The 51,661-nt window shown below is 55.1% G+C and carries 33 protein-coding genes and 5 pseudogenes; 22 read left to right on the top strand and 16 right to left on the bottom strand.

All coding sequences use genetic code 11. The features are described from left to right. Window positions 1-181: 181 nt before the first annotated feature. From ACQ4N7_RS25005 to ACQ4N7_RS24995, 3 genes and pseudogenes are all read right to left on the bottom strand, one after another. Window positions 182-811 carry a response regulator gene (locus ACQ4N7_RS25005; protein ID WP_430714158.1) on the bottom strand — a complete coding sequence of 210 codons (630 nt, stop codon included), beginning with the start codon at window positions 809-811 and terminating at the stop codon, window positions 182-184. A 12-nt stretch (window positions 812-823) separates the two neighbouring features. Continuing rightward, a complete protein-coding gene (locus ACQ4N7_RS25000) occupies window positions 824-2,605 on the bottom strand; it encodes a PAS domain S-box protein (protein ID WP_430714161.1) in 1,782 nt (593 codons plus the stop codon). Between the two features lie 15 nt (window positions 2,606-2,620). After that, window positions 2,621-4,300, bottom strand: a pseudogene (locus tag ACQ4N7_RS24995) (PAS domain S-box protein); the annotation flags it as partial. A 1,016-nt stretch (window positions 4,301-5,316) separates the two neighbouring features. Between ACQ4N7_RS24995 and ACQ4N7_RS24990 the strand changes: the two are divergent. From ACQ4N7_RS24990 to ACQ4N7_RS24975, 4 genes are all read left to right on the top strand, one after another. After that, window positions 5,317-6,003, top strand: a complete 687-nt coding sequence (locus tag ACQ4N7_RS24990) for a hydrolase (protein WP_430714157.1) — start codon at window positions 5,317-5,319, stop codon at window positions 6,001-6,003. Window positions 6,004-6,153: 150 nt separating this feature from the next. Further along, on the top strand, window positions 6,154-6,729 hold the full coding sequence (locus ACQ4N7_RS24985; RefSeq protein WP_430714160.1) for an antibiotic biosynthesis monooxygenase: 576 nt from the start codon (window positions 6,154-6,156) through the stop codon (window positions 6,727-6,729). A gap of 36 nt (window positions 6,730-6,765) precedes the next feature. Further along, window positions 6,766-7,041: a UBP-type zinc finger domain-containing protein gene (locus ACQ4N7_RS24980; protein WP_430714156.1), complete on the top strand. Its 276-nt coding sequence runs from the start codon at window positions 6,766-6,768 to the stop codon at window positions 7,039-7,041. 36 nt (window positions 7,042-7,077) lie between these two features. Continuing rightward, window positions 7,078-8,007, top strand: coding sequence for a DUF5996 family protein (locus ACQ4N7_RS24975; protein WP_430714155.1), 930 nt, complete (start codon window positions 7,078-7,080; stop codon window positions 8,005-8,007). Between the two features lie 318 nt (window positions 8,008-8,325). Here ACQ4N7_RS24975 and ACQ4N7_RS24970 read toward each other — a convergent pair whose 3' ends face one another. The 3 genes and pseudogenes from ACQ4N7_RS24970 to ACQ4N7_RS24960 form a co-directional block, all read right to left on the bottom strand. Then, window positions 8,326-8,703 carry a hypothetical protein gene (locus ACQ4N7_RS24970; protein WP_430714154.1) on the bottom strand — a complete coding sequence of 126 codons (378 nt, stop codon included), beginning with the start codon at window positions 8,701-8,703 and terminating at the stop codon, window positions 8,326-8,328. Between the two features lie 51 nt (window positions 8,704-8,754). Continuing rightward, window positions 8,755-9,204 (bottom strand): histidine kinase dimerization/phospho-acceptor domain-containing protein, encoded by a 450-nt coding sequence (locus ACQ4N7_RS24965; RefSeq protein ID WP_430714153.1) that lies wholly within the window; start codon window positions 9,202-9,204, stop codon window positions 8,755-8,757. An 86-nt stretch (window positions 9,205-9,290) separates the two neighbouring features. After that, window positions 9,291-10,127, bottom strand: a pseudogene (locus ACQ4N7_RS24960) (alpha/beta fold hydrolase). A 343-nt stretch (window positions 10,128-10,470) separates the two neighbouring features. On the opposite strand from ACQ4N7_RS24960, the gene ACQ4N7_RS24955 reads away from it, so the two are divergent. The 8 genes from ACQ4N7_RS24955 to ACQ4N7_RS24920 all read left to right on the top strand — a co-directional run bounded on the left by ACQ4N7_RS24955 (window position 10,471) and on the right by ACQ4N7_RS24920 (window position 19,882). Then, window positions 10,471-10,665: a hypothetical protein gene (locus tag ACQ4N7_RS24955; protein ID WP_430714152.1), complete on the top strand. Its 195-nt coding sequence runs from the start codon at window positions 10,471-10,473 to the stop codon at window positions 10,663-10,665. Window positions 10,666-10,788: 123 nt separating this feature from the next. Further along, the gene (locus tag ACQ4N7_RS24950; RefSeq protein ID WP_430714151.1) at window positions 10,789-11,439 is read left to right on the top strand and encodes a response regulator; all 651 of its coding nucleotides are present in this window, start codon (window positions 10,789-10,791) and stop codon (window positions 11,437-11,439) included. Between the two features lie 130 nt (window positions 11,440-11,569). After that, window positions 11,570-12,043, top strand: coding sequence for a hypothetical protein (locus tag ACQ4N7_RS24945; protein ID WP_430714150.1), 474 nt, complete (start codon window positions 11,570-11,572; stop codon window positions 12,041-12,043). 135 nt (window positions 12,044-12,178) lie between these two features. Next, entirely contained in the window at window positions 12,179-13,939 is a 1,761-nt protein-coding gene (locus tag ACQ4N7_RS24940; protein ID WP_430714149.1) for a GAF domain-containing protein, read from the top strand. A 1,052-nt stretch (window positions 13,940-14,991) separates the two neighbouring features. Then, complete coding sequence (locus ACQ4N7_RS24935; RefSeq protein WP_430714148.1) at window positions 14,992-15,516, top strand: hypothetical protein; 525 nt, start codon at window positions 14,992-14,994, stop codon at window positions 15,514-15,516. 108 nt (window positions 15,517-15,624) lie between these two features. Further along, entirely contained in the window at window positions 15,625-16,095 is a 471-nt protein-coding gene (locus ACQ4N7_RS24930) for a hypothetical protein (RefSeq protein WP_430714147.1), read from the top strand. Between the two features lie 162 nt (window positions 16,096-16,257). Continuing rightward, window positions 16,258-17,022 carry a fimbrial biogenesis chaperone gene (locus ACQ4N7_RS24925; RefSeq protein WP_430714146.1) on the top strand — a complete coding sequence of 255 codons (765 nt, stop codon included), beginning with the start codon at window positions 16,258-16,260 and terminating at the stop codon, window positions 17,020-17,022. 541 nt (window positions 17,023-17,563) lie between these two features. Continuing rightward, the gene (locus ACQ4N7_RS24920; protein WP_430714145.1) at window positions 17,564-19,882 is read left to right on the top strand and encodes a fimbria/pilus outer membrane usher protein; all 2,319 of its coding nucleotides are present in this window, start codon (window positions 17,564-17,566) and stop codon (window positions 19,880-19,882) included. A gap of 339 nt (window positions 19,883-20,221) precedes the next feature. On the opposite strand, the gene ACQ4N7_RS24915 is transcribed toward ACQ4N7_RS24920, so the two are convergent. From ACQ4N7_RS24915 to ACQ4N7_RS24905, 3 genes are all read right to left on the bottom strand, one after another. Beyond that, a complete protein-coding gene (locus ACQ4N7_RS24915; RefSeq protein ID WP_430714144.1) occupies window positions 20,222-21,307 on the bottom strand; it encodes a hybrid sensor histidine kinase/response regulator in 1,086 nt (361 codons plus the stop codon). Beyond that, on the bottom strand, window positions 21,300-24,392 hold the full coding sequence (locus ACQ4N7_RS24910; protein WP_430714143.1) for a CBS domain-containing protein: 3,093 nt from the start codon (window positions 24,390-24,392) through the stop codon (window positions 21,300-21,302). The genes ACQ4N7_RS24915 and ACQ4N7_RS24910 overlap by 8 nt, the downstream gene beginning before the upstream one ends. A gap of 339 nt (window positions 24,393-24,731) precedes the next feature. Then, entirely contained in the window at window positions 24,732-25,481 is a 750-nt protein-coding gene (locus tag ACQ4N7_RS24905; RefSeq protein WP_430714142.1) for a response regulator, read from the bottom strand. 47 nt (window positions 25,482-25,528) lie between these two features. Here ACQ4N7_RS24905 and ACQ4N7_RS24900 point away from each other — a divergent pair. Both ACQ4N7_RS24900 and ACQ4N7_RS24895 read left to right on the top strand, forming a co-directional pair. Next, window positions 25,529-26,421 (top strand): annotated as a pseudogene (locus ACQ4N7_RS24900) (IS630 family transposase); the annotation flags it as partial. A gap of 163 nt (window positions 26,422-26,584) precedes the next feature. After that, a complete protein-coding gene (locus ACQ4N7_RS24895) occupies window positions 26,585-27,676 on the top strand; it encodes an ATP-binding response regulator (RefSeq protein ID WP_430714141.1) in 1,092 nt (363 codons plus the stop codon). Between the two features lie 264 nt (window positions 27,677-27,940). On the opposite strand, the gene ACQ4N7_RS24890 is transcribed toward ACQ4N7_RS24895, so the two are convergent. From ACQ4N7_RS24890 to ACQ4N7_RS24880, 3 genes are all read right to left on the bottom strand, one after another. Further along, complete coding sequence (locus tag ACQ4N7_RS24890) at window positions 27,941-28,534, bottom strand: IS630 family transposase (protein WP_430714159.1); 594 nt, start codon at window positions 28,532-28,534, stop codon at window positions 27,941-27,943. Then, window positions 28,491-28,901 (bottom strand): winged helix-turn-helix domain-containing protein, encoded by a 411-nt coding sequence (locus tag ACQ4N7_RS24885; RefSeq protein ID WP_430714140.1) that lies wholly within the window; start codon window positions 28,899-28,901, stop codon window positions 28,491-28,493. Before ACQ4N7_RS24885 ends, ACQ4N7_RS24890 begins: the two co-directional genes overlap by 44 nt. Before the next feature lie 282 nt (window positions 28,902-29,183). After that, window positions 29,184-33,938: a PAS domain-containing protein gene (locus ACQ4N7_RS24880; protein ID WP_430714139.1), complete on the bottom strand. Its 4,755-nt coding sequence runs from the start codon at window positions 33,936-33,938 to the stop codon at window positions 29,184-29,186. A gap of 437 nt (window positions 33,939-34,375) precedes the next feature. Here ACQ4N7_RS24880 and ACQ4N7_RS24875 point away from each other — a divergent pair, with 437 nt between their 5' ends. The 3 genes from ACQ4N7_RS24875 to ACQ4N7_RS24865 all read left to right on the top strand — a co-directional run bounded on the left by ACQ4N7_RS24875 (window position 34,376) and on the right by ACQ4N7_RS24865 (window position 41,763). Continuing rightward, window positions 34,376-36,139 (top strand): putative bifunctional diguanylate cyclase/phosphodiesterase, encoded by a 1,764-nt coding sequence (locus tag ACQ4N7_RS24875; RefSeq protein WP_430714138.1) that lies wholly within the window; start codon window positions 34,376-34,378, stop codon window positions 36,137-36,139. Window positions 36,140-36,276: 137 nt separating this feature from the next. Beyond that, window positions 36,277-39,996, top strand: coding sequence for a PAS domain S-box protein (locus tag ACQ4N7_RS24870; protein ID WP_430714137.1), 3,720 nt, complete (start codon window positions 36,277-36,279; stop codon window positions 39,994-39,996). A gap of 15 nt (window positions 39,997-40,011) precedes the next feature. Next, entirely contained in the window at window positions 40,012-41,763 is a 1,752-nt protein-coding gene (locus tag ACQ4N7_RS24865) for a putative bifunctional diguanylate cyclase/phosphodiesterase (protein ID WP_430714136.1), read from the top strand. 92 nt (window positions 41,764-41,855) lie between these two features. Here the strand turns inward: ACQ4N7_RS24865 and ACQ4N7_RS24860 are convergent, their stop codons facing one another. Further along, window positions 41,856-42,062 carry a hypothetical protein gene (locus ACQ4N7_RS24860; RefSeq protein WP_430714135.1) on the bottom strand — a complete coding sequence of 69 codons (207 nt, stop codon included), beginning with the start codon at window positions 42,060-42,062 and terminating at the stop codon, window positions 41,856-41,858. Between the two features lie 249 nt (window positions 42,063-42,311). Here ACQ4N7_RS24860 and ACQ4N7_RS24855 point away from each other — a divergent pair. Then, window positions 42,312-42,563: pseudogene (locus ACQ4N7_RS24855) on the top strand (IS1 family transposase); the annotation flags it as partial. 21 nt (window positions 42,564-42,584) lie between these two features. On the opposite strand, the gene ACQ4N7_RS24850 reads toward ACQ4N7_RS24855, so the two are convergent. Continuing rightward, window positions 42,585-45,563 carry a cation-translocating P-type ATPase gene (locus tag ACQ4N7_RS24850; protein WP_430714134.1) on the bottom strand — a complete coding sequence of 993 codons (2,979 nt, stop codon included), beginning with the start codon at window positions 45,561-45,563 and terminating at the stop codon, window positions 42,585-42,587. Window positions 45,564-46,188: 625 nt separating this feature from the next. Here ACQ4N7_RS24850 and ACQ4N7_RS24845 point away from each other — a divergent pair. Then, a complete protein-coding gene (locus ACQ4N7_RS24845; RefSeq protein ID WP_430714133.1) occupies window positions 46,189-46,710 on the top strand; it encodes a hypothetical protein in 522 nt (173 codons plus the stop codon). 14 nt (window positions 46,711-46,724) lie between these two features. Here the strand turns inward: ACQ4N7_RS24845 and ACQ4N7_RS24840 are convergent. Then, a pseudogene (locus ACQ4N7_RS24840) lies at window positions 46,725-46,870 on the bottom strand (Acg family FMN-binding oxidoreductase); the annotation flags it as partial. 4 nt (window positions 46,871-46,874) lie between these two features. Beyond that, on the bottom strand, window positions 46,875-47,645 hold the full coding sequence (locus tag ACQ4N7_RS24835) for a DUF6920 family protein (protein WP_430714132.1): 771 nt from the start codon (window positions 47,643-47,645) through the stop codon (window positions 46,875-46,877). A gap of 835 nt (window positions 47,646-48,480) precedes the next feature. Here ACQ4N7_RS24835 and ACQ4N7_RS24830 point away from each other — a divergent pair. The 3 genes from ACQ4N7_RS24830 to ACQ4N7_RS24820 all read left to right on the top strand — a co-directional run bounded on the left by ACQ4N7_RS24830 (window position 48,481) and on the right by ACQ4N7_RS24820 (window position 51,498). Next, a complete protein-coding gene (locus tag ACQ4N7_RS24830) occupies window positions 48,481-49,038 on the top strand; it encodes a hypothetical protein (RefSeq protein WP_430714131.1) in 558 nt (185 codons plus the stop codon). A 65-nt stretch (window positions 49,039-49,103) separates the two neighbouring features. Further along, window positions 49,104-49,433: a hypothetical protein gene (locus ACQ4N7_RS24825; protein WP_430714130.1), complete on the top strand. Its 330-nt coding sequence runs from the start codon at window positions 49,104-49,106 to the stop codon at window positions 49,431-49,433. 574 nt (window positions 49,434-50,007) lie between these two features. Then, window positions 50,008-51,498, top strand: a complete 1,491-nt coding sequence (locus tag ACQ4N7_RS24820; RefSeq protein WP_430714129.1) for an arylsulfatase — start codon at window positions 50,008-50,010, stop codon at window positions 51,496-51,498. Window positions 51,499-51,661: the final 163 nt, after the last annotated feature.

Genomic DNA, 51,661 nt, shown 5'->3' with positions numbered 1-51,661 from the left:
TCACTCATAACCGCGATCCTGAACCCGCTATGGCGTCTCGGAAACAGCATGAGCAGCGCACCTATCGAATCGAGTTCAAAATACACACGTACTGCTATGGCGCTGATTAGTTTTGTCAGTCAACCAGGTAGAAGGCTGGCTCTAACTTAAGTTAGACTCCGAATTTGATCGAAAGTACATCTTACAAACTGACAATGCCGCGCTTAACGGCAACAATCACAGCCTGGGTGCGATCGCTGACGTCTAGCTTATTCAAAATCCGGTTGACATGAGATTTAACCGTGCCTTCACCGATGCTCAAAGCAGCCGCAATATCAGCGTTACTCATTCCCTGGGCTAGCGAACGGAGTACCGCCATTTCTCGTTCACTCAGTTCTGGATTGCTGAGACGTTGAACTAATTTTGCTCCCACATCGGGCGGAATGTACTTCTGACCCCGATGAACGGTACGAATGGCATTCAGAAGCTCATCCGGTTCAGTTTCTTTCAACAGATACCCTTTTGCGCCTGCCTGCAATCCCCGGTAAATATCTTCGTCACTATCGTACGTAGTCAGTACAATAATCCGAGCCGATTTAGCCGTCGCACAAATTGTGCCGATGGCGGCAACTCCTTCCACTTCCGGCATTCGCAAATCCATTAGCGTGATATCCGGTTGGTGTTCCTCAAACAGCGCGATCGCCTGCTCCCCATTTTCAGCTTGAGCAATTACCTGCATATCCGGGTCATGGTTGATAATCGTGGCTAATCCTTGCCGAAAAATGGCGTGATCGTCCGCAATCAGAACCCGAATGGTTGTGGCTTGGCTCATTGTGATGCTCACTCAAGGGTTGACGGTGACAATAATCTCTGTTCCCTGCCCAGGCTGACTCCGAATCGTGAGTTGTGCGCCGATGCGCTCTGCCCGTTCGCTCATGCCGAGTAAGCCAAACCCCTCAGAGGCTGAAATACTCCCGACTCCAAAACCCTGTCCATTGTCTTTCACGCGCAAGCAAAACTGATCGCGATCGTAGGCTAGCTCCACTCGAATTTCGTCAGCATTGGCGTATCTAATCGCATTAGTTAAGGCTTCCTGCCCCATCCGCAGTAGGTTACTCTCGACTTCAGTGGGGAGAGCATACGTTGCCCCCTTGACCTCATAATACAAAGTAGTGTCGTTTGCAGCCGCTCTGATTTGAGTTACGAGACGATGGAGAGCGCTCTGTAAACTGCCTTCCTCCAAAAGCTGAGGACGGAGTGCGATGACCGATCGCCGCGCTTCACACAGTCCAGTTCGCGCCAATTCTTTGATCAAGTCTAGATGTGCCTGAGTTGCTTCTACATCATCCGTTAGCACCTGGTTTGCAGCTCCGACCTGAGCCAGAATGCCTGTAAACGCCTGAGCGAGTGTATCGTGAATTTCGCGTGCCATACGGTTGCGTTCTTCCAAAATTGAAGCTGCTTCAGCCCGTTTGTAATTGTCAATATCCGTATAAACTCCCAACGCTCGGAGGGGTTCACCAGATTCATTCCAGGCAACAATTTTGCCGACAGAAAGAATCCATTTCCACTGACCATTCCGGGTACGCAGGCGATATTCTGCTTGATAGTTCGGGGCTTCTCCAGTCATAAAACCACTGTAAACTGCAACCATTGATTCTCTGTCATCAGGATGCAAACTCTCAACCCACCTAGATTTGGTCTCTCGAAATGTTGTCGGATCATAGCCCAGCATTAGAGCGTATTCTGGGTTAACCACGATTTCTTCAGTTTTGAGATTCATATCGTAGAGTCCCTGCTTTGAAGCAGTTAATGCTAAGCGTAGTCGTTCTTCACTCGCTTGTAGAGCGGCTTCTGCTTGTTTGCGATCGCTAATATCCGCAATCACCCCTTCGACATATCCATCAGCTGCATTCAGATAAGAAGAGGTAAGTCCCCAAAATACTGTCCCATCTCGTTTTCGCATCTGTGCTTCAAAGCTTCGCAGTTCCCCATCCCGCTTCATCACCTCACGGGCGTGTTCGCGATCGCTGGGGTTTACAAAATAGTCGATGCTATGTTCTAGCCCAATGATCTCCTCGGGTGAATCAAAGCCCAACAGGTTGGCAAGGCGTTGGTTGGCATTGAGAATTAATCCATCCGAGATGCGGTTTCGGAAGATGCCGACCTGCGAGTTTTCAAAGATATTGCGGAACTTGGCTTCACTGCGTTGTAATGCCTCCTCTGCTTGTTTGCGATCGCTAATATCCGCCATCACCCCTTCGATGTAGTCATCGGTTGCATTCAGATAAGAGGAACAAAGGCCCCAAAACAGCGTCCCATCTCGTTTTCGCATCTGGACTTCAAAGCTTCGCATTTCCCCATCCCGCTTCATCACCTCAATGGCGTATAGGCGATCGCTGGAATTTACAAAATAGTCGATGCTGTGTTCCAGCCCAATGATCTCCTCTGGTGAAGCAAAGCCCAACAGATTGGCAAAGCATTGATTGGCATCGAGAATTAATGCATCATAGGTGCGGGTTCGGTAGATGCCAACCTGCGAATTTTCAAAGATCGTTCGGAACTTGGCTTCACTGCGTTGTAATGCCTCCTCTGCTTGTTTGCGATCGCTAATATCCGCAAGCACGCCTTCAATGTATCCATTAGCTGCATTCAGATACGAAGAGAACTGTCCCCAGAACACTGTCCCATCTCGTTTTCGCATTTGGACTTCATAACTTCGCACTTCCTTATCTCGCTTCAGCAACTCAAGGAACTGTTCGCGCTCGCTGGGATTTACATAGTAGCTTCTGGTTCGTTCAAGCCCAATCATCGCCTCTGGTGAGTCAAAGCCATACAGATTGGCAAAGCGTTGATTGGCATCAAGAATTAATCCATCCGAAATGCGGACTTGGAAGATGCCGATCTGCGAGTTTTCAAAGATAGCTTGGAACTTGGCTTCACTGCGTTGTAACGCGGCAGTTCGTTCTGCGACCTGTTGTTCTAAAGTGCAGTTGTAGTCGGCTAGGAGTTTCTCGGCTTGTTTGCGCTCCGTAATGTCCTGAAAGGTCGCGATCGCATAGGTCACATTTCCCTGTTCATCAAAGATGGGTGTTCCCCAGACTTCAATGGGAATAGTTTGACCGTTTTGGTGGATTTCGATATCGTCAACTCGGGTGTGCTTACCGCTCAACGCCTGGATAATGGGCAGTTGGTCATTCGGATAGAGCTGATTTGTGCCCGCCCTGTACAGGTGATATACCTCGGACAGATGATCGGAAGAGATAGTCGGATCAATGGCTTCCCCCAGCATCTGAAATCTCCGCTGATTCGCATAGTAGGGGTGACCTGTCGCATCCAAAATGGAAATGCTAATGGGCAGCGATTCCAAAAAGGCTCGGAGGCGGGTTTCATTTTCAGCCAGGTTTTGGTTCAGGGTCTGCAGTTCCAAAAAGGCCGTTTGCAGCTGATGGGCCATCTGGTTAAAGGAGTTTGCCAGTTTTCCCAGTTCATCGGACCGCTTAATATTGACCGTTTGATTCCATTGACCATCGGCGATCGCCTGCGCTGATTGATTTAGACTCAGCAGCGGTCTGGTAATCCAGCGAGCCATTAACACACTCAAAATAAGCGCTGTCACTAACGCTAAAACGCATAGCAGCAGCGTATCTCGAATATTTGACTGAATTTGTCCCAGATAGTCTGCTTCTGGAAGCACAATCACAATCAGCCAGTCCAACCCGTAGCGATCCTGGAAGGGCACAACCTGCACAAACTGTCGTGCCCCGTCAATATCAAATGCCATTCGCTGCGTCACTTGAATCTGATCAAAGCCATCAAAACGCTGTTCCAAAAAGTCAGCCGTTGCCCGGATTGTTGAATTACTGCTTTGATTGGCCAACAATCGCTCGCTATCGTCGCTTGTATTTTCAACAATAGGCTCAGCCGTAGACGTGGATACCAACCTTCCTGAACGCTCCATAATGAATGCGCTGCCAGTTTTGCCGATATTTAAACTTTTCAAAAACTGGCTCATTTCCTGAGGCAGCAAAAAGTCAATGCCGCAGGCTCCGATCAACGTCCTACCACTAGAATCGTAGACGGGGATGCTAGTAGCGATCGCGGGCCAGTGGGTTGTGAATCCTAAATAAATTGGGCTCCAGGTGGGCTGACGGGCTTCCTTTGCTGCTTTATACCAGGGGCGAACGCGAGCATCAAACGGCTCGGCACCTTTGTCAAATTCGCGATTGCGATTGCCCTGATCGTCCAGGCCGTAAAAGTAAGGAATACGGTTTGTGGAGTCATTCACAACCCAGGTTTGCAGGTGAACTTTATTGGTCATCTTGCCCACGCCCACCAAATTTCCCTTTTCGTTGCCACAGTAAACGAAACTCGCCGTCGGAAAAATCTGATTTTGCTGCCAGAACACCGTCTCTCCGGCGGCGCTGTCTGGATTAATGTCTCCCTTGGCCAGTGCGATCGCATTCAAACGATTGATGTCGTGCGCCACCTGAACGTAATCGTCCAACTTGTCCGTAATCTGATGGAGAATCTCATTTTGGAGTTCGGTCGCAACTTGATTGACCGCCCGCTGGCCGTTTCTGAATGAAAGATAACCGACAACTCCAACGGCCCCCGTCAGTAGCAGCATCAGAGGCACAATGAGGACGACTTGCAGCGGTAGCTTGTTAGGCAGATCAATAAGATTATTGATCGACGAACTCATCCTCATTTTCATCCCCATCGGATCAATACTCCTATTAAGGTGAGTCGTTATGTCTATCCAATACTTGGATACTTGGATGGGCTAGGGAGCAGACACTCTCATAGAGATGAAGGACTGTCATCCGTTTACCAAAGTATATCGCTTGCCCACCAACGACCGCACCTGGGCGAACAACTCCACATCCCAATTGGGGCAAAAGCCATGGGTGACCTTATCGAGAGCCGTATTGCAGAAGCGTTGAGGCAGTCAGGGTCTGTCGTCGGTTCACAGCAATAGCTCGTAGTGTCAGCCGCTTCATCCGGAGGGCAAACAGGTTGTCGCCCGCTCATTGGTGTGGGACATCGCTACCGGATTTTGCATTCAAGCATTGATAGTCGATCGGTTGTATGAATGTACTTTCGATCAAATTCGGAGTCTAACTTAAGTTAGAGTCAGCCTTCTACTCCGCGATGGCACGGGTAATCTATCAATTTGCACTACAAAAAATTTGACTTGCTATAGGCGACAGCTTGAAGGCGACCACCTATATTGAATTTGTGCAAACAGTCATGCAAAGGGATCGAGCAAGTAAATTGCATTTTTATGTCATCCTGAAATTTCTCATTTACAAATCGCTCAAATAGGAGAGTTCAATGTCTAAAAATCCCAAAATCGGTCTAGAAGGACTGCTTCGTCCAGAAGATAGCATCCTGGTACTGATTGACCACCAGCCTTTTCAGTTCACCAACTTGAACAGCCATGAACCGACCATGATCATTAACAATGTGATTGGTCTTGCTAAATCGGCAAAGGTGTTCAACGTACCCACAATCCTTACCGCAGTCATTGAAGAGAGAGGGGGTTACATCATTAAGGGATTACAGGATGTTTTTCCCGATCAAAAACCGATCAACCGCACTTTCATCAATACCTGGGAAGATCCAAATGTGACAGACGTCGTGAAGAAAAGTGGTCGCAAGCAACTGATACTTGCTTCGCTTTGGACCGAGGTCTGTCTGGCAATGCCAGCAATCCAGGCGCTGGATGAAGGTTATGACGTATTCATCGTTACCGATGCTTCAGGCGGTGTGACTGCGGAAGCTCATGACATGGCGGTTCGCCGGATGGTTCAGGCGGGTGCAGTTCCAATCAACTGGATGGCTGTACTTGCTGAATGGCAACGTGACTGGGCACGCACAGAAACAGCTGCGGGCGTATCAGAGATTCTTCTTGAGCATGGCGGTGCGAGTGCGGTAGCCCTGGCATGGGAACTTCAGCTCCTTGCAACAACATCAAATACTGGCTCTGCCAATCGTGAACCCCTCATGACTGGTGTGTAACTGAGTGGAGGTTGTTGCTCAGTGATCCAGTTCATTTGCAGCCTTGCAGCAGCACTGGATGATTTTGTGCCTAGAATAGGGGCGATCGCCAATGATCGCCCATTAACCATCATCACGTCCTTGCAGCTAGAGTTTTTGAGGTCATGTGTAATGCAGGATTCACTAGTCGTGGGTACAGATGAAGAAACTCACCAGGTAACCGCCATCATTTCTCACTTCATTCGACCTGGACGTGAGCAGGGATATGAGGAGTGGTTGCACGGGATTGCGACGGCTGCTCACCAATTTAAGGGACATTTAGGGGTCAGCGTGATCCGACCTCATGATCATGCTCATCCTGAATATGTGGCAATCGTCAGATTTGATCATTACAACAACCTCAAAACCTGGCTAGAATCCAGCGTGCGGCAGGAATGGCTGGAGCGGTTACAGCCCTTAATTGAAAAGCCTGAAACCATTCAAACTCTAACGGGTCTGGAAACCTGGTTTACGCTTTCCAACAAACCCATGAAGGCTCCACCGCCACGCTACAAAATGGCGATCGTGACCTGGCTAGCAGTGTTTTTCACGATATCGATTCTCAATCGTTTGCTAGTACCGCTTCTAGCGGAGCTTCCGGTATTGTTCAGAACGTTGTTGGTTACAGGTCTAACGGTTGCCCTACTGACCTACGTGATTATGCCGCGTCTCACTCAACTTTTTCGCAAGTGGCTGTATCCCGCTTGAACGAGTACATACTTTGCCCATTCACAGGAGCATTTCATGTCTTGTCAACATCTAAACGAACTGACGCTAGAGACCATGATTTCGAAAGCCAATTACCCGGTATTTCGCTGTGAGGAATGCCTGCGAGTTGGTGGTCGTTGGGTTCATTTAAGAATTTGTCAAACCTGCGGCAAAATGTTGTGCTGCGACTCGTCTAAGAATCAACACGCTCGCCGCCATTACGAAGAGAGCGGACACGCAGTAATTAGTTCAGCCGAATTAGGAGAACAATGGCTGTGGTGTTTTGCCGATGAACAGCAGAAGACCTATTAATCACCGCACCCCTTTTCTACTCGCGGAGAACTCATGATGTCAAATCAGCCTACCCTAACAGATATTTGGCCAAGTTTACCCCTGGACGCATGGCAAGAGACCTATACCACCTTGCACATGTGGACGCAAATCATCGGCAAGATCCGATTAGCCCAAACGCCGTGGATTAATCATTCCTGGCATACTCCCCTCTATTTAACCGTTCGGGGCCTGACCACGTCCACAATTCCCTATGGTAGCCGCATCTTTCAAATCGACTTCGATTTCATTGATCATGAGTTGCTGATTCAAACCAGCGAAGGGGCAAGACGGGCGATCGCCCTCTACCCTCGTTCTGTCGCTAATTTTTATCAGACTGTAATGGAAACTCTTAGAGAATTAGGTTTCCACATCACCATTAACACCAAACCGAACGAAGTTCCTGACCCAATTCGATTTGAGCAGGATGAAACCCATGCTGCTTATGATGCGGATTATACCAATCGATGCTGGCGAGTGCTGCTACAGTCCGATCGCGTCTTTCGAGAATTTCGCTCTCATTTTTCTGGAAAGGTCAGCCCAGTTCATTTTTTCTGGGGGAGTTTTGATTTAGCCGTGACGCGCTTTTCGGGGCGATCGGCTCCTGAGCATCCGGGAGGGGTACCAAATCTGCCGGATGCAGTGGCACAGGAAGCCTACTCCCAAGAGGTCAGTAGTGCCGGATTTTGGCCCGGAGCCGGATTATCATACCCAGCGTTTTATTCCTATGCCTACCCAGAACCCGATGGCTTTAAGCAGGCTGAGGTTCGCCCTGATGCTGCCTTTTACAGTAAAGAGTTGGGTGAGTTTGTTTTGCCCTATGACGCTGTCCGTGAGGCAGAATCACCCGATCAGATGCTGTTAGAGTTCTTGCAAAGCACCTACGAAGCTGCTGCCAAGTTAGGCAACTGGAATCAAAAGGAACTTCAGCAGTTGACGTTTAAGTAGCAACTGCATTCCCCAACGTCCAATTACGGAAGCGGCATTGAACGAGCTTCTGGTATACCCGCATGGAAGTTTGTGCTGTCCTGGTTTATTTATGGCGATCGCGACTCAATATCCCAGCCGCCGCCCTATCAAAGCCGCTCCGTGAACGCTCAGTAAAAATGTGAAGCCATCGTATACGAAATCGCCTCATTCCCTAATTTCAGTGATTCGCCTGGCCGTTAAAGAGAACGTCTAATTTACCGTACTAGGCATAGGGAATTAGATGTTCTCTTTAATCACAAACAATCGAGCTTGCACAGTTTCAATCTGTTATCGCACTTATTCCGCACTCTGACAATTCATTGGGCTTTCTAGCACAATCGGAATGTGGTTTGAACCATTGTGATCTAATAACTGACCAGTACCATCAGTTTGGCGACGGCATCTGCAATCATCGTTATAGTCGTGGCCAGGGTAGGCTGATTGGGCGATGGCAAGGGTAGACTGCATTGGTACGGCAACAAAAGCCGTCTGGATTTGATCGAGACAGTTCACCAAGACCAGCAGTGGTGTAACAACCGACAGCGCCGTCAAAATTACTCGATGATTAACCCCTAAGGGCGTGCTATCCGCCAGGGCATCGCTCTGATAATTACCCTCGGGTAGTCGAGTTAAGCTAAGTAAGTTGAATAGAGAATGTAAGGTGGAGTTGTTCATAGCTAGCCGGGTGAAGTGGCAGGTTGATTACATAAAACAAGGCCTTGGCCGTTATTCTCGATGCTCTTGATAGGGCGGCATGGGGGGGATCTCGGCCCCATGCCGGGGCGGGGTGGGGCGGTGGTAGGCCTGCCAGTGAGACCCTGACAGATGGGCGCTGCGGGCAAAGGTAATCACATCATTGACGATGCGGTTCAGCCGCTCGGCTTCTTCTAGGGCCAGGGTTAGCCGCTGGCGGGCAATTTGGGGCAGGGGCATGCGATGACACAGCCGCAGACCGTTGATGATCACGGTGAGGGGGCTGCGCATGTCGTGCACCAGACCAGCAGTGTTTTCGCCGATTTTGGCCAGGTAGAGCAGGTATTGCTGACTGTGGGCAATGGGCGGTGGGTTAGGGGGCAGGTGCAGGTCTGGTTTGAGGGGTGAGCTTAGGGGTGGCGGCACCAGGGAGGGATCGCTGGAGGGTGGCCATGGCGTGAGGTTGGGCTGTTGGTTGAGCATGGGGGTGGATGGGTCGGGAGTGGATGGGTAGAGGTAGACCTGTGGATCTCGCCTGAATCTTGACTTTGAGGTATTCGGATGACTGATTATTCCTGCTGAAGAAAGTTCAGCAACACGGGATTGACCTGATCAGCGTAAGTCCAGTTGATGGCGTGCGGCCCGCCAGGAATGACAATAAGTTCACTGTTTTTAATTAGCTTTGGCAGTCTGGCTGCGGTAGCCTCCAGCGGTAAAATGCGATCGCTATCACCATGAATAATCAGAGTCGCCACATCAATATGGAGCAAATCATCGCGGAAATCGGTGAGCCAGGAGGGTACACAATCCAAAGTCCCTTTGGCAGAAGCCCCTGCTGCCACATTTCAAATGGCCTGAATCGCCTCATTGCTGATACGGTCACCAAGCAGCACATCCATATTAAAGAATTCTCTGAAAAATGCAGAGAAGTAAGCTAGACGGTCTTCAATGATCGCTTTCATAATGCCGTCGAAAACGCTTTGATCAACACCTTCTGGATTGTCACTTGTCTTTAACAGAAACGGTGGAACAGGAGCCATCAGCACAGCTTTTTGCACCCGTGCTGAGCCATATTTGCCAAGATAGTGTGTAACTTCACCTGTCCCCATCGAGAAGCCGACCAGCACAGCATCTTGCACGTCAAGCTTGGTCATTAGCTCATCCAAATCTGCTGCAAAGGTATCATAGTCGTAGCCAAACGAAGGTTGACTAGAAGCACTAAACCCTCGGCGATCGTAGGTAATCACTCGATAGCCCGCATCCAGCAGCACCAAAACCTGCTTCTCCCAAGAATGCCCGTTCAATGGAAATCCATGAATAAGAACAATTGGTTGACCTGCCCCAAGATCTTCGTAGTAGAGATCGATAGTTGCGGAATTTTCTCGTCCGACAGTAGCGTAAGGCATTGAAAGCTCCTATGGATAACGCATTAAATTCTCCTCTGACTCAACCTGAGTGTAGTAAGTTCTAATGCTCGGTTTCTTTCAGATTCTTAGGGTGTTTTGCCAGAATTTCGCGTAATAGCTCTCTCAGCTGCCGCAGCCGAATCAATGGCCATCAGAGCTGCAGCCGGGACAGTGAGGCATGGGCATCGTTGCGTAGCTTCTTAATCAACCTAGCAATTTCATCATTACCCCTAGAGTTTTACCCTTCTCCGGAAGCTGAATTAATGGAAACGGCGATTTTACCCACGGGCAAAATCGCCGTTTCGCTCTTCCCTCTCAAGGTCAAATTTGGGCACTCCTGTCAGTGGCCCATCTCCAAAAGCGCCACGAGTTCCCCATGCCCTCCGGTTGCGCCAACACCTCATTCCAGTCCTTCCCCTGGTTTGGCGTCAGCCGCTCAATCCCCGGCACCTGCTGCGCCTACTGCCACTTCGGCAACTACTTCAAAGCCGAGCGATGTGACCTGGCGCAGCAGTCAATTTGGCAAAGGGAACCTTAAATCTTGTACCTGTTAACGAGGTTCTGATTACCGAGTGAAATTATGCGTCTTTATACCTTGCCCGTGGAGCTTAGTTGGGAATTTTAATGTAACGATTCGCACGATGTACCCCAAAGGCCCTGTATGTCATCTATTCAGCTCGTGATTGCCGATAACCATGCTCTCGTTCGAGCGGGGTTTCGCTCGCTCGTCGAAGATATCGATGGGGTCGAGGTGGTGGGCGAGGCTGAGAACGGACGCGAAGCGCTACAGCTGGTAGAAACCCTCAATCCCCAAATTGTGCTGATGGATATCGCCATGCCTGAGATGAACGGGCTAGAGGCCACCGCCCGCATTACCCGCGAGTTCCCTCAGGTGCGGGTGCTCATTCTCTCGATGCATGCCAATGAAGAGTACGTCTATCAGGCCCTGCGATCGGGGGCCAGCGGCTACCTACTTAAAGACAGCGGTACCGAAGAGCTAGATCTGGCCCTGCGGGCGATCGCTCGGGGAGAAACCTATCTCTGCCCCGCCATCTCTAAGTACGTCATTAGCGACTATGTTAAGCGTCTGGGTCAAGACCAAAACCCGCTTGACCAGATCACTCCTCGCCAGCGCGAAATTCTTCAGCTAATTGCCGAGGGCAAAAGCACCAAAGATATTGCTGACATTCTCTACATCAGCACCAAAACCGTCGAGACCCACCGGGCTCAGCTGATGGCTCGCCTAGATATTCACGACATTGCTGGCCTAGTGCGCTACGCGATTCGAATGGGGTTGGTAGTGTTGGAATAGGTAAAACTCAGGCCTTAGAGACTGCAAACTCAGGGGTTTGCTGATGGAGCGATCGCCCTGCGATTGCTACGGTTGAATCAGCTATTAGATGCCCTAACGCATCTGGAGTGCTTTTCTCTGAGGACTGACGATGAAACTCAGCCATTCTGCCTCGACGAACGGCGACAACGTGCTGGCTCGTATGGCTCCAGAAGTGGCCGCCACCTTTAGCCCTGCACAGGTGCAGGCGTTAAGGGCCGCGCTGACACCGCGCCACCACCCGGTCAACATTCGGCTATCGCTGCCGCTGGGCATAACCAGAATTTACCTGGTAGTACTGGCCGGTTCCGAACTTCGAGCCCCTGATCGCCTTCGTCAGTCAGCAGCTCAGCATCCCCTGTGGACGCCGATGAATATGCTGGTTATGGCTGGCACTGTAGGACTTAGCATTTTGGCGCTGCTGGCGCTGGTGCAGCTGGACCATACCGATTTGTCTAAAGTCTTTAACCCTAGGGCAGCCCCGGCGAGCATTCCCTTTAAGGCCGATCGAAATAGTTGCGAAGAGAGCGGTCGCATTTGGCGAGAGGGAAGCTGCCTCGACCTTAGCCACGACCCCACCTTTTAGGAGGGCACCCGCAGGCAGAGGCACCAAACGGGTGAGATTGATAGCAAAAAGTCGCCCTTTCCAAGTACGGCGCTAGGGCGCAACAGAGCACCGTAATCCACAGATTGGCGATATCAAAGAGTTTAGGAAGCAGCTATGAGGCATACCTGCGAAGATACTGAACCGCGCCGCCTACTGCTGGCATCAGCAACAGACCAGCCGGAGCTAGGGGAGCCTAACCCCAACTCCCTAGCAGCGGTCTTCAATATGCTGCAGCGCATTCATCAATCCTTAGATCTAGATGTCATTCTGTCCACAACGGTGTCTGAGATGCGGCAACTGCTGCAGGTAGATCGGGTGTTTTTGTTTCGCTTAAAGGCTAACTGCAGCAGAATAGTGGTCGAGGATTGCGCTTTCGGCTGTTCACCACTCCAGGATCAGCAGGCCTACGACCATTGCTTTGCCGAAAATTGGGTTGGCATCTATGCCCAAAACCGAGTGCAGGTCGTGGCCGATGTAGAAGAGGCGGAATTAACGCCCTGCCACCGAGATTTACTGAAAAGTTTGGGGGTGCGAGCTAATTTGGTGGTGCCGCTGCTGTCCTATGGCCGCCTTTGGGGCCTGCTGGTGGCCCAGCACTGCTCTGCCCCCCGCCGCTGGCAGCTGACGGAAGTGCAACTAATGCAGCAGCTGGCGGTGCAGGTGGGCCTGGCCATTCAGCAGTCGGAGCGGTACCAACAGATGCAGGCTGAGCTGGCCGCTCACCGCCAGGCGGAGGTTCAGCTACTGAATCAGGCCCAGCGATCGCACCATCGCCGTTTAGAGAGTATTGACACCCTATCTAGGGGTATGGCCCAAGACCTTAGCGATATTTTCACCCCAATTATGCTGGCGGCGGAAATGCTTCAGCAGCCCACCCTCAATAGCGAGCAGCAACAGCAGTGGCTCAATCGCATTCACACCAGCACCCATCGGGGCGTCAGTCTGGTCGAGCAAATTTTGTCTTTTGCCCAGGGTATGGGGGGCCAGCCGGGAGACATTCAGCTGGCCTACCTGCTGGGGGAACTGGTGCAAACCCTGCAGGAGATTCGCCCCGAGGGCATTGCGGTGACCTCGCAGCTGCGGCTGCCCCACCTGTGGACGGTGAATGCTAATGCTCCTCAATTGCAGCGGGTGTTTATGAACCTCTGTCTTAACGGCTTTGAGTCGATGGCCCAGGGCGGTACCTTGCACATTGAGGCGCACAATATCTGGTGGCGGGGTGCGCCCGACCATCCCCAAACCAAGCCGGGGCCTTACGTGGTAGTGACGGTGTCCGACACGGGCACGGGCATGACAGCAGCGGTGTGCGATCGCAGCTGTGATCCCTTTTTTACCACCCGCGCCGCAGCCGGCCATTCAGGGCTCGGGCTTTCCACCGCTCAGGGATTGGTGAAGGTCCACGGCGGCTGGCTCAAAACCGATAGCGAGCTTGGCAACGGCACCACCGTTGAGGTCTATCTACCGGCGATCGCTGAGCCCGCAGCGTTGGTCTTAGATCTGGTGTCAGCACCCGCCGGGCTGGAAGGCGGCAACGCCCTGGTACTCCTGGTGATGGCCGATGATCCTGCCCGCGAGCTGCACCGCACCCTGCTAGAGGGCTATGGCTACCGGGTACTGGTGGCAGAGGAGGGGGTCGATGCGATCGCCCTCTTTATTCAATACAAAGCTGAGCTAGCAACGGTAGTCTTAGACCTGGCTCTGCCCACCCTTAACGGCACCGCCATGCTGCACCGCATGCACCACATTTTACCGACGCTACCCTTGGTCGGCTTCGGCAACGGCAACTCGGCGGGGATAGCTGTAACTATGCTCCCCCCAGTGCCAGGTGGATTGACCCTATTGAACACTCTGGCCCAGGTACGTCCCCATGCCTGAGCTACCTTTGGGGATAATTTGCCCCAGACTCAGGTTTTTCCTGATAGCTAAAGCTGCTGGTACTGACTAATCTAGAACTGGTTAGAGGTGTTGTCGCTGGGGTTAAGTCAAGGCTTGGTTCACCGTTAGGCTATATCCTTACCCCAGCTTTTCCGCCGCCGTTCGCCGAGGCGCAGATGTCGCTTACTAAAGAATTGTGAGGCGACTGCAAATCCTCTAACCGTGCCAGTACCCGTAAAGAACCGATCAACTAAATCATGTGCTGACCTAGCTAGTTGACACTATACGTAAATCAGCCCAGGGTAACTTCCTGCTCAACGAGCAAGTCCTAGCAACACTCCCTAAGTTGATTTATAAATAATTTTATTGTTTCAGACATTAAGACAACTAAAAAGTTCTAACGTTTGACATCAACTTGAGAAATATCTCAGTCCGGCTAGCTATAGCTATAACTAGCACTCGAATTCTCAGCCATCCAGACAGCGTTGCTCACTTTTCTAGCGATCGGCTTGAGACCTTAACATTTAAATCCGTGATTCAATCGCTGTGATTTAGCCTAAGGCTCAATTTAGCTGTAGGCGATTGATACTGCTTTAAATGATTGACTGCCACCATAACTTAATTGACGATAACTTTTAGGCGTCAATCGTCTATTTATTTTAGTTTTAGGTCAATCAATAAAATTACGTAGACGACTTATTTCTAGAAGACATTCTAGGCAAAATATAGGTGTAATTAGCATGGGTTAATCTGGCTGAAGCAACTAAAGTAATAAACATGAGGGAAAGAGAAGAATGCTTAAGCGAAGTCAGGTGGTTCACCCATCTTCTAGTCAAATTAAAAAACGATTAGTACCTTTGCTGAAAAGTTCATCAAGCTTACTCTTTACCTCAGTCAAATCTGCCTTACTACTGGAGATAAATAAGACATATTCCTTATTTACAAAAAAGGATTTATGTCTAACTCAATACAGGAAGTAGGCCATCAAGGCATTGCAAATGCCCTACAAAACAAACCCATTCAGGCAAAATTGCCACTTCAGGAGATCCATCATGTTTGCTAAAACCTTCCGTAATACCTTAGTTGCCTCTAGTCTGCTCGTCGGCGCATCTCTGATTGCTGGCCCCGCTGTTCTGGCGGCTACCGATAACGATACCGTAACCGCTACTGTCGCAGAAGTTAACACGATTAATTTTGTGGCTGCGACGACCGCATTCACTGGTGGGGCCGCGGCACCAACTTTTGCCATGGGAAATCTAGACGTTCAAAACAATGCAGCCCTGGGCTGGACTTTAGATGTAAGTTCTGGAAACGGTGGCAAATTAGTCAATACCGTCACTCCTGCTCATGCTATTACCTACACGCAGCTCACCACAGCTAATATTGGTGCTTCAGTAGCGACACCAGTAACCCCTACCGTGGCAACTCCCTCGGGGCAACTGCACACTTCTGCCTTCGATGCTACTGTAGCAGCAGGAGTTACTGGTGTTGCTGTCACAGCTAACATCGCGGCCAATCAATTCGTGCCCGTTGGTTCTTACACCGATACCTTGACCTTCACCTTGACCTCCAAATAATTCTCCCTTGGGAAAATCAAGTTGAGTTGACGGTCTAATCAGATCACTAAATTATGTGGAGGTGCCCTCGGGTATCTCCACGTAATGAACGTGCATGGAGATCACAAAATGCGAAATTGCTTCCTCTTTAATGGCTTAATTTCTACAGCTTTAGGGTTGGGTGTGTTGTGTCCAGCAGCGGCTTTAGCCTTGAGCCAGGTTACCTACACCACTAGCGCCACCTTTACCCTCGACCCAAGTGGCAACCCCAATCAAGACTTTGGCACCGTTCATATCCAGCCAGTTAGTGCTAACGGATGGGAACTGCGGGTGCGCTCTACCGAAGGTGGGGCACTTCGCCACGGAGATCACCTATCTACAGTTCCCTACATCCTGATCGTCGGCAACACTCAAGTAGGCAGCTTAGCTAGCCGTAACGACATTACAGTATTGGACGGCTCAATACTTTCTTGTCCACCCCTCCTCGGCGGCTGCACCCTACCCGTACGGGCAATCATATCAACAGATGATATCGCCCGAAAACCAGCCGGATCTTACTCAGATACTTTGACTTTTACAGTCGTTGATAAACCACTTTAACTAAGCAGAAAAAATATTTTAAAGTCTCTTCAAGATGCTGATGGATTGCCCAAGAAAAGGGAACTATTACCCTAGAGACTCACTGCAAAGCCAGGCGATTCACCGTATTTTTGCAACCTTTCAAAGCGCAATCTCTCTGTAGTTTTTTAACAAAAAATAGTCATGAAAACTTTGGTTCGCGTCGGCTGTCTAGCCTCCCTTCTTGTTGGGGCAGGGGCGTTGGTAGCCCCACCCAGTTGGGCTGATGCCACCTATCAACTCTCACCCTCAAGCCTTACGCTGGAACCCAGCGGCTCTCGCTCCACCGGCTTGTTTCAGGTACGCAGCACAGGCGATGAGCCCGTAGCGGTCGAAATTCGCGTCACCGAACGCCAGATGGATCTGCAAGGCACAGAAACTCGCCCTGACGCAGAAGATGATTTTGTTGTCTACCCGCCCCAAATTTTGCTGCAGCCGGGCCAGGTGCAAACCGTACGCGTTACTTGGCTAGGCGAGCCTAACCCCGAGCACGAGCTGCCCTATCGACTGATTGCCGAGCAGTTACCTATCGACCTCGACGAGCCTGAAGCTGCGGTCACAACCGCCGTGGTCAGAATTAACGCCCTCTATAACTATGTAGCGTCTCTCTACATTTCACCCCGAGGGAGCAGCCCCAACATTGTGCTCGAAAGCGCCAGCCACCAAACTATCAACGGGCAAAATGCCCTGGTACTGCAATTCAACAACCAGGGTACGGCCCATCAAGTGATGACTGGCTTGCACCTCACCCTCACGGCAGCAGGCGGGCAAACAATCACCCTTAGCCCTGAACAACTACAAGGGGTAAGCGGCGAAAACATGCTGGCCCAACATCAGCGGCAGTTTACCCTGCCCTGGCCCGATGGTTTTCCCGTGGGGCCGGTGAGCGCCACGTTTGATCTGCGATGACCTTTTTGTGCGCTGGTTGCAGCGTGCCCCTCCTGGATACCCTGTGTTCAAGCCCTACTTTCTCGCCACCACAACGCTCCTACTTATTAGCTCATTGCCGCCGCTACAGGCATCTGCACTTACCACTACCGCCCTGATCTCACCCCAAACTAACGCAGCCCCCAGCCCTACCGTTGCTGAAAACGAGCCCTCCGTCACGGTATTAGCACCAGTAGATGCAGGGCCAGTAGATGCAAGGCTAGAGTCTACGTCACTAGATTTAACCCTAGCTTTGGGCCTAGATGCTGCAGGGCCTAGTCTAGGTTTTGTTGCCCTTGGGCCAGAGTCTCAACCCATAGCGTTAGAGACTGACTCCACCTCCCAGCCCGAGCCCCCAGCCCCCGAACCAGGGGCACTGATAGCTCAACCTGTCGTTCCGCCTCCAGCCGCCGGCGTTCCCCCCCCAACAGCGGGTGGGTCTACCGAAGAATTGCCTGAAACTGAGGCTGAACTCTTTGAGCGAGTATTCGGGCGTCCCCCGGCCCAGAACCAATCAATTTCTGTGCCTTTTTTTATAAATGACCAATCCCAGGGGCAAGCCGTTGTAGTGATTGCTGAGGGTCGTGCTAGCCAGGTGCAAGCTGGCCCTATCCTTGACAAAACAGCCTCTATTTTGCAGCCAGACTTGCAAAATCAGCTGGTTGCGATCGCCGACAGCGACGGCTATTTACCTCTAGATCAGCTGCAACAGTTGGGCATAGCGGTTGTGTTTGACCAAACCCAGCTAGAGCTCTATTTACAGATTCCGGCGGCGCTGCGGCGCACCAATGTGGTTGGTACCTATGGTCTGCCCCCTGAAGCTGCCGATGCCCTGCCCGTAAGTAGCGTCAGTGGGTACCTGAATGTTTTGGCTGGCCAAGATGTTGTCTGGTCGGGCGCAGGGGCTGGGCGACAGCCCCTGCGACTAGCGTTGGATGGAGCCCTAAATCTATCGGGCTGGGTGCTAGAAGGCCGGGCCAACGTGACTGAAGGAGGTGCGCCGGGGTTTAGTCGGGGCGATGTGCGGCTGATACACGATGACCCGCTCAATGCCCTGCGTTACATAGCGGGAGATTTGTCGATTCCGGTGAGCGGTGCGTTTCAGACGGTGGTGCCCCTGGGCGGTATCTCGGTATCTCGCAACTACAGCTTGCAGCCCTATCGCGTTACCCGACCCACGGGAGAATTTACCTTCTTTTTAGAGCGGCCTTCACGAGTAGAAATTTATCTCAACGGAGTACGGGTACAGCAGCTACAGCTAGAAGCGGGGCCTCAAGACATTCGTAACCTGGCCTTGAGCACCGGGACTAACGACATTCAACTGGTCATTACCGATGATCTGGGACAGGTGCAGCGCCTCGATTTTGCCACCGCTCTGGCCGGTAACTTGTTGGCACCGGGGTTGCAGCAGTTTTCCTACAATCTGGGGTTCCCCACCCGGACCCTGGGCGGGCAGCGACAATACCAGTGGAACGAGCCGCAGCTGGCCCTGGCCCACCGTTGGGGAGTTAACTCCACGTTGACTCTAGGCGGCTATGCACAACTGACGCCCTCGTATCAAATGGTGGAAACCGATGGGGTGTGGGCATCGGCGGTAGGTAACTGGGGTTGGGATGTCGCGGCCAGCCACAGGGGCGACTTGGGCACAGGCCTGGCGATGCGATTGCAGTATGAGCTACCCCCTAGCCCTCAAGATACCGCCAATCGCTCGCTGCGCTTGGCCGCAGAATACCGGAGCGATCGCTTCACTACCCTGGGTGCGCTTGGCCCCAGCACCGACTGGCTGACTCTGTCGGGGTCTTACAGCCAACGCATTTTTGACGACACCAGTTTGAATGTAGGCGGCAGCTACCGCCTGGGGCGCAATGGGCCAGATAGTTATACCGCTAACCTGGGCCTATCTCGCTCCTTCGGCAACGGCCTGAGCGGCAGCGTCAATATTAATCACAGCCGCAATCAGCAGGGACAGGCCGAAACTCGTGCTTTTTTGGGCTTGTCTTGGCTAATGTCTCAGCAGCGACAGTCGGTTTCGCTCAACACCGCGGCTAGCAGCACCGAAATGATGAGCAGTCGCCTGTCGTGGAGCCGCAACCCAGCTCGCCGTCTGCAAAGTCCAGGACTATCGCTGGATTTGAGTCGAGGAAGTAGTGGCTCCAATTTGTCGGGACGGCTTAACTATACTGACTACCGCTTTGATTTAGGCCTCACCCAAGACATCTCCTGGGCTGCCGGATCGGGGGCTGCCAACAGCAACACTACCCGCTTAACGTTTGGTACAGCCCTGGTGTTTGCCGACGGCCACTTTGGCTGGTCTCGCCCTGTTACCAATAGCTTTGTGCTGGTGGTGCCGCGCGATCGCTGGCGGGGGCAAACCATTGGCGTCAATCCCAGCCAGGAGGGCTATGGGGCCGTTGTCGATGGCTTTGGCCCAGCGGTGCTACCCGATCTCCAGCCCTACTACGTCTCGCGGGTGCGGCTCGATGCCCCCGAGGCCCCCCTGGGCTATGACCTGGGCACCGATGAATATGTAGTTATGCCCAGCTACCGCAGCGGCACTCTGATTATGGCCGGTACCGAGGCTACGGCCTTTGTCCGCGGCACGCTGGTAGATGAGGCTGGGGTTGCCCTAGGGTTGCAGGCAGGCGAGGTCGTGTCATTATCCGATGCTGACTGGGCTGCCCAGCCCCTATTTACTAACCGCACGGGTCGATTTGCGCTGCTGGGGTTTACCCCAGGGCGCTACGAGATTCGGCTGCGCGATCGCGCCCCGCTACAGTTTGAGATCTCACCCGAGCAATCAGGTTTGATCGATCTAGGCCAGCTAACTCTATCACCGCTCTAGCCCGTGACTATAGTGCTCCGGCTCATTTCGCTGAAGTTCTTATATTGCAGTAGTTAATTCAGTTAGAACACTTTGACAGGCAAAATCCTCTGGTAGAGGCATTGCACTGCAATGCCCCTGCGTCAGACCCGTCCCAACCCAATGGACTTTTGCAATAGTGGAGTCGACCAAGTACAACTCATTACACCAGCAAAAAAGTCCCTGGGTTTTGAAAAACCTTTGGGACTTACTGCACCGCAGCAGAACTCAACCGTGAGGGAACAGACTTAGGGGGTGGAGTGAGAGGGTAAGGAGTAAACGTTGGGTTGTGACCTTCACCCACATCCTGCCCCCCAATCCTTAGTCCGGCAAAGCTACTCGCACGATAGTCTGCTGGCCAGGGATGCTCTCGATCAGAACTTCGCCCCGGTGTAGCTCAATCAGGCGTTTGGCAATGGTGAGACCTAAGCCAGTACCGGCAGCTTCGGCTTCGGGTTCAAACTGGAGGTAGGCTCCCACGTGGGCGATCTGATCGGGGGTCATGCCCTGGCCGTAGTCGATTACATAGAAGGTGACCTTGCCGTCGCTCTGCGATCCAAAGACTTTAATCGGGGTACCCACGGCGGAAAACTTAAAGGCGTTGTCGATCAACTCTTCGCAGACCTTGCGAAATTGGGCCTCAGACATGGGTGCCGCCAGGTGCTCTAAGGAAATCTCTAGGTCGTCGTCGCGCAGGTAGTCAGCGGCCAGCGCTTGGGCAATCTCGGTGATCACCTCGTCGGCGCGATCGGTGTGCTGGCGCTGAAGAGCCTGGGCAGAGACTTGCTCGGGGCTAAGCCTTTCGAGCTTGGCAAACAGCATTACGTTTTGGGTCAGGCGGGCGGTTCGCTGGGCATTGCGGTGAATGGCTTTGGCTAGGGTGACTACCGCTTCGGGTTCGAGGGTTTCGGCCTCGTTGATTAACGTGGTAGAAAGCTTGAGCATTTCGCGCATGGGGGCACCCAGCTCTCGGGGTAGGGCGGTGCTGATGCTGCTGCGCAGGGCACCGAGCTGCTGCTGATTTTTTTCTTCTACCGCGCCTTTGGCCCTCAGACGAGTGTGAATCATGCGCAGCAGATCGTCGTGGGTGAAGGGCTTGGTGAGGTAGTCGTCGGCACCTAAATTCATGCCGCCGCGAAAGTCGCCCCGTTCAGCCTTAGCGGTGAGAAACACAAAGGGTAGAGTGGCCAAATCAGGATCTTGGCGGATCTGCTGAAGGACACCGAAGCCGTCGAGCACGGGCATCATCACATCGCAAATCACCATATCGGGTTTGAATTCGTGAATTTGGTGCAGACCTTCTTCGCCGTTGGCGGCGCTGTTGACGATAAAATCTTCGGCATTGAGAATGTCAACAATGCTGTCGCGTACTCCAACTTCGTCTTCGATTACTAAAATCTTAGCCATGATGGTCACTCCACAGTACAAGGGGTAAAACAACGGTAAAGGTGGTGCCTAGGCCCACTTCACTGACAAACGAGATCAGCCCTTGATGGGCTTCGGCAGCCCGCTTGGCGATGACCAAGCCGAGACCGGTGCCAGAGATATTCCCCACGTTGTCGGCCCGGTGAAAGGCACCAAAGAGCTGGGCCTGGTCGGCGGGGGGAATGCCAATGCCGCGATCGCTCACCCGAAATATACTTTCGCCGTCACCACAGGTCACGGCAAAGGTGACCGGGGTGTGCTCGGGGGAATATTTCACCGCGTTGGAGAGCAGATTGAGCAAAACGTGTCGCAGCAGCTTTTCGTCGGCCAGCACCTGGAAGTGATCTCCGGTCGCCGTAAACTCGATGGGGCTGGCGGTACTGACCTGGGCAAACTGCACCTCCTCGACCAAGTCGCGGCAGAACTGGTGCAGGTCGATGGGAGCCAGAGTGCAGGACAGCTTGCCTGCTTCGGCCTTGCCTACCGTAAGTACATCGTTGAGCAGACCAATTACATGGTGCACCGAGGTCTGAATGCGCTTCAGCACGGTCTGCTGCTTCTCCGGGGTAAACTTGTGGGCGTAGCGCTCCAGGGTTTCGGCAGAGGCCAAAATGGTGGTCAACGGGGTGCGAAACTCGTGGGAGGCCATAGAGATAAAGCGAGTTTTGAGATCGCTCAGCTCTTTCTCGCGGGTCAGGGCTTTGCGAATATCGACCTCGATTTGCTTGCGCTCGGTGATGTCGCGGGTGATACCCCGATAGCCCTCAAACTCACCCTTAGCGTTAAAGATCGGTGAGCCACTAATCTCAAGGATGACGGCCCCGCCGCTGGGGCGCAGGCAAGTGGCCTCAAGCTGTGTGAAGGGCTGGCGCTGACCGACCAACAGCGCCAAAATGGTGCTAAAACGCACCGCTTCGTCCTTGACCATAAAGTCAGTAAACTTATGGTTGAGAATGGCTTCGGCAGGGCAGTCGAGAATTTCGCTGGCGCGGGGGTTGATGTAGCTAAAGCTGAATTCGTGGTCGATCTCCCAAACCCAGTCATTGGTCTGCTCGACTAAGCTGCGAAACTTAATCTCGCTGGCTTGCAGGGCGGCTTTGGCCTGCTCGCGATCGCTGATATCCAGCCCCACAAACACTGCTGCGTCGCCCTGGTCATACTTTTGAGCCACCAGCAGCCAGTGGCTAGCGATCCCATCCACCGAGAACTGCATCTCTTGCCTGATAATATTGGCACTGCCGCCTAAAAAGTCCTGCGCAAACTGGCAGAAGGGCGTTGCCTGCCCCAAAAAGCCCAGGTGCTGCCCGATAAAATTGGCGGGCAGGAGGTTAAAGGATGCGGCCAGGCGATGGTTGCAGCCGAGGTACAACCCGTCTTTGCTGACCCACGACACCATAGCGGGCACCGCGTCGAGCACCGCCTGCAGCTGCTGGTTGGTTTTGGCCAGGGTTTGTTCAGCCTGGCGACGCTGATCGACTTCTTGCCGCAGCTTTTCAGTCACCTGACGCCAGGAGGCGGTGCGTTCTTCCACCCGCTGCTCTAGCTGATCGTTGAGCTGCTGTAGGTGCAGCTCATACTGCTTGCGGGCTTCGAGATCTTCCTGGAGCTTTTGGTAAAGTTCTGACTGACGCACGGCAATGGCTACCGATCGCGCCAGCTGTTCCACCAGCCGAATTTCCCAATCGCGCCAGCGGCGAGCATCGCTGCACTGGTTGATGACCAGCAGCCCCCAGAGCTGATGGTCACAGACAATGGGCACCACCAGGTTAGCTCTGATTTGCAGCGCTTCTAGCATATTGATATGGCAGGGGCTGAGGCCCGCCCGGTGAATGTCTTCCACCGCCTGAATGCGACCATAGCGGTAAGCCTCAGACCAGTGCTTTTCGAAGCAGGTGTCTTCAATCGTGTGACCCAGCAGCGAGTTCCAGGGTGGCACTACCGCCTCTACGGCTACGGTGCCGCTAGCGGCGGTGTCAAATCGATAGATCAAGGCGCGATCGGCCCCCAGCAGCTGCCTTACCTCCCTTACCGTGGTGGCGAGAACGTCTTGCACCTCAAGAGATTCGTGGATGCGCTGGGTCAGGGTGGTGAGTAGGCGATCGCACTTGGCCTGTTCTTCGAGCTGCTCCGTACGCCCCTGCACCAGACGCTCTAGCTCGGAGCTGTGGCTTTTCCAAAGCTCAATCTTCTCGCTGTCAGACTGCTTAAAGGACTGCCACAAATGACTAAACGAGGCCTGCAGTTCGCGCCGGTCAAGGCTATAGAGCAGGTCTGACTGACTGATCACCCCCAGGGGCTGCTGCTCGGGGGTGACGACCACCAGGCAGGGCAAGCGGTGCTGGTTCATCTCCTGGTAAGCCAGCCAGAGCGAGTCGTCCGGTTTGAGACAGGGTTGCGGGTCTCGCATGATGGCCCGCACCGGCACCTGGGCCAGGTTGAGCTGCCGTGCTTGAAAGCGCAGCACATCCTGCCGCAGCACCAACCCGAGCAACACGCCAGCCGCGCTTGGGTCAACCACCGCAACGCAGCCGACCTGGTACTCTGCCAGCAGCGCTGCAACCGTCAGGGCCGAGTCGTCGGCATGGGCGATCGCTAGGTTAGTGGCCATACGCGACTGCGCCCGCTGTAGCTTGAGCACGTGGGGGGGCTGTAGTGATTGCTGGAGCGAGCCAATGGAAACCAATCGCAGGGGGCGCTGATCGATATCGACTATGGGTACATGGTGAATCTGCCGCTGGCGCATGAGGTCCAATATATCGAGGGCGCTGGCGGTGGCGTTGACCGGCAGCACGGTGAGGGCCTCGTTCATGCGCTGGTAAATTGGGGCGTCTAGGTCCACACCGTTGACCAGCAGACGAATGGCATCGCGATCGGTGACCAGACCCACCAGCTGATGCCCCTGCACCACCAGCACGCAGCTGCGCTCCTGGATAGTATCGTTGCCCAGGTAGCTAATCACCTCTCGCAAGGTGGCGGTTTGAGGGACCATCGCTGGGGTCATGCCGAGGGACCAGAGGGCCTCGGGCTTGTGGCTTTGGGCAAAATCTGCGGCTTGAAGATTGGGCATGGCTGTGGCCGCCGGTAGAGGGGAGCGGTGGCAAGACTAAACGGGTTACCGTGCTGCTCACGTCAATGACGGGAGCCGGTAAGCCCAGGGGTCTTGCCCTTTCTTCTCTCTAACCTAAGGGCAACTCACCCGATGGCGTATCAGGAGATACCTGAGATCCCATTCAAAAAATTCTGATCCGCTTGGCCCTCATTCCCTCTGCCCCTTATATCCGAAAGACTAGGATGGTGAAACGATTGCCCCATTCAAGCTGTGGCTGAACGGGGCGGTACAGGTATTTGGCAGGGCAGCAGGGATATTTACGGCAGTTTTCGTGACCGCGAAGTCTTTGAAGACCGCTTAGCCGTTATCGACACTGAGGATTTTTCTCAGGCGCTGCTTGAGAATCGACCAGTTGATGGGCTTAGTCAGGTAGTCAGTGGCCCCGGCGGCAAAGGCCTGTTCCACCGAGTTGTCATCATCTAAGGCGGTGATCATCAGAATGGGGAAGGGCTGTTTCTGCTGGGTTAGGACGGCAAAAGCAGATGAATTTGATGGACTGTGGGCCTCGATAGCCTGAAGCGTGCGGAGCTGGCGGCAGCAGGTAAAGCCGTTCACCTCCGGCATCATGGCATCTAGCAAGACCAAATCGGGGTGGTGCTGCTGGTAAAGATCCAGGGCTTCGCCGCCATTGCTGGCTTCAATGGTGCGGTAGCCAGCCTGCGAGACTGCCAGGGTCAGCAGTTTACGGAGGGAGCGATCGTCGTCTACAACCAGCACTAGAGGAGCGTCTTCGGCGTGAGTCATGGCAGAGGATGGGGGTAGAGGCTCGGGCAGGAAAGAAAACGGGTTGCTGTGGTCTAGCAGTCGGGTAACCGTGGCGACGGGGCTTGGTTTGGCAAAGCCATGGCCCTGGCCGTAGGTCACGCCCATCTCGCAGGTGCGCCGATGCTGAAAGGCCGTTTCAATTCCCATGGCCACCAGGTCAATAGATAGGTCATGGGCCATGACGATCAGGCTTTTGAGCCACTCGGCCAGGTTGGCGTCGATATCGAGGCGGTTGATGGTGCGGGCATCAATTTTGAGGCTGCTGACCGGAAAGCGGTGCAAAAAGCTGAGGGAGGCATAGTGGGTGCCAACGCCATCGATGCAGAATCGATGAACGAATGAAAGGCAACTATCACAGAGCAACAGAGCAATACATTGACTTATTGCTAGAGACGATCGAAAAAGACCCGCAAGAGTTGGAATACGAATTTGGGAGGTGGACGGCTGAGCGCATAGCGGTTTATCTAGAACAAGAAACAGGGATTCGCTTAAGTGGAAGTCAGGTCAGGAGAACACTTAAGGCAAAAAAGTACGTTTTCCTCTGGGCCAAGTATAGCTTAGAGGAAAAGCAAGATCCCGAGAAGCGGAAACTATTCAAGGCTAAGTTAGACCAATATTTAAGAATTACGAAAGAGACGCCAGACAATCTCCAGGTATGGTTTTGGGATGAGTGCGGATTTAGTTTGAGAGTGATTTGTCGGAAACTTTGGACAAAAAGAGGAAGCCGCAAAAAGGTTTCAGGAGTCCGCAAGAAGGGTCGGGTCAGTGTGATGGGAGGAGTACGCTTTTCAGATAAGAAGCGACTGATTGACTTTTGCCAAAGGGGACAGGAGAGAACTTCTACAAAGTTTTGAAGGAATTTTACGAAGAAGTCAAGTGTGAGTGGGCGGGTGACGATAAAGAGATTAATGATTTCGAGAAGGAAAGCCCTAAGATAGTCATTATTTTGGACAACGCAAGTATTCATAAAAAGGAAGAATTTATTGAAAGAATAAGAACAGAGACGCCCAGCTTGGTGTTAGAGTCCTTGCCAGAATATAGTCCGGACTATAACCTCATAGAATTAGTTTGGCATTCGGCGAAGGAATATATTTCTGGTCGTCTATTTAAGTCGATAGAAGAGCTTGAGGCTTTGATAAATAAGCTACTCAATGATGGGGAGTTAACTATAAAGTGGGACCGCAAGCTCAAAAATAAAGGAAATGCTATCAATGCATTTTAGATGCGCGACAGCTTATCTCTAGTCAATCGCAGCCTGTTAGGCCCATGGGTTAACCGTGCATACTGCATTGGGTATAGGCGATGGAAGCTGGCTCAGGGACAGGTGAAATAGACGCCGCCCACCCCAGCTAGCTTATTACTCCCCCATTAGCGTGTCCATGATTATGATGCAGCCCGCTCTGATTCTGGTCGTTGACGATGACCCCACCAACTTTGATGTCATCGAAACCCTTTTAGATGGTCAAGACTATCGGCTGCTCTACGTCAACAGTGGAGATGGGGCGATCGCGGCCCTGGAGCACCTAGAACCCGACCTGATTTTGCTCGACGTGATGATGCCTGGCCTGAATGGTCTAGAGGTCTGTCGCCGAATCAAAGCCATGCCTACGGGAGCCACAATCCCGATCATTATGGTGACGGCTCTCTGCGAAAAACGGGATCTGGCTGACGGCTTTAGCGCCGGGGCCAACGACTTTATCAGCAAGCCCATCAACCGCATCGAGTTACTGGCTAGAGTGCGCTCGATGCTGCAGCTGCGCGAACAGTACAAGCAGCTGCAGGGCTTTAATACTCGCCTAGAGGCCACGGTGCAGATGCGTACAGCCCAGCTGCAAGCCCTCTCGATCAAACTGCTAGAGGCCCAGGAAACCGAGCGCCGCTTTTTGGCCCACGAGCTCCACGACGAAATTGGTCAGGCCCTTACCGCCATCAAGATCAACCTGCGCCGACTAGAGCGGGTCACCACTCCCCAGGCCAGCGAGCCGCTGGAAGACTGCTTAGCCCTGGTGGATGGCACGCTGCAGCAGGTGCGGAACATCTCCCTCGACCTGCGCCCCTCAATGCTCGATGACCTGGGGCTGGTGCCCACCCTGCGCTGGTACATCAACCGCCACGCCAAACGCACCGGCCTGCAAACAACCCTCACCTGTGAACTGCTGGCGCAGCGACTGCCGATCGCCACCGAAACGGCCTGCTTTCGCATTGTGCAGGAGGCGCTAACCAATATTGCCCGCCACGCCCAGGCCCAAATGGTGGCCGTTACCCTAACGCAGACTGACCACACCCTGCATCTCACCATTCAGGACGACGGAGTTGGCTTTGACCAGAGCAACCTGAGCCGAGCTAAGGGCACTAGCCTGGGAATTTTGGGCATGGAAGAACGAGGTACGCTAATCGGCGGCCAACTCAATATTGCCTCGGCACCGGGGCAGGGCACCCGCATTGCGCTGCAAGTGCCCCTAGCGACATCGGTCTAGTTCACCAACTGGGCAGCTTTCTGCCTTGCGATCGCCAATCTAAGGCGTCCGCCTTCCCTCAGCCTGGCCCAGGTGGCAAGGGCTCTATTCAATAGTGAATCCGCCTTAGCTACCTCGCCCAGTCTGGGCTAAACCCCGTAAAGCCTTTGGTTTGGCTTCGCCTATGCCCCCGACGCAGCTTACCGATCTGGAATCGGGGTGAGGCGATTTTAGTTTGCTGTAATACTAAATCCGGGTAGGATACTCCCGAAATGATTAGGCTTGTCATGCGGGCCACCAGTGATAGTTGGTCAAGGCTTTAATCTCGGACTGCATCGATAGCAAGGTGCGGCAGCGAGCCTCAAGGACCGCTTCGAGATCACTGAGGGCGTCAAAGCATCGGTTGATCAAGGGTTCATCGGCAAGCCGCCAGAGTCGTTCTGCCGGTTGCAACTCGGGAGAGTACGGCGGTAACACCTCTAGATGAATACCGTCGGGTATCACCAGGTCTTTGCAGGTATGCCATCCAGCCCCATCGATGACCAACAGAATCCGCTTGTGAGGGCCAGCCCCGACTTGCTTTGCAAAGGTGGCCAGGGCTTGATTAAACCAAGCGCCGTTCACCCGAGGCAGAATGAACCATTCGGTATCGCCTGTGGTGGGATGAACAAACCCGTAGAGGTCCGTCCACTCATAGCGTGGGTCGAGCAGGGCTAACGGTCGTTGCCCGACGTTGGCCCACACTTTTCGAATAATCGGTTTTAATCCCAAGCGATGCTCGTCAAACGACCAGGCTTCGACGAGTGCTTCAGGGTATTGCTGCTCAAGGTCAGCCTTACGCTCCTGGAGTTTTTTTAAATGCCTCCTGGGCCTCCAGATCGCCTTTGCGATGCCGGGGTCGAGGCACTTGCAACGATTGCTCCAAGCGCTTGAGATAGTCCCAACCCCGTTGGGGCCAAACCTTAGGCACCCCGGTGACCTCGGCAATGACGCGCGCCACCTTGGGCCCACTCCAGACTCCGTCATCGTCCGGGGGCGATTGCAGCCGAGTTTCTAGCGCTCTCAGTTGCTCGGGATTGAGCAGACTACGCGACTGGTGAGGTCGCTGGTCTTTGCGTCGATTCCGCAGTCCATCAGCACCATAACGGTTGTAGTCTTTCACCACCGCTCGGGCGTAGTCGTAGTTTAAGCCCACCGCTTTAGCCGCATCGGTCAGCGTCGTGTCTGTGTGAACCAGCCACAGCAAATGCCAGCGTCGAGACTCGATCGGGTCACCGCTAGCCCGATAACGCGCTTTGAGCTCGTCGGCTGAAAAATGGGGTTCAGATGGAGGGGTCTAGGCATTCCACAACCCTACACTATTTCGGAGGTATACAAGTCGGATTTGGTATAAAAACCTACATGACAATACGGTTTTTGATTTCTTGTGGCTTCTCTCAACTAGTGCTTCGGAGCAAGCTCCCCGGTTGTATCGCTAGAGTCACCTGGGTTATGGCAAAGCAACCCATCAGCTATTGTTGAGCTCAGGCTAGTTTTGGGCGCAGGCTAACTTCAAGAGCTGCTGAATTAGAACCTTCAGTTCTTTCATTTTGAAGGGCTTTGAAAGGTAGTGATTTGCGCCTGCGGCCAGGCACCGCTCGCGATCGCCGGGCATGACCAAGGCGGTTAGGGCAACGATGGGAATAGTGGCACAGCGAGCATCGCTGCGAATGAGCTGCATGGCTTCTAGACCGTCCATGCCGGGCATTTGAATATCCATCAAGATCAGATCGGGGGCCTGAGTTTGGGCCACCTCGACCGCTGCCTGGCCATTTTTGGCGTAAATCAGGCGATACCCCAGGGCTGTGAGGTAGCTAGAAACCGTCGCTATATTCATATCATTGTCTTCGGCCAGCAAAATTAGCGGCATCTCGTCTGCCGAATTAGCCGAGTCGGGCGGGGGAATAACCATCACTGGAGACAGGGGTGACGAGTGGCTGGGTTGCAGTTGCGCGATCGCTCTACCGGCGATCGCTGTGGGGTAGGGGAGATCGATGGTGAAGCAGCTGCCCTGATTGACCTCACTGGTGACCGACACCATGCCCCCGTGCAGTTCAACCAGCTTGCGGACCAGAGCCAGACCCAGACCTGTGCCGTTGTACTGGCGGTTTAGGCTACTGTCGATTTGCACAAAGGGCTGAAAGAGTTTGGTGATATCCTCTGGGGCAATGCCAATGCCGGTGTCGCTGACCGACAATCGGAGGTAGCTGATGCCGTCTTTGTGTTCGACGCGAGCCCGCAGGGTGACCTGCCCGCCGCCGGGCGTAAATTTAACCGCGTTGCTGAGCAGATTGATCAGCACCTGTCGAATGCGCCGTTCATCGACCAAAATATCTGGCATAGCCTGCGCGCTCTCCAGGCTCAGATTGATATCTTTGGAAAGCGCCATCTGTCGAACAAAGGTTACGCTCGATTCGCACAGATGATGAATACTGACTAATGCCTTCTCTAGTTCAAGTTTGCCGGCCTCAATTTTAGATAGTTCGAGAATGTCATTAATTAGATCGAGCAGATGATTGCCGCTGTGCTCGATCGTCTCTATGGTCTGCCGTTGACGATCGCTTAAGCGGCCAAAAACATGTTCTTTGAGCCCCTCAGACAGGCCCAAAATGGCATTGAGCGGGGTGCGCAGTTCGTGGCTCATGTTGGCGAGAAACTCATCTTTGAGGCGGGTGGCGCGATCGAGCTCGGCATTGGTTAAGAGGAGCTGTGCATTGATCTGCTGTAGGCGATCTTCGGCCTCTTTGCGCTCGGCTTCGCTGCGCTTGCGATCGCTAATGTCTAGGTTGATCCCAATCATGCTTTTGGGGTTGCCATGGGGGTCGCGCACCACCATGCCGTAGGCCTTGATGTGGTGGATGCTGCCGTCACCGTGGAGCACCCGAAACTCAGGATCGTAGACGGCTCGCCCCAGCATGGCCTGTTGCAGCAGGGTTTCGGTCGCTGGGCGATCGTCAGGATGAACGCTGTTAGCCCAAATCTCGTAGGGCACAGAAGAGGCTACATCAGCGGCAGAAGCTCCGTAAAGCTCATACATCCGCTCATCCCAGAGGATGGTATTTTGCTGAATATCCCAATCCCAACAGCCGATCGCGCCAGAACTCAGGGCCAGGGCCAGACGATTGGATAGGTTTTGGCGCTCTAGTTCGGTAACTTTACGCTCCGTAATGTCTAGGGCCGTTCCAAAGATTTTGGCAATTTGCCCCTGGTCATCCCGTTTGGCTTCCCCGCGCGCGTCTAGATAGCCCACGGTACCGTCCACCCGCAGAATCCGCAGCTCAATTTGAAAGGGGATGCCCTCCTGTATGGCCCGCTCCACATGCTGCTCTAGGCGATCGCGATCCTCTGGGTGAATGAGATTGAAATGCTCTGCATAGTCAGGTTCGTGCTGACTGGGGTCGAGCCCAAAGCAGCGGAACACTTCATCGGACCAGCTCAGCTGGCGGGTGGCGGCATCGACTTCCCAACTGCCCAAATGCACCATGCGCTGAGCTTCTGCCAGGGCAGCTTCGCTCTGGCGCAGCTCGTTCTCAATGGCTTTGCGATCGCCAATGTCGGCAAAGTAGCCGACAATTTCGACCGGTGTGCCCTGGTCATCGCAAATCAGCCGCAGCTCGTTGCGTACCCAGATGTAGTGGCCAGCTTTGTGCAAAAACCGATATTCATGGATGTGCTCCCCCCGCTCAAACAGGGCCGGTAGCTCGGCTAACAAGCGCGGGGCATCGTCGGGATGAAGGTGGATCGTCCAAAAATTGGGGCGAGACAAAAATTCTGCGGGCGTGTATCCGCTCAGGTTAACAATGTTGTCGCTCATGAAGGTAGTGGCCCCGTCGAGCTGGCAGGTAAAAATAGCCGCTGGGCTAGAGGACAGCACAAATTCCAGCTGCTGTTTCAGGGTTTGGGCCTCCAGTTCGGCTTTTTTACGCTGGGTAATGTCCATTTCAGAGCCAATGATGCGGGTTGGGTTACCGACCTTATCCCAGACGGCCTGGCCCCGATCAAGGATCCACAGGTAGTGACCGTCCTCATGGCGAAGGCGATATTCCTGCTGGTAGAAGGCCGTTTTTTGGGCTAGATGGTCAGCCATCGCCGCCAGAACGCGATCGCGGTCATCGGGGTGAATGCGATCGGACCATGCTTCGGGATGGTCGCTCACTGCGTCCTCCGCTAACCCCCGCAGCTCGTGCCAGCGCCGGGTGCGAAAGACTTTTCCGGTTTTCACATTCCAATCCCAGAGGGAGGCATTGCTCCCCTGAAGGGCGAGCTGCCAGCGCTCCTCGCTTTCCTGAAGCGCCGCCGTGCGCTGGGCAACCCGCGCCTCTAGCTCGTGGTTCAGCTCCTGAAGGGCAATTTCTACCTGCTTGCGTTCCCGCAGGGCGGCTTGCTGCTCGCTGATGTCGCGGATCATAAACAGCACCTCGTTGTCGCCGCTGGCGATCACCCGCACTTCCTCGTACTGCACGCGATCGCCAAGCTGAATCTGCTGCTCATAGACTTGCAGGCTGCGGGTATCTAAGGCTTGCCGAATGGCGGCGAGGTGGCGTTGGGCCACCTCGGTTGGCAGCAAATCCGCCATCGACTGCCCCACCGAGTTCACCGTAGGGGGCAGCAAATCAGTGACGCGCCGACTGGCGATGTACTCCAGATAGACCCCCTCTGCCGTGGTGCGGAACATTAAGTCAGGAATGGTGGACAGGATGGCACGGCTCTGGGCCTCGCTCTGACGCAGCATTTCCTCGACCTGTTTGCGCTCGCTGATATCGCGAATCATCAGCAGCACCTCATGGTCGCCAAGCGCAACGGCCCGCACCTCTTCGTGGCGAAGTCGACCGCCCACCTGCAGCTGCTGTTCGTAAACCTGGAGCTCCTGAGTTTCTAAGGCTCGACGAATGGCGGCCAGCTGAGGCTGGGCCAGCTCCGGCGGCAGCAGGTTGGCGATCGATCCATTGGGAGTGACCAGGGCTGGATTAAAGAGATTAAAGCTGCGATCGGGGCCGATAAAATCGAGGTACCGCCCATCGGCGCTCACCCGCACCAGCAGATCGGGAATGGCGGCGAGGATGGCTCGCTGGGTAGCCTCGCTCTGGGCGAGGGCGAGTTCTGCCTGCTGGCGCTCGGCCTCACTGCGTTTGCGATCGCTGATGTCGCGAATCACAAACAACACTTCATTCGGGTTGACGGGGCTAACTCGCACCTCCTCCCAGCACAGTTCGCCGTCGATCTCAATCTGCTGCTCGTAGATTTGAACCGTGCCCGTGTCGAGGGCCTGCTGGGCCATCTGGACTTTCTGCTGGGCCAGAGTTTGAGGCAGTATGTCGTAGATGGTGTAGCTAGAAAAATCGGGGGGAGGCAGCAGCACTCTCTTCACCGAGTCGCCACTCAACATGCCCAAACATTCCCCCTGGCGATTGATGCGCACCAGCAAATCGGGAATCGCTTCGAGGATGGCGTGGTTAGTGTCTTCTAGGGTTTTGCGATCGGTAATGTCGCGCACGATGACCAGCACTTCATCTTTGCCGCAGAGGTTAATTCTGACTTCCTCAGTGCGCAGATTGTCGTTGATGACAATCTGCTGCTCGTAGATTTGCAGCTCTCCCGTCTGCAGGGCCTGCTGAATGTACGTCAGGCGTTGGGCCGCTAAGTCGGCGGGCAGGATTTCGTCGCCCCGTTTGCCCACCAGGTTGGCATCGCCGCAGTAAAGTTCAAAGTCGGCAGAGCCCACGCAGTCGAGATAGACCCCTTCCGCCGAGGTGCGGATGACCAAGTCGGGCAGCGCCTGGAGCAAAGACTGATACTGGGCCATGCTTTGGCTCAGGGATGTGGCTAGCTCCTGCTGCTGAGTGAGTTGGGCCTGCTGCGCCTGGAGCATCTCCCCTAAGTGGGGTTGCAAACTTCCTCGGGTAATCGCCCCCACCAGTGCCCCCTGCTCATCTAGCACGGCCAGGCAGTCGGTGGCGTACTGCTGTAAAAGCTGTACCAGAATTGAAATATCGCTCAGATCAGACTGCCGTACGCCGATGGCTGGCGACTGCATGACCTCAGACATGGTCAACTCGGCGAGCGATCGCCCCTGGGCCACCAGCGGCAGCAGCGCGCCCTCGGCAAAACTACCGACCAATTTTTCTCCGTCAGCGACAAAAACACAGGAAAGCTGCGGCTGGCTATTTCCCATCAAACGCACGACATCGGTGACAGATATCGTGTGGTCTACAGCGGCGGTAGTTTTAACAAACGCGTGGCTCATACAGCTGGCCAATGGGAAATCTATCCTTAGTCTAGTTTTCCCAGAACCTCAGTAATAAGACGTTTTTACAGCCACGTTCTCTAGGGCCCATACTTTACCCATACTTTAAAGATGTAAAGTCTACTCGTCTATATAGAGGGACTGCTAGCGAAAATGGCTAACCCTGTATTTTTTGATCGGCGAAAAATCCTCCGAGATTATCTATGGTTTTGATCTATCGTGCTCAAACAATTGATGGGCAATGTAGCGCCTTTAAAGGCGAGGCGTTTAGTCTCGCTCTGGGCGTGGCTCACTATAACAAACCACGCCCAGAGGGGGCCTTTGGAGGCTCTATTTTCCAACCATGGCCTATGCAGAAGTTGTATAGACCCTCAACTTATCACCACTCGGCTGGACGGCTGAGGTGCTATTGCTGAAGCAGTTTAGTTGACGCTCCTATGGCTACGTCTCAACCATTTTCTATTCTTGTTGTTGACGATGAACCCAACAACTTTGAAGTGATTGAAACCCTTCTGTCCATAGAAGAAGCTGCTTTGGGTGAAACTCAGGCCTATCAGCTGCACTATGCGGCCAGTGGGTCAGCTGCCCTTGACTGGCTGGCGTTGTTTCAGCCCGATGTGATTTTGCTCGATGTGATGATGCCGGGCATGAGCGGGCTTGAGGTCTGCCTGCGTATCAAAGCGATGCCGCAGTGGCAAGCGCTGCCGATTATTATGGTGACTTCGCTCACCGAAAAGGCAGATTTAGCTCGCTGCTTTGCCGCCGGGGCCGATGATTTTATTGCCAAGCCCGTCACCAGGCTCGAGCTAAATGCCAGGGTGCGGTCTATGCTCCGCATTCGTCGGCAGTATCAAGCCTTGGCTAGCTTTAACAGTCGCCTCGAAAAAACTGTGCAAGAGCGCACAGCCCAGCTCCAGGAGATGATCGCTCAGGACGGCCTGACCCGGCTCTCTAGCCGTGCCTTTTTGCTCGAGCAGCTGGCCGAGATGCTGCAGGCTGACTACTTCTCCTTTGCGGTGGTCTATTTAGACTGCGATCAGTTCAAGCTGGTCAACAGTGCCTTTGGCCATCGGGTTGGCAATCAACTGCTCCTGGCGATCGCCAAGCGTCTGCAACAGCTGCGGCGGCCCGGCGATACACTGGCGCGGGTGGGGGAAGATGAATTTTGCTTTTTGCTGCGCCAGATCGACAGCGAGAGGGCGCTTGAGCCCTTTATCGAAACGATACTGCAAAGTTTTGTCCGCGCTTTTGAGGTGGGTAATTGCGAGATCTTTATGACCGCCTGCATCGGTATTGCGCTGGGCGATCGCACCTATCAACAGGCCGAGGAGCCCCTGCAAGATGCAGACACGGCTATGTATAAAGCTAAACAGCGCGGCAAAAACGGCTGTCAAATCTTCGATCGCCAGATGTCTGTGGCCATGCTGGAGCGCCTGACCCTGGAGACCGATCTGCAGCGTGCCCTCAATCATCACGAGTTTGTCGCCTACTACCAGCCCATTGTCAATCTGCACACCGAAGCCCTGTGCGGGTTTGAAGCGCTGGTGCGCTGGCGGCACCCCAGTCGGGGCCTGGTGTCACCCGACGAATTTATTCCCTGTATGGAAGAAACCGGGCTGATTGTGCCCCTGGGTATTGCGGTCTTGCAGCAGGCCTGTGAGCAGCTGCTGGCCTGGCACCAGCAGGGGCACCCCGATCTCACTATGAGCGTCAACCTGTCGGTGCGCCAGTTTGCCTCGCCCACCCTGCTAGCCGATATCGACCGGGTTTTGGCCGAAACGGGTGTTAACCCCGCCTACCTCAAGCTAGAAATTACCGAAAGTGCCCTGCTCAAAAATGTCGAGACGGCCATCGACATTATGGCTCAGCTGCGATCGCGTCAAATCCACATCAGCGTCGATGACTTTGGCACCGGGTATTCGTCCCTGAGTTCGCTCCACCGCTTTCCGCTAAATGACTTGAAAATCGACCGCTCATTTGTCAGCCAAATGCACGAGAGCAGCCGCAACTTTAGAATAGTCAACACCATTATTTCGCTGGGCGACCAGCTCGAGTTAACGGTTGTGGCCGAGGGCATTGAGACTCGCCAACAGCTTGAGCAACTGCAAGACTTGGGCTGTCAACTGGGGCAGGGGTACCTGTTTAGCCAACCCCGCAGCGCCGATGATATTGAAACCTATAGTTTCCAACGTCGCCGGTAAGACCGCATTCGCAACCCACAGCCCCAATTTTGCTGGCCTGCAGGGGTTGCGGGCTGGGGGCGGGTACTCTATATCCAGGTGTGGGTAACCCGTTTACCGCTCCAGGTGGGTTTGTCTGCAAGTGTTTTAGAGACAAGATGGCTGAAGTCTTGACGGTTCTAATTATTGAAGAGAGCGAAGACGACGCTCGGCTAATCGTTGAGACTTTGCGCAGGGATAGCCTGGCGGTAACCTGGGAGCGGGTACAGACCACGGCCGCCCTAGAACCCATCCTCTCGACGCGCCGTTGGGATGCGATTCTTGCTGACCACAACCCGCCCGCATTGGAGGTTTCCACGGCGCTGGCCACCGTGCGCGAGCAGGGGCTGGATGTGCCCTTGATTGTTGTCTCTGGCGGGCTTGGCGAACAGCAGGCCGTAGCCCTGATGAAGGCCGGGGCCCAGGACTACATCAGGAAAGACAGTTTGGCTCGCCTGCCAGAGGTCCTGCGTCGGGAGCTGCGGGCCGCCCAAAATCGGCGCGATCGCAAACAGGCCGAGCTGACCGTGACCCGGCAGCGCGACCTCAACCAGCTGATGATGACTGTGACCCATCGCTTTGTAGAGGTGAGGGCCGCCCAGTTTGATGCCGAGGTAACCCGCGCCCTGGGGAAAATTGGGGCCTATATTCAGGCCGACCAAGGTTATGTGGTGGCCCTAACAGCCGCGGCCCCTTTGGAGAGCGGCTCGATGCAAATTACCCACCAGTGGCATCACCCCAATGGCGCTATTCAGCTGCCCGATGCTATTTCTACGGCGGCGTTTCCCTGGGCGACGGCGACGCTGCTGCGACAGGAGGTGGTCAACGTGCCCCAGGTGGGGGCGCTACCCGCCGACTGCGCCACCGATCGCATCAGTTGGCAAGAGCTTAATGTTGGGGCAGTACTGTCTGTGCCCCTGCTTCAAAAGACTCAGGTGATAGGTTACGTAGGGTTTCTCACCCTGGGTCGGCCCGCCCTGTGGGATGACCATATCCAGCAGATGGTGCAGGTGCTGGCCCAGACCATTGCCTCTGCCCAGGATCGGCTTCAGGCCGAGCGTTTGCTGGCTAAGCGCGAAGCCCAAAGCTGGGCCATCTTTTCGGTTATGCCCGATCTGCTGATTCGAGTCGGCGCTGATGGTCGATACCGCGAAGTGCTGAGTCAAAATCACCCCTTGGATGCGATCGCCCCCTCGCAGCGCCGGATTGGCCGCCACGTGTCAGAAATTTTTCCCGCCGAGCTGGCTGAACTCAAGCTCCAGGCTATTCAGCAGGCCCTGGCCACCCATGAAGTACAAACCTACGAGCAGCAGCTGCCGGTGGGCGATCGCCTTCAGCACGAAGAACTGCGGGCGGTGCGGTGCAGCAACGACGAGGTGCTGTTTTTAATTCGCGACATTAGCGAGCGTAAGCGCAGCGATGCCGAACGCAAACGCACCGAGCTAGCCCTCCAGCGGAGCGAGGCCCACCAGCGGGCGCTGATCGAGGCCCTGCCCGATCTGCTGGTGCGGTTGAGCAAAGACGGCATCTACCTTGAGTTTGTCGCCAGCCCCACGTTTCATATAGTAGGCAATTTAACAGAGTTGGTCGGCACCCATGTGAACGAGTCGCTGCCCCCGGTTGCGGCCCAGCAGCGTCTCGATGCGATCGCCCAAGCCCTGGCTACCCAAACCATTCAGTTTTACGAGCAAGATCTGTCTACGGCAGAGAAAGTACAGATTGAAGAAGTCCGCGTAGTGCCCTATCGGGACGACGAGGTGCTGGCCCTGGTGCGCGACATTAGCGATCAAAAAGCGGCCCTCTGGGAACGCGACCGAGCTGAACGTCAGCTCCAGGAACTCAACCAGTCGCTGGAGCGGCAGGTGGTCGAGCGTACCGCTGCCCTGCAAGAGCGCGAAGTGCGCTACCGGGGCCTGATGGAAGGCGCTAGTGACGCCATTCTGGTGGCCGATATGGAGGGCCATATTCTGGAGGTAAATCGCCGGACGGAGGAGCTGTTTGGCCGCTGCCGCGACCAGCTGACCCAGATGCACCAGTCCCAACTGCATCCGCCAGAACACCGGGCCGAGTTTATCGCCCTCTTTCAGGAATCTATCAACCGCCCCCATTTTCAAGCCTCAAATATCCCCATTCTGCACGCCGATGGCCGCCGCATTCCGGTGGATATTACCGCGACGACCATCGATTTGGGGACTAGTCGAGTGGTGCAGGGCATTTTTCGCGACGTCAGCGAACGCCAGCGAATTGAAGCCGAAAACCAGCGCCTGCGCGATCGCCTGGGCTTTTTGCTCGACTCTAGCCCCGCCATCATCTACAGCGTTGAGCCCGGCGGCAACTATAGACCGACATTTATCAGCCAAAACCTGGCCGATATCTTGGGCTACGAATCGGAGGCGTTTATCGCCAACTTTACCGACTGGCGCGAGTACTACCATCCCGACGAGGCCGACAGCCTTTGGGCAGGCATTTCTGCCGTTGTCGAGCGCGGCTTCTACGCCATGGAGTATCGCTTTCGGCACCGCGATGGCCAATACCTGTGGGTGCAGGATGAGGCCCGCGTGGTTTATGACGCCAGCGGCCAGCCCCAGGAAATCATTGGCTACCTGGCGGATATCACCGCTCGCAAATGTGCCGAGGAGCAACTGCGGCAGACCAACGCCGAACTGCTGCGCGCCACCCGCCTCAAGGACGAGTTTTTGGCCAACATGAGCCACGAACTCCGCACGCCGCTCAACGCCATTTTGGGCATGACCGAGGGGCTGCAAGAGCAGGTGTTTGGCGCTATCAACGATCGCCAGCTCAAGGCCCTTAATACGGTTGAGACCAGTGCCTCCCACCTGCTGGCGCTGATCAACGACATTCTCGACGTGGCCAAAATTGAGTCGGGCCAGATTACCCTACACCTGACCCCTACGGCGATCGCTCCCCTGTGCCAGTCGAGCCTCACCTTCGTGCAGCAGCAGGCCCACAAAAAACGCATTCAGCTGCTGGACTGCATTCCCCCCCATCTGCCTGACCTGGTGGTTGATGAGCGTCGCGTGCGCCAGATTTTGATCAATCTGCTTACTAATGCGGTTAAATTTACCCCCGAGGGGGGCCGCGTCAGCCTCATGGTCACGCCAGAGCTGCGCCCCATCGGCAACGAAACCCAGGCCGTGATGCGCTTTACGGTTAGAGATACGGGCATTGGGATCACCCCTGACGACCGGCAAAAGCTGTTTCAACCCTTCATTCAAATCGACAGCGCTCTCAACCGCCAGTACCAGGGCACGGGGCTGGGCCTCACTCTGGTAAAGCAGATCACCGAGCTGCACGGCGGCCAGGTGGGGTTGACCAGTGAGGTCGGCGTCGGCAGCTGTTTTACCATCGACCTGCCCTACGACCCGGCAGGGGTACGACCCGTTAGCCCGCCTGCCGCCGCGCTCACCGATAGTTCCACCGCCGTCGACCCGACTCAGCCATGGCCCCTAATTTTGCTCGTTGAAGATCAGCAGGCCACGATCAGCACCGTGGTCAACTACCTAACCGCCAAGGGCTACCGCCTGCTGGTAGCCAGCCACGGCGAAGCGGCGATCGCCATGGCCCAGGCCGAAAATCCCGATCTGATTGTAGTGGGAATGCAGCGATCGGGGGGAGACGGCCTGGAGACGATTCGCCGCATCCGCGACGATCCGCCCCTGGCCGATCGCCCGCTTGTTGCGCTCACTGGGCTGGCGAGCGATGGCGATCGCTGCCTGAAAGCCGGGGCCAACCAGTGCCTGAGCAAACCGCTGAAGCTCAAGCAGCTAGCCACCACTATTCAGCACCTGCTCAACCCGGTTGCGCCCTCCACTCTTTAACCTACCAGCAGACCTATGCCACCCGCCTCTATCTTGATCGTTGACGACGACCCCAATAACTTTGATGTCATTGAGGCTCTGCTCGACGCCCAGGGCTATCAGCTGCACTATGTCAGCACCGGGGCCGCGGCGATCGCCGCCCTCGATACCCTGGAGCCCGACCTGGTTTTGCTCGACGTGATGATGCCTGGCCTCGACGGATTTGAGGTTTGCCATCGGATCAGGTCTTCGTGCACCTGGGCTACCCTACCAGTGATTATGGTGACGGCTCTGAGCGAAAAACAGGACCTGGCCCGCTGTTTTAGCGCCGGGGCCAACGACTTTATTAGCAAACCGATCAACCGGCTAGAGCTAATTGCCAGGGTGCAGTCAATGCTGCTGCTGCGAGAGCAGTATCGGCAGCTCGAAACCTTTAATACCCAGCTCGAAGCCAAGGTGCGAGAGCGCACGGCCCAGCTCCAGGCGATCATTGCTCAAGATGCCTTAACCCAGTTGCCCAGCCGCGCCGCCCTGATCCAGACGTTGTCTGAGCTGCTGCAGGCCAAAAGCTCGGCTTTTGCGGTGATTCATCTCGACTGCGACCAGTTCAAGCTGATCAACGGCTCCTTTGGCTACACCCTGAGCAACCAGCTGCTCAAGGCGATCGCGGCGCGGCTTCAGCAGCTGATACCCAGCGACGGTCTGCTGGCCTGCCTGGGGGGCAACGAGTTCTGCATTCTGCTGCGGCAAACCAGCGATCTGGAGCGGATCGAATCGCTGATCCAAACAATACTAGACAGCTTTAAAACCCCCTTTACCGTGTCAGGGCTGGATCTTTTTGTCACGGCCTGTCTGGGGATTGTACTCGGCCACAGCAACTACGTCTGCCCCGAACAGCTGCTTCAGGATGCTGGCATTGCTATGTACCGGGCCAAGCAGCAGGGGACCGGCAGCTACCAATTCTTTGACCCGCAAATGCACCAAACCATGGTGCATCGCCTGGCCCTTGAAAACGATCTCAAGCTTGCCCTCGATCGCCAGGAATTTGTGGTGCACTACCAGCCCATTGTCCACCTCAAAACTCTCAAAATTGCTGGTCTAGAGGCGCTGGTGCGCTGGCAGCATCCCAGCCGAGGCCTGGTCGCTCCCGGCGAGTTTATTCCGCTGATGGAAACTACCGGGCTGGTGGTGCCGGTGGGTCTGCTCATTCTCAAGCAGGCCTGTCAACAGCTGTACCGCTGGCAGCAGCAGGGCTGGACCCATTTGATCATGAGCGTCAACCTATCGGTGCGACAGTTTGCCTGCCCCACTCTGCTCGACGATATTGATCAGATTCTCGCGACTACCGGCATCAACCCCGCCTGCCTCAAGCTGGAAATTACCGAGAGCGCCATTATGGACAATGCTGAAACCGCTATTGGTCTGGTGGAGGCCCTGCGATCGCGGCAGATTCAGATCAGCATCGATGACTTTGGCACGGGCTATTCTTCCCTGGGCTACCTGCATCGATTTATGGTCAACGACCTCAAAATCGATCGTTCGTTTACCAGCCAAATTCAAATTTTGACCTCTAAATACAAGGTCGTTGACACCATTATTGCCCTGGGCCAGCAGCTGGGCCTGACCGTCACCGCCGAAGGCATCGAGACCCAGCCCCAGCTGGCGCGATTGCAGCAGCTCAACTGTGAACTGGGGCAGGGCTATTTATTTTCTAAACCCCTGCCAGCCGCTGATATCGAAACCCGCTTTCTCAACGGCAAAGATAGCCCGATCATGCTGGTGGCCTGACGGTGCAGCGGATGCAGGTCTGTTCTTTATCGAGAGCATTGGCGCATTCGGGCATCCGCTGCCGCCGCTAGTCTGACAGGCTCGCAATGCAATTACTCAGGATCTTGGTTATCGGTTTGATCCATGCCTACGCCTTCGTGGCCGCGATCGCCGAGCATTTGAGGGGTGACAGCAGGATTTTCAATAATTTCCCGGGGGTCTTTGTCGTAGCCGCCCTTGGTAACTAAATCACGGGGATCGAACGTTTCATCATCAGTGGATTGAGTGTTGTCGGGGTTGTTCTGTTGATTCTCAGTCATAAAATCACTGCTTTTGCGTCAACTGATAGGAGCATCAGTCTATTAGCGTAAGCAGTCGCAGCAGTTGTTTCATCCCTCATTCGCTATACATTGAAAAAACCCACAACATCTCGCAGCCTCCACAGCATTCTCCCTTAACTCTTAACTACACGGTGAGGCTGTCGCTGCTTCAGACCAGCATTATTTTATGGCAACCGGCCCAACTGGCCGAGGTCACAGGCTCAGAGGGGGCATTTATGAGATGGAATATGCTCAAAGTATGTTACTGATGGGTGGAAGGTGTACCCCAGCTTTATTCCAGCGGGTGATCAAATCGTCAGCAAAACCTATATGACTCGGGTCGAGGGAGAAAACACTCGACTACGGCACTATCTAGCCCGTCTGCATCGCAAAATGCTCTGCTACTCCAAGTCCGTAGACATGCTGGCTCACTCTGTTCGGCTGTTACTTCACTACCTCAAGTTCGATGATGTGCCAGTCCCGCCAAGATTCATCTCTTAATTCAGCAACGCCGAGGCCGCGTTATGGTAGAACCCGAAAGCGTTTGCGGGTGAGGTTTTGGTGCGCTGAGCGGGAAAACCTGTGAACGATCGCTTTTCGGATTTCCTCAGCCCCCAAAATGAAGGGCGGACACACTAGCAGCAGCACCCACTGGGCCGGATTCAGCGGCGTGGTAGAAAAGATAGTGCGGAGGAAGGGAATCTGGATAATGGCGATGATCAGCGTCCACTCAATCAGCATGCCAAACCAGATCAGCGGGTTTGTAAACCAGCCCAACCGCCAGATCGAGGCTTTCTCCGAGCGGCAGGCAAACACGTTGCCATCCTGACAGGCGACGATCGCCGCCAGGGTTAGCGTTGTCGCCTGGGCGTAGATCAGCAGCACCGGGGCCGTGGCCGAGTGGGTCAGCAGGGCGGGCGTCACCGCCTGAATCTCGGCCAGGCCGTAACCGTGGCTGCGCCAGACCCAGAAAAAAGCGGCCATCCCCAGCACCGCCTCCAGCAGACCCAGCCAGCAGTAGGCCCGCAATAGCAACGCCCGATCCATCAGGGGATGGGTGTGTGAGCGGGGCGGCTGTTGCATGATGCCCGGTTCGGCGGCTTCGGCCCCGAGGGCGAGGGCGGGCACCATGTCGGTGCCCAAATCGATCGCCAGGATTTGCATAATCACCAGCGCCGGGGGAATTTTCAGCGCCACCATCAGCAGGAAGGGCACCAGCTCCGCCACGTTGGAGGCAAGGATGTAGGTGATGAACTTACGGATATTTTGATAGACGGTGCGGCCCTGCTCGATCGCGCCCACAATGGTGGCAAAGTTGTCGTCAGTCAGCACAATGTCGGCGGCTTCGCGGGCCACATCAGTGCCGTTCAGCCCCATGGCCACGCCAATGTGCGATGACCGCAGGGCCGGGGCATCGTTGACGCCGTCGCCCGTCACGGCGACGATCGCGCCCACGGCTTTATAGGCCTGCACCAGCCGCAGCTTGTGCTCCGGCGACATGCGGGCAAACACCAGTTTGGAGCGGTATTTCAGCATTTGCTGCAGCTGGGCGTCCGAGAGGTGATCCATGCTGTCGCCCGTGACCACCCGCACCTGCTCATGGGGGGTAAAGCTGTTGTCGAGCAGGCCAATCTGCTGGGCGATCGCCTCTGCGGTCAGGCCGTAATCCCCCGTCACCATCGTCACGCGAATGCCCGCCTGGTGGCACTGGGCGATCGCCTCGGGCACCTCGGGTCGGGGCGGGTCGAACATCGCCACCAGCCCCAGGAAGGTCAGGTCTTGCTCCAGATCCTGGGCTTTCATTGCCTGGAGATCAGCGCCACCGGGACGCACCGCCAGCCCCAGCACCCGAAAGCCCTGGCGAGCCAGGGCATCGTTGGCGGCGACCACGGTTTCCCAATCGGCGTGCTGCAAGGCGGCGATCGCGCCATCCCGCAAAATGCTCTGGCAGTGGCGCACCACTTCCAGCGGCGCGCCCTTCGTAAAGGCGACCTGTTCGGAATGTTGCGGAAAGGTCTGGGGCCAGAGGTCGTCGCGCCAGTCGAGCACCACTGTCATCATGCGGCGACGCGAGTCAAAGGGGATTTCTCGCTGCCGGGGATAGCGCTGCTGTAGCGCTTCGACGTTGAGTCCGGCTTTGGCCGCCGCCACAATCAGGGCCGCTTCGGTGGGGTCGCCCATCTCCTGCCAGCGGTTGGGGGCCGTCAGGTGCATCAGCCGCGCGTTGGAGCACAGCGCCGCCCCGCTCAGCAGCAGGTGCGCTTTCCAGGCCAGGGGCGAATTGTCGGACAGATGCACCTGCCCCGCCGTCGGGTCGTAGCCTGCCCCGGTCACGGCGATGTGCCCTGCGGGCAGACCGGGCTCGGCAGGGGGCAGGTCGCCCGCCACTGGCGGCAGCCAGAGATAGCGCACGGTCATTTCGTTTTTGGTCAGGGTGCCGGTTTTGTCGGTGCAAATTACATTCACGGCGCTCAGGGTTTCTACCGCTGAGAGCCGCCGCACCAGGGCGTTGTGCCGCACCATGCGCTTGACGCCGATCGCCAGCGAGAGCGTCACCGTGGGCAGCAGTCCTTCGGGCACCAGGGCGACGATAATGCCGATCGCAAAAATGAAGCTCTCTTTGACCTCCATGCCCACCAGCACAGACGTCAGCGCAAAAATCAGGACTCCCATACTGAGGGCGATCGCGGTAATCACCCGGACAATATGGCTGACCTGCACCTCTAGGGTGCTGGGCTCCCGCTTCACCTCGGTGGTGAGGTGGGCCACCTGGCCAAACTCCGTCTGGGTGCCCGTAGCGTAGACCACCGCCGTGCCCCGTCCTGACGAAACGGTGGCCCCTGCCAGCACCAGATTGCTGATTTCCGCCGGGTTTACCTTGTCGTGCTGGGGCTGCTCGCCCTGCCGCTCCAGGGGTTTGCCGCTGCGCACCGCGAGGCTTTCCCGCTGGCGTACCGGGTGGGGGTTGCGGACGACGGGCAGAGATTCTCCCGTCAGCACCGACACATCCAGGTACAGGCTCTCTGCGCTAACCAGACGGGCATCGGCAGAGACGCGATCGCCCTCCTCCAGCTGCACCACATCCCCCCGCACCAGCTCCCGCGCCGGAATCTGCGTCAACGCGCCGTCCCGATAGACCTGCACCTGGCTCGGCAGCACATTCTTCAACGCCGCCAGCGCCTGCTCGGCCCGAAACTCCTGCCAAAAGCTAAAGACTGCGTTGATCCAGATCACCGCCCAGATCGCCCAGCCCAGGGCCGCCGTGTGGGAGATAAAGGCCAAAATGCCCGCTACCCACAGCAGCAGAGCCATAAAGTGGGTGAGCTGATCGGTAAAGCGCAGCCACAGCGGTCGCCGGGGTGGTTCGGGCAGCTCGTTTGCCCCAAATCGCTGGAAACGCTCCTGGGCTTCAAACGCCTCTAGACCCTGAGGGTTTGTACCCAGGGCGGGGTAGACCGCCTCAATGGGCAGGGTCCAGATCGGACGGTGGGTCGATACCATTGCTAAGCCCCCTTGAGGTGTGGGAAGCGAATCGATGTTGGTGTTCGTGGCTTCGCCTGAGAGCCTGAAATGCTAGGCAAAGTACCGAACCTCGCACCTACAAATCATCGGGCTTTTTAAGAGCGGAGGCACTCAGACTTAATATTTATTGTTGATAGATTACGGTCGGCTCTGAACCATAATTGAAGAAACCACAGCCGGATGATGCTCCTTGGGTTTATCTCATAAACCATGACAACGACGAATATAGCGATAGTGGGGACATCGCTATAAAAGCTATTGGCTAACCAAACTAAACCTTAATTATGAGGAATTTGTGAGCGATTGCTTGAGCGAACTAGTAGCATTTTGGATTGGGCGATCGCTCTTGTCGCCAACTTGTATTTAGCGGCCCTGGTGTATCGTTGTTCATCCTTTTGTTACAAGCTAACAACACCCTCCAAACAACCTGCCTATGCTAGAGGTATACGGTGATCCGCTGCCTTTTGCGATCGCATCGCAGAGCCGCCAAGGACAGTTTTGGGGCTTGAATAAGTAGCAAATCGTTCTTCTATTGCTCCTTCAGGTTAAGCCGCTGAGTGGGTTGCCGTCGGTGAGGTTTAGCCATCCCAAGGAGGGCTTTTCTATGGCCACGAAGCTTGTTTCAATCGCGCTTTCGGCCCTGGCTGGTGCCGGTATCGCCACGTTCGTCTTGACCGCTACGCCCCTGCAGGCCCAAAACCAGACCGGCTGGTGGCCTATGGGTCGCCAGATGATGGGTGAGCGCTGGCAAAGGGGCGGCCCCATGGGGCCAGGCGGCGGCGGAATGCCCTGCATCAACGGCGGTATGTTTGATGCCGATGATTTAGTCACGCTGCAAGGTACGGCCACTGCCGTAAATCGCTACGGCGGCCACCAGGGCATGTTTCTGACCCTGCAAACCGCCCAGGAAACCCTGGCGGTGCACCTGGGGCCAGCCTGGTATTTAGCAGATCAAGGGTTCGACATCGTCCCCAACCGCCCCATTGCAGTAAAAGGCTACCGCAGCGATTGGCAGGGGCAGTCGGTGGTCATGGCCTCTGAGGTAACGCAGGGCGATCGCGTTTTGCAGCTGCGTGACGCCAACGGCTATCCCCTCTGGATGCAGCGGGCTACGCCATCCAGGTAGCCGAGTTTAATGGCTCACATCAGCACCGCCTCAACGGGTCGCCGGGGCGATCGGGGCATCTCTGGCCCCGCCCAAACCGCACCACCAGGTCGGGCCGTCCTGCCCCCAGCCCCAGCGCCTCGGCAGACTTAGGCCGCAGCGCCGCCTCTTCCACCGGCTGGGTATCAGCGGTAGCGGGCGCGGTCAATGGTGCAGCGGAAAAATTCGCCCTCGCGCTCAAAGCGGTCGCTGCCAAAGAACCACCCCGCCCGAATGCGAGTAGGGATGGTGTAGCCCTCAAAGGTGCCGCTGGCTTCGGCAACAACGCCAAAGGTGCCGTAGTGGTAGTCGCCCCCCTCGGGATTGCCCCAGCGCGGGAGGGCAACCTGCTGAATCGCCCCTCGATCATCCAGGGTCAGCGTCAGGTGGGCGGGTTCGCCAAAAGCGGTGAAGTCGGCCTGCACCTGGACGTCGTTTAGCGCCGTCCAAGTTATCTCTGGCTGACAGAGTACCGAGGGCAGCCACACCGCCTCGCCCTGGGCGCGCCCCGCCTCCGATCGCGCCACATCCTCCCCACTGGCCTGCACGATGGGCAGCAGGCCCAGCAGCTTCCAGCGCATTTCGCCGCCGCCATCTACCAGGCGATCGGCCCCCAAGATGGGCAGCCCCTGCATCCAGGTGGTGGCCCGCCAGACCATGCCCCGCTGCCAGCGAATCACCTCTTCGCCGGAGAAGCGATGCCACTGGTTGCCCAGCTTAATGGTGCCGTGCATCTGCAAGCGCACCGCTGAGGCCAGGGGAGTATCGGGAGCAATCGCCCAGCTCAGGTAGCGCTGGGCCGGGGGTGGCAAAGATTCGAAGATAGCCGCATCGAAGGTCGCTGCTGTGGGAACGGCGGGCCGCGACTCCCAGAGGTCTTTCAGGGAAACGGGTTTGGTAGCCAAGGGTTGAGGCATAGCACCCTCCTAAGCGCAGGTTGTAGCGAACGCTTTGAGTAAAATTGCTTGTATAGCGCTGGCCAGTTCGCTTAGGACATTGCTGACTGCCTGTAGCCAAGCCTGGGACAGCGAACTGGCGTATAGCCATCGCCCATAGGCTACCTACGAAAACGTCCTAACCGTTGTAGCGATGGCCATATTTTAAGGGCGATCGCCGCTGCCCCAACCGAGGCTGACGCAAAACTTAAACCGAATCCGATTCGCAAAATCCCGATTCAAAACCATCCTGGCGAAAACCATTGGCCTCCAGCTCAATCTGGGACGAAAGTTGGAATTTTGGGATATTCCCTGGCGGGAGAGTCGATTACCTTTTAATAGGATGCTGTGTCTTTGTGTGTCAGGCCACCACCATAGGGGCATAGACCAGAGAAAAATGGTGTTTTCAAGTCTCTTGTGTTCACGCCCTGGCTGAGGCGCGATCGCATCGATAAAGCAGCAGACTTTACCGATTCCATACCAAAGAGAATTTGGCTAGTGGCAGGTAAAAATATCGTGAAATCCTCTAGCTGAATTCCTCAGAAGATGAGGATCAATGGGTCAACGCCCTACTATTGAATACCCTAAAGATAGGGCTTTCCATGTCCTATCCTTAAGTCTGTTGCGACCAGGAATAGAGGTGGTCAATAGGTGTCGCAAAATGGATTAACTTTTGTATTTCATACATCAATCCTATTTTTGTTTTGTATAACCACAATAGCAGCAATGGCTAATACCTAAGATGCCGTTATTCCAATGCCGCTGCCGTAGATCTAGAGGTGCTTTTTTAAAAAGCTTCGTTTCTTTAATGAAGACTATGAGTATTAAGTCAAAGCTTCTTGCCGGTTTTGCCCTGGCATTTTGTCTGACAGCAGCGGCGGTTCCCTTCGCCGCAAAGGCGATCGCCGCTGCCCCGCCAATGGCCATCGCACAGTCTGCTGCCCCGCTGACAGAGGCAGATATTCAGGCTGTTATTGATCGATTACAGGCAGCACGAAACAATAGAGATGTGGAGGGAACGCTTGCGCTAATCGCCCCCTTTGCGGTGACGGTCGTCACGGCTGAGTCTGGCAATGGTGTCTCTACAATTACCACCCACCTAGACGGAGTAGAGGCCCATCGCCAAATGCTGGAGCAATCTTTTAGCCAGGTTCAGCGTCGGGAGAGCCTGAAAAATTACGTGACGATCGACATCATTGACGATAATTTTGGCCTCGCAAAAATCTATCAGCTCGAAAACTTTGAAACATCCACGGGGGAAACATGGATAGCAGCTAGTCAGACTGTGCTTCGCCTAGGTCGAGTCGATGGTCAGGTGTTAGTCACCTCTGCGACGGTCGATGGCTGGATTTCGGCCCGTCCTGCCCAGAATTAATGCCCAAATAGGGTTTCTAGGATGGTAATGATTTGAACTGTAAAGCGTGAACTAACGAGGACGAAATGATCAAACGGTCAATCGCTATTGGGTTGTCTGTCTTTGCCGCGATCGCAGCCCTGCTACCAACGGCCAAGGTAGCACAGGCCAGCTTTGGCAACTTTTTGCTAGGGGTTGGGGCCGCTGCCGGAACCAGTGCCGTGATCAATTCCAACCGCAGAGCGACTGAGGCGGAGCAGCGCGCCACAGAGGCTGAACGCCAGCGACCCGCATCCCCCGAAGATGAATTTTTTCGCGGACTTCAGGATGCCCTCAATGGTCTACCCTACGACAACTTTCGGGCCACCACTGATTACGACAAGGGCTTTCAGGAAGGGGTGCGACGCCTGCAATAGCGACCAGCGTCTTTCAAGTTTTGGGATTGCTGAACATATGGGTATGAATCAACCCTTTAATGCCTCTCGTAGGGGCAAACGGTCGTTTGCCCCTACCCAGATTCATGCCTCAATTCAGCAACGCCCAAGATTTCTCTGGCAAAAATGAACCAGCCCTGGCCTGAGAGCGAAAGCACTGTTATGAACTTAGCCTGGGCAATGCGTTTTCGTGGACGGGTCTGGCGGCGCTGGAGTGGCTATTTTCGGGCAATACCTCTCTCAATGCAGGCTACCAGGTCAACTACCTGAACTACTCCGGCAATAGCGGAGCCAGGGCGATCGATCTCACCAGTCATGGCCCCTACCTGAGCGTCTTATTTCGGTTTTGAGCCCGAGGCTCCTAGCCGCGATGGCCACAGCTTAGGATTGCGCTTCGTGAAGAACGGCAGATTGGAACTTTTGGATATTCACGACTAGGCAAGATCCCTATATTGGCCTGTGCGCTGCATCTGCATTCTGCATCTGACATCGCTGCGATCGCGCTCAATGGCAGAGCAGCCCCTATCTTTCAAAATTTACTAAAAGGATAAAACCCATGCCCAACGGTAAACCCAACATTCTCATTCTCTGGGGCGACGACATCGGCTGGTGGAACATCAGCTACAACAGCCGAGGCCAGATGGGCTACCGCACCCCCAATATCGATCGCGTCGCCAACGAAGGGGTCGCTTTCACCGACTACTACGGCCAGCAGAGCTGCACCGCTGGCCGCGCCGCCTTTATTACCGGGCAAAACCCCATTCGCACCGGGCTAACCAAGGTGGGCATGCCCGGTGCCGATCTCGGCCTGCGCCAGGAAGACCCGACGATCGCCGAACTGCTCAAGCCCCTGGGCTACGCCACAGGCCAGTTTGGCAAAAACCACCTGGGCGACAAGGACGAGTTTCTGCCCACCATGCACGGCTTCGACGAGTTCTTTGGCAACCTCTACCACCTCAACGCCGAAGAAGAGCCCGAACATCCCGACTACCCTAAAGACCCCGCCTTTAAACAGCGCTATGGCCCTCGCGGCGTGCTCCACAGCTGGGCCGACGGCCAGGGGGGGCAACGGGTGGAAGACACTGGCCCCCTGACTAAAAAGCGGATGGAAACCATCGACGAAGAGGTGACCGAGCACGCCCTCCACTTCATGGACCGCTGCCATCAGCAGGATCAACCGTTCTTTCTGTGGTACAACACCGCCGCCATGCACTTTCGCACCCACTGCCCCGACAAGCACAAGGGCAAGAGCGGTCAGGGCGACTACAACGATGTGATGGTGGCCCACGACGAGTTAATTGGCCAAATGCTCAACAAGCTGGATGCCCTGGGCATTGCAGACGACACCATCGTCATGTACTCCACCGACAACGGCGTTCACTACAACACCTGGCCCGACGCGGGCATTACCCCCTTCCGCAGCGAGAAAAACACCAACTGGGAGGGCGGCTGGCGGGTGCCAGCATTCATCCGCTGGCCCGGACAGTTCTTGGCGGGGTCGGTGGTCAACGGTATCGTTTCTCACCAAGACTGGCTGCCCACGCTGCTGGCGGCGGCGGGCGAACCGGAGATCAAGGAGAAGCTGTTGCAGGGGCACACCATCGGCGATCGCACCTATAGGGTCCACATTGACGGCTTCAACATGCTGCCCTACCTCCGGGGTGAGGTGAAGGAGAGCCCCCGAAAATCCCTCTTTTACTTCAGCGACGACGGTGAGCTGATCGCCATTCGCCATGAAGACTGGAAGCTGGTGCTGATGGAACAGCGGGCCAAGCAGCTGCAGTGCTGGTTTGAGCCCCTGGTGCCACTGCGGGCACCCAAAATGTTTAACCTGCGCCGCGACCCCTTTGAGCGAGCGGATGAGAATTCCAATACCTATTGGGACTGGCTGATTTCCCATGCCTACCTGATGTACGGCATGCAGGGGCTGGTGGCGCAGCAAATTGAAGGGTTTATGAAGTTTCCGCCCCGGCAAAAGCCAGCTGCGTTCAATCTAGATGCTGTCATGCGGCAGCTAGAAGATGCCGCCAGCAGCCGTAACCACTAGGTTTGAGAGACCCTCACCCTAAATCCCTCTCCCTGGGGGCTACTAAGTACACACAAATGAGTCCTGAGCTATTGACCATCCCTCAAATATGGCCTCAAATTTCTTGAGTCCTTGGCTCAAAGTGCGAATACCGGGTGGCGATTGCGAACGATAGCCCGACCAT

The organism is Nodosilinea sp. AN01ver1, from assembly GCF_050565655.1.
GTDB lineage: Bacteria > Cyanobacteriota > Cyanobacteriia > Phormidesmidales > Phormidesmidaceae > Nodosilinea.
The sequence above is the reverse complement of the archived record's forward strand: the minus strand, read 5'-3'. Positions and strand labels throughout refer to the sequence as shown.

Coding starts and splice junctions, on each gene's coding strand:
- ACQ4N7_RS24930 (WP_430714147.1), top strand. CDS start 15,625: ATGCGAAATTGCTTCCTCTTTAATGGCTTAATTTCTACAGCTTTAGGG.
- ACQ4N7_RS24965 (WP_430714153.1), bottom strand. CDS start 9,204: ATGCTCAACCAACAGCCCAACCTCACGCCATGGCCACCCTCCAGCGAT.
- ACQ4N7_RS24850 (WP_430714134.1), bottom strand. CDS start 45,563: ATGGTATCGACCCACCGTCCGATCTGGACCCTGCCCATTGAGGCGGTC.
- ACQ4N7_RS25005 (WP_430714158.1), bottom strand. CDS start 811: ATGAGCCAAGCCACAACCATTCGGGTTCTGATTGCGGACGATCACGCC.
- ACQ4N7_RS24975 (WP_430714155.1), top strand. CDS start 7,078: ATGTCAAATCAGCCTACCCTAACAGATATTTGGCCAAGTTTACCCCTG.
- ACQ4N7_RS24895 (WP_430714141.1), top strand. CDS start 26,585: ATGATGCAGCCCGCTCTGATTCTGGTCGTTGACGATGACCCCACCAAC.
- ACQ4N7_RS24945 (WP_430714150.1), top strand. CDS start 11,570: ATGAAACTCAGCCATTCTGCCTCGACGAACGGCGACAACGTGCTGGCT.
- ACQ4N7_RS24950 (WP_430714151.1), top strand. CDS start 10,789: ATGTCATCTATTCAGCTCGTGATTGCCGATAACCATGCTCTCGTTCGA.
- ACQ4N7_RS24925 (WP_430714146.1), top strand. CDS start 16,258: ATGAAAACTTTGGTTCGCGTCGGCTGTCTAGCCTCCCTTCTTGTTGGG.
- ACQ4N7_RS24915 (WP_430714144.1), bottom strand. CDS start 21,307: ATGGCTAAGATTTTAGTAATCGAAGACGAAGTTGGAGTACGCGACAGC.
- ACQ4N7_RS24820 (WP_430714129.1), top strand. CDS start 50,008: ATGCCCAACGGTAAACCCAACATTCTCATTCTCTGGGGCGACGACATC.
- ACQ4N7_RS24980 (WP_430714156.1), top strand. CDS start 6,766: ATGTCTTGTCAACATCTAAACGAACTGACGCTAGAGACCATGATTTCG.
- ACQ4N7_RS24825 (WP_430714130.1), top strand. CDS start 49,104: ATGATCAAACGGTCAATCGCTATTGGGTTGTCTGTCTTTGCCGCGATC.
- ACQ4N7_RS24940 (WP_430714149.1), top strand. CDS start 12,179: ATGAGGCATACCTGCGAAGATACTGAACCGCGCCGCCTACTGCTGGCA.
- ACQ4N7_RS24985 (WP_430714160.1), top strand. CDS start 6,154: ATGCAGGATTCACTAGTCGTGGGTACAGATGAAGAAACTCACCAGGTA.
- ACQ4N7_RS24860 (WP_430714135.1), bottom strand. CDS start 42,062: ATGACTGAGAATCAACAGAACAACCCCGACAACACTCAATCCACTGAT.
- ACQ4N7_RS24865 (WP_430714136.1), top strand. CDS start 40,012: ATGCCACCCGCCTCTATCTTGATCGTTGACGACGACCCCAATAACTTT.
- ACQ4N7_RS24970 (WP_430714154.1), bottom strand. CDS start 8,703: ATGAACAACTCCACCTTACATTCTCTATTCAACTTACTTAGCTTAACT.
- ACQ4N7_RS24990 (WP_430714157.1), top strand. CDS start 5,317: ATGTCTAAAAATCCCAAAATCGGTCTAGAAGGACTGCTTCGTCCAGAA.
- ACQ4N7_RS24845 (WP_430714133.1), top strand. CDS start 46,189: ATGGCCACGAAGCTTGTTTCAATCGCGCTTTCGGCCCTGGCTGGTGCC.
- ACQ4N7_RS24880 (WP_430714139.1), bottom strand. CDS start 33,938: ATGAGCCACGCGTTTGTTAAAACTACCGCCGCTGTAGACCACACGATA.
- ACQ4N7_RS24835 (WP_430714132.1), bottom strand. CDS start 47,645: ATGCCTCAACCCTTGGCTACCAAACCCGTTTCCCTGAAAGACCTCTGG.
- ACQ4N7_RS24875 (WP_430714138.1), top strand. CDS start 34,376: ATGGCTACGTCTCAACCATTTTCTATTCTTGTTGTTGACGATGAACCC.
- ACQ4N7_RS24910 (WP_430714143.1), bottom strand. CDS start 24,392: ATGCCCAATCTTCAAGCCGCAGATTTTGCCCAAAGCCACAAGCCCGAG.
- ACQ4N7_RS24830 (WP_430714131.1), top strand. CDS start 48,481: ATGAGTATTAAGTCAAAGCTTCTTGCCGGTTTTGCCCTGGCATTTTGT.
- ACQ4N7_RS24935 (WP_430714148.1), top strand. CDS start 14,992: ATGTTTGCTAAAACCTTCCGTAATACCTTAGTTGCCTCTAGTCTGCTC.
- ACQ4N7_RS24870 (WP_430714137.1), top strand. CDS start 36,277: ATGGCTGAAGTCTTGACGGTTCTAATTATTGAAGAGAGCGAAGACGAC.